Annotated in this window: 38 protein-coding genes; 20 read left to right on the forward strand and 18 right to left on the reverse strand. The window is 69.8% G+C overall.

The annotated features are described in order from the left end of the window. Window positions 1–84: 84 nt before the first annotated feature. Window positions 85–702, reverse strand: a complete 618-nt coding sequence (locus DXK32_RS22415) for a DUF1013 domain-containing protein (protein ID WP_114860534.1) — start codon at window positions 700–702, stop codon at window positions 85–87. Between the two features lie 309 nt (window positions 703–1,011). Further along, a complete protein-coding gene (locus DXK32_RS22420) occupies window positions 1,012–2,019 on the reverse strand; it encodes an NAD(P)H-quinone oxidoreductase (RefSeq protein ID WP_114860535.1) in 1,008 nt (335 codons plus the stop codon). A gap of 200 nt (window positions 2,020–2,219) precedes the next feature. Between DXK32_RS22420 and DXK32_RS22425 the strand changes: the two genes are divergently transcribed. Then, window positions 2,220–2,408: a DUF1192 domain-containing protein gene (locus DXK32_RS22425; protein WP_114860536.1), complete on the forward strand. Its 189-nt coding sequence runs from the start codon at window positions 2,220–2,222 to the stop codon at window positions 2,406–2,408. A 56-nt stretch (window positions 2,409–2,464) separates the two neighbouring features. Here DXK32_RS22425 and DXK32_RS22430 read toward each other — a convergent pair whose 3' ends face one another. Beyond that, complete coding sequence (locus DXK32_RS22430) at window positions 2,465–3,304, reverse strand: DUF2189 domain-containing protein (RefSeq protein ID WP_114860537.1); 840 nt, start codon at window positions 3,302–3,304, stop codon at window positions 2,465–2,467. A gap of 144 nt (window positions 3,305–3,448) precedes the next feature. Beyond that, a complete protein-coding gene (locus DXK32_RS22435) occupies window positions 3,449–3,637 on the reverse strand; it encodes a DUF4169 family protein (protein ID WP_114860538.1) in 189 nt (62 codons plus the stop codon). A 205-nt stretch (window positions 3,638–3,842) separates the two neighbouring features. Here DXK32_RS22435 and DXK32_RS22440 point away from each other — a divergent pair, with 205 nt between their 5' ends. The 11 genes from DXK32_RS22440 to DXK32_RS22490 all read left to right on the forward strand — a co-directional run bounded on the left by DXK32_RS22440 (window position 3,843) and on the right by DXK32_RS22490 (window position 18,671). Next, window positions 3,843–7,253 (forward strand): AsmA family protein, encoded by a 3,411-nt coding sequence (locus tag DXK32_RS22440; protein ID WP_114860539.1) that lies wholly within the window; start codon window positions 3,843–3,845, stop codon window positions 7,251–7,253. A 167-nt stretch (window positions 7,254–7,420) separates the two neighbouring features. Then, window positions 7,421–7,756: an accessory factor UbiK family protein gene (locus DXK32_RS22445; RefSeq protein ID WP_114860540.1), complete on the forward strand. Its 336-nt coding sequence runs from the start codon at window positions 7,421–7,423 to the stop codon at window positions 7,754–7,756. Between the two features lie 200 nt (window positions 7,757–7,956). After that, window positions 7,957–8,460: a YbjN domain-containing protein gene (locus DXK32_RS22450; protein ID WP_109068036.1), complete on the forward strand. Its 504-nt coding sequence runs from the start codon at window positions 7,957–7,959 to the stop codon at window positions 8,458–8,460. Window positions 8,461–8,465: 5 nt separating this feature from the next. Beyond that, on the forward strand, window positions 8,466–9,305 hold the full coding sequence (gene proC / locus DXK32_RS22455) for a pyrroline-5-carboxylate reductase (RefSeq protein ID WP_114860541.1): 840 nt from the start codon (window positions 8,466–8,468) through the stop codon (window positions 9,303–9,305). 6 nt (window positions 9,306–9,311) lie between these two features. Further along, a complete protein-coding gene (locus DXK32_RS22460; RefSeq protein WP_114860542.1) occupies window positions 9,312–9,794 on the forward strand; it encodes a YbaK/EbsC family protein in 483 nt (160 codons plus the stop codon). 150 nt (window positions 9,795–9,944) lie between these two features. Further along, the gene (locus DXK32_RS22465; RefSeq protein WP_114860543.1) at window positions 9,945–11,600 is read left to right on the forward strand and encodes an acyl-CoA synthetase; all 1,656 of its coding nucleotides are present in this window, start codon (window positions 9,945–9,947) and stop codon (window positions 11,598–11,600) included. Then, window positions 11,597–12,829 (forward strand): GNAT family N-acetyltransferase, encoded by a 1,233-nt coding sequence (locus DXK32_RS22470; RefSeq protein ID WP_247877289.1) that lies wholly within the window; start codon window positions 11,597–11,599, stop codon window positions 12,827–12,829. The genes DXK32_RS22465 and DXK32_RS22470 overlap by 4 nt, the downstream gene beginning before the upstream one ends. Before the next feature lie 181 nt (window positions 12,830–13,010). Continuing rightward, a complete protein-coding gene (locus tag DXK32_RS22475; RefSeq protein WP_247877290.1) occupies window positions 13,011–15,353 on the forward strand; it encodes a methyl-accepting chemotaxis protein in 2,343 nt (780 codons plus the stop codon). A gap of 117 nt (window positions 15,354–15,470) precedes the next feature. Then, window positions 15,471–16,706, forward strand: coding sequence for an O-antigen ligase family protein (locus tag DXK32_RS22480; protein ID WP_114860545.1), 1,236 nt, complete (start codon window positions 15,471–15,473; stop codon window positions 16,704–16,706). After that, complete coding sequence (locus DXK32_RS22485; RefSeq protein ID WP_114860546.1) at window positions 16,703–17,647, forward strand: glycosyltransferase family 9 protein; 945 nt, start codon at window positions 16,703–16,705, stop codon at window positions 17,645–17,647. Before DXK32_RS22480 ends, DXK32_RS22485 begins: the two co-directional genes overlap by 4 nt. A 61-nt stretch (window positions 17,648–17,708) precedes the next feature. Next, window positions 17,709–18,671, forward strand: a complete 963-nt coding sequence (locus DXK32_RS22490; RefSeq protein ID WP_162801307.1) for a lysylphosphatidylglycerol synthase transmembrane domain-containing protein — start codon at window positions 17,709–17,711, stop codon at window positions 18,669–18,671. Here the strand turns inward: DXK32_RS22490 and queG are convergent. The 5 genes from queG to DXK32_RS22515 form a co-directional block, all read right to left on the reverse strand. Continuing rightward, the gene (queG, locus tag DXK32_RS22495) at window positions 18,643–19,704 is read right to left on the reverse strand and encodes a tRNA epoxyqueuosine(34) reductase QueG (RefSeq protein WP_114860548.1); all 1,062 of its coding nucleotides are present in this window, start codon (window positions 19,702–19,704) and stop codon (window positions 18,643–18,645) included. The two genes, DXK32_RS22490 and queG, sit on opposite strands and share 29 nt — an antisense overlap. A 162-nt stretch (window positions 19,705–19,866) precedes the next feature. Next, window positions 19,867–20,331 carry a preQ(1) synthase gene (queF, locus tag DXK32_RS22500; protein WP_114860549.1) on the reverse strand — a complete coding sequence of 155 codons (465 nt, stop codon included), beginning with the start codon at window positions 20,329–20,331 and terminating at the stop codon, window positions 19,867–19,869. Further along, the gene (gene tgt / locus DXK32_RS22505; protein ID WP_114860550.1) at window positions 20,324–21,517 is read right to left on the reverse strand and encodes a tRNA guanosine(34) transglycosylase Tgt; all 1,194 of its coding nucleotides are present in this window, start codon (window positions 21,515–21,517) and stop codon (window positions 20,324–20,326) included. Before tgt ends, queF begins: the two co-directional genes overlap by 8 nt. Beyond that, on the reverse strand, window positions 21,517–22,536 hold the full coding sequence (queA, locus tag DXK32_RS22510) for a tRNA preQ1(34) S-adenosylmethionine ribosyltransferase-isomerase QueA (protein ID WP_114860551.1): 1,020 nt from the start codon (window positions 22,534–22,536) through the stop codon (window positions 21,517–21,519). The genes tgt and queA overlap by 1 nt, the downstream gene beginning before the upstream one ends. A gap of 57 nt (window positions 22,537–22,593) precedes the next feature. Continuing rightward, window positions 22,594–23,940: an ABC1 kinase family protein gene (locus DXK32_RS22515; RefSeq protein ID WP_114860552.1), complete on the reverse strand. Its 1,347-nt coding sequence runs from the start codon at window positions 23,938–23,940 to the stop codon at window positions 22,594–22,596. A gap of 331 nt (window positions 23,941–24,271) precedes the next feature. On the opposite strand from DXK32_RS22515, the gene DXK32_RS22520 reads away from it, so the two are divergent. Continuing rightward, the gene (locus DXK32_RS22520; RefSeq protein WP_114860553.1) at window positions 24,272–25,954 is read left to right on the forward strand and encodes a methyl-accepting chemotaxis protein; all 1,683 of its coding nucleotides are present in this window, start codon (window positions 24,272–24,274) and stop codon (window positions 25,952–25,954) included. Window positions 25,955–25,994: 40 nt separating this feature from the next. On the opposite strand, the gene DXK32_RS22525 is transcribed toward DXK32_RS22520, so the two are convergent. The 4 genes from DXK32_RS22525 to DXK32_RS22540 all read right to left on the reverse strand — a co-directional run bounded on the left by DXK32_RS22525 (window position 25,995) and on the right by DXK32_RS22540 (window position 30,395). Further along, on the reverse strand, window positions 25,995–27,419 hold the full coding sequence (locus DXK32_RS22525; RefSeq protein ID WP_114860554.1) for an FAD-binding oxidoreductase: 1,425 nt from the start codon (window positions 27,417–27,419) through the stop codon (window positions 25,995–25,997). Between the two features lie 177 nt (window positions 27,420–27,596). Further along, window positions 27,597–27,998 (reverse strand): bacteriohemerythrin, encoded by a 402-nt coding sequence (locus tag DXK32_RS22530; RefSeq protein ID WP_162801308.1) that lies wholly within the window; start codon window positions 27,996–27,998, stop codon window positions 27,597–27,599. A gap of 80 nt (window positions 27,999–28,078) precedes the next feature. Further along, a complete protein-coding gene (locus DXK32_RS22535) occupies window positions 28,079–29,884 on the reverse strand; it encodes a M3 family oligoendopeptidase (protein ID WP_114860567.1) in 1,806 nt (601 codons plus the stop codon). Between the two features lie 154 nt (window positions 29,885–30,038). Further along, entirely contained in the window at window positions 30,039–30,395 is a 357-nt protein-coding gene (locus tag DXK32_RS22540; RefSeq protein WP_114860556.1) for a hypothetical protein, read from the reverse strand. 245 nt (window positions 30,396–30,640) lie between these two features. Here DXK32_RS22540 and DXK32_RS22545 point away from each other — a divergent pair, with 245 nt between their 5' ends. Both DXK32_RS22545 and DXK32_RS22550 read left to right on the forward strand, forming a co-directional pair. Beyond that, window positions 30,641–31,762: an extracellular catalytic domain type 1 short-chain-length polyhydroxyalkanoate depolymerase gene (locus tag DXK32_RS22545; protein WP_162801309.1), complete on the forward strand. Its 1,122-nt coding sequence runs from the start codon at window positions 30,641–30,643 to the stop codon at window positions 31,760–31,762. A 183-nt stretch (window positions 31,763–31,945) separates the two neighbouring features. Continuing rightward, a complete protein-coding gene (locus DXK32_RS22550; protein ID WP_114860558.1) occupies window positions 31,946–33,868 on the forward strand; it encodes a propionyl-CoA synthetase in 1,923 nt (640 codons plus the stop codon). Between the two features lie 60 nt (window positions 33,869–33,928). Here the strand turns inward: DXK32_RS22550 and DXK32_RS22555 are convergent, their stop codons facing one another. Beyond that, entirely contained in the window at window positions 33,929–34,225 is a 297-nt protein-coding gene (locus tag DXK32_RS22555; protein WP_162801310.1) for a DNA-binding protein, read from the reverse strand. A gap of 326 nt (window positions 34,226–34,551) precedes the next feature. On the opposite strand from DXK32_RS22555, the gene DXK32_RS22560 reads away from it, so the two are divergent. Both DXK32_RS22560 and DXK32_RS22565 read left to right on the forward strand, forming a co-directional pair. Then, window positions 34,552–35,061 carry a sigma-70 family RNA polymerase sigma factor gene (locus DXK32_RS22560; RefSeq protein ID WP_114860560.1) on the forward strand — a complete coding sequence of 170 codons (510 nt, stop codon included), beginning with the start codon at window positions 34,552–34,554 and terminating at the stop codon, window positions 35,059–35,061. After that, window positions 35,061–36,011, forward strand: a complete 951-nt coding sequence (locus tag DXK32_RS22565) for an anti-sigma factor family protein (RefSeq protein WP_205215804.1) — start codon at window positions 35,061–35,063, stop codon at window positions 36,009–36,011. The genes DXK32_RS22560 and DXK32_RS22565 overlap by 1 nt, the downstream gene beginning before the upstream one ends. A gap of 231 nt (window positions 36,012–36,242) precedes the next feature. On the opposite strand, the gene DXK32_RS22570 is transcribed toward DXK32_RS22565, so the two are convergent. Together DXK32_RS22570 and DXK32_RS22575 are read right to left on the reverse strand one after the other, a co-directional pair. Next, window positions 36,243–38,285: a tetratricopeptide repeat protein gene (locus DXK32_RS22570; RefSeq protein WP_114860561.1), complete on the reverse strand. Its 2,043-nt coding sequence runs from the start codon at window positions 38,283–38,285 to the stop codon at window positions 36,243–36,245. 2 nt (window positions 38,286–38,287) lie between these two features. Next, entirely contained in the window at window positions 38,288–38,710 is a 423-nt protein-coding gene (locus tag DXK32_RS22575) for a hypothetical protein (protein WP_114860562.1), read from the reverse strand. Between the two features lie 185 nt (window positions 38,711–38,895). Between DXK32_RS22575 and DXK32_RS22580 the strand changes: the two genes are divergently transcribed. Both DXK32_RS22580 and DXK32_RS22585 read left to right on the forward strand, forming a co-directional pair. Further along, entirely contained in the window at window positions 38,896–39,561 is a 666-nt protein-coding gene (locus tag DXK32_RS22580; RefSeq protein WP_114860563.1) for an SGNH/GDSL hydrolase family protein, read from the forward strand. Further along, window positions 39,558–41,213, forward strand: a complete 1,656-nt coding sequence (locus DXK32_RS22585) for a tetratricopeptide repeat protein (protein ID WP_114860564.1) — start codon at window positions 39,558–39,560, stop codon at window positions 41,211–41,213. Before DXK32_RS22580 ends, DXK32_RS22585 begins: the two co-directional genes overlap by 4 nt. 45 nt (window positions 41,214–41,258) lie before the next feature. Here the strand turns inward: DXK32_RS22585 and DXK32_RS22590 are convergent, their stop codons facing one another. Further along, complete coding sequence (locus DXK32_RS22590; RefSeq protein WP_114860565.1) at window positions 41,259–44,792, reverse strand: indolepyruvate ferredoxin oxidoreductase family protein; 3,534 nt, start codon at window positions 44,790–44,792, stop codon at window positions 41,259–41,261. A 284-nt stretch (window positions 44,793–45,076) separates the two neighbouring features. Then, window positions 45,077–47,311 carry a type IA DNA topoisomerase gene (locus DXK32_RS22595; RefSeq protein WP_114860569.1) on the reverse strand — a complete coding sequence of 745 codons (2,235 nt, stop codon included), beginning with the start codon at window positions 47,309–47,311 and terminating at the stop codon, window positions 45,077–45,079. A gap of 21 nt (window positions 47,312–47,332) precedes the next feature. Here DXK32_RS22595 and DXK32_RS22600 point away from each other — a divergent pair. Then, window positions 47,333–48,022 (forward strand): trypsin-like serine peptidase (locus DXK32_RS22600; protein ID WP_162801311.1); only part of this gene is annotated, 690 nt, incomplete at its 3' end.

The following is a 48,022-nucleotide window of genomic DNA, read 5'->3' on the forward strand; positions in this document are numbered from 1 at the left end:
GGGACGGAGGGACGGGCCCGCCCCCGGGGCCGGAAAGCAAAAAGCCCCCCTCCCGCTGGGGGGAGAGGGGCCGGGGAAGTGGCGTCAGCGCGCCTCTTCCCGCTCCGAATAGGGCGACTCGTCGCCGTAGCCTTCCTCGCCGTCCTGGGCCTCGCGCTCCTCCTGCGACAGAGGGACGCCGCCGCGGCGGACCGCCAGGGCCAGGGCCTCCTCCAGCTCGCGCTGGGTGCACAGGCCGAGCAGCACGGGGTTGCGCGGCTTGATGTTCGGGGCATTCCAGTGCGTGCGGTCGCGGACCGCCGCGATGGTCGGCTTGGTCGTGCCGATCAGGCGGCAGAGCTGGGCGTCCGACAGCTCCGGATGGTGCTTCAGCAGCCAGGCGATGGCGTCCGGCTTGTCGCCGCGCTTGGTGATCGGGGTGTAGCGCGGTCCCTTGGACCGGGCCGCCGGCAGCGGCAGGTCGGGGATCAGCAGCTTCAGGCGCAGATCCTGGTTGCGCTCGCAGCGTTCGATCTCGCCCTTGGTCAACTGACCGTTGGCCACCGGGTCCAGCCCGACCATGCCGACCGCCACCTCGCCATCGGCGATGGCCTGGACCTCCAGGGAATGCAGGCCGCAGAAGGCGGCGATCTGCTCGAAGGTCAAGGATGTGTTCTCGACCAGCCAGACGGCCGTCGCTTTCGGCATCAAGGGCAGTGCCATCGTCCCTCCTGACAACTCCAACCCGACCGCACCCGCTGGCGGGTGGCGCGATCGGCCATAACTATACCGGATGGTCCCGAGCTTCGCCCTCCATATAGGGCCGGAACCGGTCGATGTAAGCGTGCTCGGGCAGGCGGCCGGGAAAACCCGGACACCGATCCTTCTGCTAACCGTCTTGGCGCGCTTTAGCAAGCCCACCCGGCTGTCCGGGAACAAGAATGAAGCGAAAAAATCGCTTGAAAGGGAATTCCCGGCTGTGAATCCGGGGAATTCCCTTCGCAATCCAACGGTTCGCGGGTGCGGCGACGATCAGCGGCCGACCGTCATGACGATCTTGCCGATGTGCGCGCTGGATTCCATCAGGGCGTGCGCCTCGGCCGCCTGCTCCAGCGTGAAGACCTTGTGGATCACCGGCTTGACCGAGCCGCCTTCCAGAAGCGGCCAAACCTTTTCGCGCAGGGCGGCGGCGATGCGGCCCTTCTCCTCGACCGAGCGGGCGCGCAGGGTCGAGCCGGTGAGGGTCAGGCGCTTGGTCATCACCGGGAACATGTTGATGGAGACCTTCGGCCCCTGGAGGAAGGCGATGGAGACGTGCCGCCCGTCGGGGGCCATGATGCCGATGTCGCGGGCGATGTAATCGCCGCCGACCATGTCCAGCACCACGTCGACGCCGCGCCCGCCGGTCTCCTTCTGGATGACGGCGGCGAAGTCCTCGGTCTTGTAGTCGATGGCGCGGTCGGCGCCCAGCTCCTCGCAGGCGCGGCACTTCTCGGCGCTGCCGGCGGTGGTGAAGACCTTCGCCCCGAAGGCCTTGGCGAGCTGGATGGCCGTGGTGCCGATGCCGCTGGAGCCGCCATGGACCAGCAGCGTCTCGCCGGGCTTCAGGGCGCCGCGCTCGAACACGTTGGTCCAGACGGTGAAGAAGGTCTCCGGCACCGCGGCGGCCTCGACCATGCCGTAGCCCTTCGGCACGGGCAGGAGCTGCGGCGCCGGGACCACGCAATACTGGGCGTAGCCGCCGCCGGCGATCAGGGCGCAGACCGCGTCGTCGGCGGCCCACTCCGTGACGCCCTCGCCGATGGCGACGACGCGCCCGGCGATCTCCAGGCCGGGCAGGTCGGAGGCGCCCGGCGGCGGGTCGTAGCGGCCCTGGCGCTGCAGCATGTCCGGGCGGTTGACGCCCGCCGCCTCCACCGCCACCAGCACCTCGCCGGGGCCGGGCACCGGGGCGGGGCGCTGCACGGTGCGCAGGACCTCCGGGCCGCCGGGTTGCGAAATCTCGACGCAGGTCATGCTGTCCGGCAGGGCGATGCCCATGGTGTCTCCCCCATTCCTCGTTGACGCGGTGTCCGCCGATCCGGCCGTCGCCGCTGCGGGCGGCCGGGCCGTTTGTGTCCGCAGGCGTCCAAAGTTAGAATTCCGCACCGGCGCTGACAAGCACGCCCCGCCGGCCTTTCCGACGGGCGGGAAGCGGACGGCGCGGGGCAGGGATGCGCGGAAGCGGGAGGAGAAGCCCTATGGACATCGACGATCTGGAGCCGCGCAAGGCCAAGCCGGCGCTGAAGGACCTGACCGCGCTGGGCGTGGCGGAGCTGAAGGACTACATCGCCGGGCTGGAGGCGGAAATCGCCCGCGCCCGCGCCGCCATCGCCAGCAAGGAGGCGCAGAAGAACGCCGCCGAAGCCTTCTTCAGGAAACCGTCCTGAGAACGCAAAACGCCCCTCTCCCGGATGGGAAGAGGGGCGTCCGGCCGCAACGACGCTCAGTCCGCGCCGACCAGATCGCGGTAGCAGTGCCAGGAGGCGTGACCGATCAGCGGCAGGGCCAGCGCCAATCCCAGGAAGCCGGTGACCATCCCCGCCGCGGTGAACAGCACGATCAGGAAGGCCCAGCCGGCCATGGTCCGCAGATTCTCGCGAAGCACGGCGACGCTGGTCGCCATGGCGGTGAAGCTGTCGGTCTCGCGGTCGAGCAGCATCGGGATCGACACGACGCTGATGGCGAAGACCGCCGTGGCGATGACTCCGCCGACGATGGTGCCGGTCAGCAGGAACGGGATCGTCTGGGCCGAGAAGAAGATACGGTCGACGAGCTGGTCGAAGGCCGGCGGCTCCGTCGCGAAGAACAGCGCGAAGATCAGAAAGGCGATGCGGATCCACGCCAGCATGGCCAGCATCAGCGCCAGACCGATCCCGGCGATCTGCACGCCGTTGCGGCGGTAGGCGCCGGCGACCTTCATCAGCGTCGGCGTCTCCCCCCGCTCCAGCAGGCGGCTGGTCTCGTAGAGGCCGACGGCGAACACCGGCCCCAGCAGCATGAAGCCCGCCGCCATCGGCAGGACGAGATACTGCATGTCCTGCATCGACAGCACCGCCACCAGCGCGAGGCTGGACAGCACCGCCAGCAGGCCGTAGGCGGCGCTGATCGTGGGGCTGGCGCACATGTCGCGCCAGCCGGCGCTCAGCCACACCCAGGGGCGGTCGACGTCGACGCTGCGGATTCGCGGAAGATAGGGTGCCGGCTTGTGGAACTCGGAGGGTTCCTTGCGCCGGACCGGCCGATGGAATTGGGACGCACCGCGGTGAGACGACATGTCGACCATGATGATGGTCCTCCCCTTTGCCCATTGCGCCTCTCGTGAGCGCAACTGTAGCAAAGCGGTCCGCAGTGATCCAGATTGTCTTATGGACGAATTGTTAGAATACCAAATTGTCACAAAAGCGATACCAAAGCACGGGCTCGGCCGTCACTCGTCCCGCTCACCCTCCACCTTCTTGCCATCCAGCTCCGCCGCGCGGCGCTCGGCCTCCTGGCGGTCGCGCAGCGTCTCGGCCTTGGTGCGGCCGAAGCGGATGCGGTTCGCCTCCGCGCTTTTTTCACGCTCTTCCTTCTGGCGCATCTTTCGGAAGCGGTTCAGGTTCACGACATCGGCCATGGGGGACATCTCCGCAGGGCGGGGCATTTCTTCCTCCGGCCAACATGGCCGTTGGAATGCCCAAATTGCTTGTTTTCTTTCGGGACGATAGTTTAGCGGAACCCCGTGCCACCCGGAAGACCGGAGCGGGCGCCAGCGGTTCTCGCGGCTTGTGGCGGCAACACGGCGACTCAACAGCCGAACGGTGGGGAAGGCGCGTCAACCGGTGAAGAGATTCCTGATCGCAGCTCTGATACTCGTCGGTCTGCTGGTGGCCGCGGTGCTGATCGTGCCCAGCGTCGTCGATTGGAACGCCTACAAGGCCCAGATCGCCGAGCGGGTCTCCGCCGCCACGGGGCGCGAGGTGGAGCTGAGGGGCGACATCGGCCTGTCCCTGCTGCCGGCCCCGGCGCTGACGGTGCGCGACGCCCGTCTGGCCAACGCGCCCGGCGGGTCGGAGCAGGACATGGCCCGCCTGAAGGAGCTGGATGTGCGCGTGGCGCTCGGTCCGCTGCTCAGCGGCCACATCCAGGTGCAGAGCATCCGGCTGATCGACCCCACCTTCCTGTTCGAAACGCTGCCCGACGGGCGCTTCAACTGGGACCTGTCCGGGGCCGGGCGTCCGGAGGGCGGTGCGCGGAGCGGGTCCGGCGACGGGCTGGCCTCGGCGGTCAGCTTCGATCAGGTGACGGTGCAGAACGGCACCATCCAGTACCGCGACGCCCGCACCGGCCAGTCGGAGGTGATCGACCGGATCGAGGCGCGCATCGTCGCCGGCAGCTTCACCGGACCGTTCCAGGGGCAGGGCAGCTTCCGGGCGCGCGGCGTGCCGCTGCGCGGGGAGATGTTCGTCAGCCGCCTGATCGACGGCGCCGCCGTCCAGGTTCGGGCGGCGCTGTCGATGGCCGACACCGACGCCACGCTGCGCTTCGCCGGGATCGTGACCAACCCGCCGGGCAGCGGCGGGTCGCGCGCCCAGGGCGACCTGCGCGCCGAGGGCAGCGACCTGTCGCGCGCCCTGGCCCTGGTCGGCAACGCTTCGGCGGACGGCGGGGCCAAAGGGGGCAACGCGCTGCTCGCCCAGTCCTTCGGCATCCGCACGGCGGTCGAAGCGTCCGCGACCACGGCGACCTTCACCAACCTTGAGGCGCAGCTCGGCGACACGCGCGCCACCGGCACGGCAACCCTGCGCAGCGGGACGCCGGCGCGGGCGGAGCTGACCCTGGCCCTGAACCGTCTCGACCTCGACGCCTGGCTGGAGCGCGCCCGGTCGAGCGGCGGCTCGGAGACCGGCACCCCGTCGGCGGCCCGCAATGGAAACGCAGGCAAGGGGGCGCCACCGAACGCTCCGTCTGGTGGCGCGCCATCGGCTGGAGCGGGCCAGCCCGGCGGGTTCGCGCTGCCGGACGCTCTGGACGCCAAGCTCGACCTCGCGGTGGACGGCATCACCTACAACGGCGGGGTGATGCGCCAGGGGCGGGTGGAGGCCAGCCTGGCCGGCGGCACGCTGAACATCGACCGCGTCAGCGCCCTGCTGCCCGGCGGGTCCGACATCGTGGCGGCGGGCGAACTGGCGGCGGCCAACGGTCAGCCGAACCTGAACCTGCGGATGGAGGCGAACGCCGACAACCTGCGCGCCCTGCTGGAATGGCTGCGGGTGGACGTCCGCGCCGTGCCGGCGGACCGCCTGCGCCGGGCCTCCGTCGCCGCGCAGCTGCAAGGGCGGCCGGGGCGGCTGGACGTGAGCGGTCTCGACCTGCGGGTGGACGCCAGCCGGCTGACCGGAGCCGTCGCCTATGTGGACCGCGGGCGGCCCGCCTTTGGGGCGCGGCTCGACCTCGACCGGCTGAATCTCGACGCCTATCTGCCCGCGCCGGACAACGCCCAGACCACCGCCCAGACCACCGCCACCGCTCCGGCGCCGGCGCGCAACGGGACCTCGCCCGCGAATTCATCGGCGACCCCGGCCCGGCTGCTGGCCGGCGTGGACGCCAACCTGGAATTGTCGGTCGGGCAGCTGACCGTGCGCAACACGCCGGTTCAGGGGCTGCGGCTCGACGCCACCGCCGCGGGCGGCACCCTGTCGATCAAGGAGGCGACGGTTCAGGACGCCGCCGGGGTGAAGCTCCGCCTGGACGGGCAGATCGCCGGGCTGGAGCCGCTGCGCGGCGCCCATCTGACGCTGAACGCCGAGGCCGCCAGCCTGGACGGGGTGGCGCGCGCCGTTCCCTGGCCGGAGGGCGCCCCCCCGCCGGAACGGCTGGGCGCGGTGAAGGCGCAGGCCCGCCTGTCCGGCGACGCCGAGCGCCTGGCGGTCGAGCTGGGAGCCGAGGCGGCCGACGGTTCGCTGGAGGCGGGCGGCACGGTGCTGAACGTCGAGAAGAATCCGTCCGTCGATCTGAAGCTGCGCGTCAAGCATCCGGAGCTGGCCCGGCTGGCCAGCCTGTTCGCCGACACCCCGCCCGCCGGCGGCGCGGTATCGGGCTCCTACGGCCCCATGGACCTCTACACGGAGCTGGCGGGCACGCGGAAGGCCTTCACCCTGGGCAACATCCAGGGCGTGCTGGCCGGCGTCACCGTCAAGGGCAAGGCGAGCGCCGATCTGAATGGCAGCAAGCCGCGGGTGGAGGCCGAGCTGCAGACCGGCGATCTCGAGCTGGACCGGCTGGCGGCGCTTCCCGCCGCGGCCTCCCGTCCCTCCGGCGGCTCCTCTCCGGCGGCCGAGGCGTCGCCGGGGGCGCCCGCTGCGACGGGGGATTTCAGCGGGCTGCGCCGCTTCGACGGGCGCTTCGCGCTGACCTCCTCCGCTCTCGTCAAGGGCGGCACGCGGATCGACAATCCGGCCTTGCGCGCCACCGTGACCAACGGCGTGCTGACGGTCGAGCGCTTCGACGGCACCCTGATGGGCGGCCAGCTCGGCGCCACCGGTCGGCTCGCCGCGCCGGGCAGCCAGACGCCGACCGCCGAGGCCACCATCACCCTGTCCAAGGCCAAGCTGGCCGAGGCGGTGGGCGGCGGGCTGGGCGGCGGCGCGCTGGAGATCGCCGGCGGCGTGCTGGACGCCGAGGCCAACCTGACGACCAGCGGGGCCAACGGCGACGCCATGCTCAAGGCGCTGGCCGGCCAGGGCCGCATCAGCGCCCGCGACGGGCTGCTGCGCGGCTTCGACCTCGGCGCCCTGCGCGACCGGCTGACCAAGTTGGAGCGTCCGCAGGAGCTGCTGGGCGCGGTGATGGGCGGGCTTCAGGGCGGGGAGACCCGCTTCGCCCGGCTGGACGGCAGCTTCGCCATCGACAAGGGCGTGGCCCGCACCGAGGACACGCGGCTGACCTCCGACCTGGGCGAGGCGGTGGCGGCGGGGCAGGTCAACCTGCCGGCCCAGACCATCGACATGCGCGTCCGCCTGACCGTGCAGTCCGACCAGTCGCTGCCGCCGTTGACCGTCCGCATGACCGGCGCGCTCGACAAGCCCACCCGCTCCTTCGAGATGCAGGAGGTGCAGGAGTATTTCGCCCGGCGCGCCGCCGAGGGGCTGCTGAACAAGGTGGTGCCGAAGGATCTGCCGCTTCCCGGCGGCGGCAACGCCCCGAAACCCGACGCGCTGCTGAAGGGGCTGATCGACGGGCTGAGGCGGTGAGGGTGAAGGGGGAGCGCGTGACGCATGGCGTCCAAGCCCCGTGACGCGTTGCGTCCAAGCCCCGTGACGCATGGCGTCCAAGCCCCGTGACGCATTGCGTCCAAGCCCGTTGAAGTTCCGTGGGGCGGGTCCCATAATGCGGCAGACAAGAAGCGGATTTTGAGTCGATGCAGGTGGACAATAAGATTCTGGACGATCTGGCCCGTGTCGCGGGTGGCGCGCTCGGCGCGCTGTCGTCCCTGCGCGAGGAAGCTGAGGCGCAGATGCGCCAGCAGTTCGAGCGCGTTTTGTCGCGGATGGATGTGGTGAGCCGCGAGGAGCACGAGGCCGTGCGCGCCATGGCCGCCAAGGCCCGCGAGGAGCAGGAGGCCATGGCCGAGCGGCTTTCCGCGTTGGAGGCCACGGTCGCGGCCCTCCAGGCCGGCGGCGACTCGAAGCCGGATTCGGGCGTCACCGTTCCCCCGGCCGGTCCCATCGCCGGAGGGGGCGGCGGGCCGGTCTGATCCGGCCCTATCACGACACCAATCCTTCACGGATGCCCTGCCGAAAACCAGTTGCGCCGGCCAGACCCTTTTGGCACGGTGCATTGGGTGGTATTCATCCGTCTGCCAGCCACAACATCTCGGGGCTTCCCCTTCTCGCGCGAAGGCGGGCCGGCCCCGGGGCGGTTCCGTCCACCGCGCCTTTACAGGAGGACGCCGACATGTCGGCTGTTGCCGTCGACACCCCCTCATCCGCGCACAATCCCCTGGACATCGTCGAGGAGATCGTCACCGCCAACGAATGGCCCTTCGAGCGGGCCGGCGAGGACGAGCTGATCGTCGAGATCGGCGGGCGCTGGTGCGATTACCGTCTCTACTTCGTCTGGCAGTCCGACGTCAGCGCGATGCAGTTCTCCTGCCAGTTCGACATGAAGGTCCCGGCGGCGCGCCGGTCCTCCGTCAACGACCTGCTGGCGGAGGTGAACGCGCGCATGTGGCTCGGCCATTTCGATGTCTGCTCCGAGGAGCACACGCCGATGTTCCGCCAGACCATGCTGCTGCGTGGATCGCGCGGCGCCACGGTGGAGCAGCTTGAGGACCTCGTCGAGATCGCCTTGTCGGAGTGCGAGCGCTTCTACCCCGCCTTCCAGTTCGTGATCTGGGGCGGCAAGTCCGCGTCGGAGGCGGTGTCCGCCGCCATCCTCGACACCGCCGGGGAGGCGTGACCGCCATGGCGAACGGTGGGGCGCAAGCTGGGACGCAGGGCTGCACGCTGCTGCTGGCCGGCTGCGGCAAGATGGGCGGCGCGATGCTCGACGGCTGGCTGAAGGCCGGCATCGCGTCCAGCGTCGCCGTGGTCGAGCCGTCCGGCCTGCCGGAGTCCCTGCGCGGCAACCCCGCCGTGGTTCTGGCGAGCGGCCCGGATGCGGTTCCCGCCGGCTTCGCGCCCGATGTCGTCGTTCTGGCCGTCAAGCCGCAGGTGATGGACTCGGTCCTTCCGGCCTACCGGGCGCTGGTCCGCCCCGGCACGGTGTTCCTCTCCGTCGCCGCCGGCAAGACCATCGCCTCTTTCGAATCGGCGCTTGGGGAGGGGGCGGCCATCGTCCGCTCCATGCCCAACACGCCCGCCGCCATCGGCCGCGGCATGACCGTCGCCGTCGGCAACCCGGTGGTGACCGAGGCGCAGAAAACGCTGTGCGATTCGCTGCTGCGCGCGGTCGGCGACGTCGCCTGGGTGGAGGACGAGTCGCTTCTCGATGCGGTGACCGCCGTCTCGGGCAGCGGCCCCGCCTACGTCTTCCTGATGGTCGAGGCGATGGCGAAGGCCGGCGAGGCCGCCGGGCTGCCCGCCGAACTTGCCATGCGTCTGGCGCGGGCCACCGTTGCGGGGGCGGGCGAGTTGCTCCACCAGTCCCCGACCGCCGCCGCCGACCTGCGCAAGGCGGTGACCAGCCCCAACGGCACCACCCAGGCGGCGCTCGACGTGCTGATGGCCGGGGACGGCCTGCAGCCGCTGTTCGACCGCGCCATCGCCGCCGCCGCGAACCGTTCCCGCGAACTGGCGAAGTAAGGCGCCATGGCGTTCCTCAGCCCCTCCGCCCAACGGGTCCAGGTCTTGCTGGACGGCTTCGGCCACGGCCACAGCGTGGTCGAGCATGAGGGCAGCACCCGCACCTCGGAAGACGCGGCCAACGCCGTCGGCTGCGCCGTGGCGCAGATCGCCAAGTCCCTGATCTTCCGTGCGAAAGACAGCGGCCGCCCGGTGCTGGTGGTGGCCAGCGGGGCCAACCGGGTGGATGAGAAGGCGGTCGGCCGGCTGATCGGCGAGAAGATCGAGCGGGCCGATCCGGACTTCGTCCGCGAGGCCACCGGCTTCGCCATCGGCGGGGTTCCGCCCATCGGCCACGCCGTGCCGCCGCTGGTCCTCATCGACGCCGACCTGATGGCGCTGGACACCATCTGGGCCGCCGCCGGCACCCCCAACGCGGTGTTCCGCCTGACCCCGGCGCAGCTTGTCGCCATGACCGGCGGGCGGGTCGAAACCGTGCGCAAGGGCTGAGCGCACCCCGCAAGAACCGGTCAAGCGGTCAGGATGCCGCAGCGCGGCATGAGCGCGCATCGCCCGCCCACCCCTCTTCCAAGCCTCTGGATTCTCTGGCAAGACTCTTCCCAACGAGTTCTTGAACAGAGACGCATCAGGGAGGCACCCGTGACCGACGCCCGGCACAACCCGTACGAGACCGACCTCGACCAGAACGCCGCCAACACGGTGCCGCTGTCGCCGCTCTCGTTCCTGCGCCGCACCGCCGCGGTCTATCCGCAGCGCCTCGCGGTGATCCACGGCCCGGTCCGCCGCACCTGGGCGGAAACCTACGAGCGCTGCGTGCGCCTCGCCTCGGCCCTGGCCAAGCGCGGCATCGGGCTGGGCGACACGGTCGCGGTGATGGCCCCCAACACCCCGGAATCCTTCGAGGCGCATTTCGGCGTGCCGATGACCGGCGCGGTCCTCAACGCCCTGAACATCCGCCTGGACGCCGAGGCGCTGTCCTTCATCCTGGAGCATGGCGAGGCGAAGGTCCTGCTGACCGACCGGGAATTCTCTAGCGTCATCGCCAAGGCCGTCCACATGCTGGAGCCGAAGCGCCGCCCCATCGTCATCGACATCGACGATCCGCAGGCCAAGGGCGGCGAACTGATCGGCGAGCAGACCTACGAGCAGTTCCTGGAGACCGGCGACCCGGCCTATGAGTGGCCGATGCCGGCCGACGAGTGGCAGGCCATCGCGCTGAACTACACCAGCGGCACCACCGGCAACCCCAAGGGCGTCGTCTACCATCACCGCGGCGCCTACCTGAACGCCATGGGCAACGTGCTGACATGGGCGATGCCGCACCATCCGGTGTATCTGTGGACCCTGCCGATGTTCCACTGCAACGGCTGGTGCTTCCCCTGGACGGTCACCGCCATGGCCGGCACCAACGTCTGCGTGCGCACCATCACCGCCAAGGGCATCTACGACGCTCTGGCCGACCTCGGCGTCACCCACATGTGCGGCGCTCCCATCATCATGGGCCTGATCGTCAACGCGCCGGAGGACCAGAAGCGCGAGGTCCCGCGCGGCGTGAAGATGATGACCGCGGGCGCCGCCCCGCCCGCTGCGGTGATCGAGAAGATCGAGCGGATGGGCTTCGACGTCACCCACGTCTACGGCCTGACCGAGGTCTACGGCCCGGTCACCATCTGCGCCTGGCACGAGCACTGGAACGACCTGCCGCTGGAGGAGCGCGCGGCGCTGAAGGCGCGCCAGGGCGTGAACTACGCCACGCTGGAAGGGCTGATGGTCGCCGACCCCAACACGCTCCAGCCGACCCGCAAGGACGGCGTGACGATGGGCGAGATCTTCATGCGCGGCAACACCGTCATGAAAGGCTATCTGAAGAACCCGCGGGCCACGCAGGAGGCCTTCTCCGGCGGCTGGTTCCACACCGGCGACCTCGGCGTCTGGCATCCGGACGGCTACATCGAGCTGAAGGACCGCTCGAAGGACATCATCATCTCCGGCGGCGAGAACATCTCGACCATTGAGGTCGAATCGGTCCTCTACAAGCATCCGGACATCGTCGAGGCCGCCGTGGTCGCCCGCCCGGACGAGAAGTGGGGCGAGACGCCCTGCGCCTTCGTCACCGTGAAGGAGGGCAAGCAGCTCACCGAAGCCGAGGTGATCGCCTATTGCCGTCAGCATCTGGCCCATTTCAAGTGCCCGCGCACCGTCGTCTTCACCGCCCTGCCGAAGACCTCGACCGGCAAGATCCAGAAGTACGTGCTGCGCGATCAGGCCCGTGCGCTCAACGAGGAGAAGGCGTGACCGCTGTGACCGGGGGCTTCGGCCCCCTTCCGCCCGAGGAGCGGGCGGACGCCGCGACCCTGGTCCGCCAGGGATTCGGCATTCCCCGCGAGTATTTCGACCGTTCCGTGGAGCTGTTCGGGCCGGACGTGATGCGCGGCCTGCGCGCCGGGGCGGAGGCGGGCCGTGCCGGCCGGCTCGTCGCCTGCGCCGCCGTCTGGCCGATGGACCAATGGTTCGGCGGTCGCCCGGTGCCGTCCTGCGGCGTTGCGGCGGTCGCCGTCGATCCGGCGGAGCGCGGGCGCGGCTATGGCACCGCGCTGATGCGCGGCCTGCTGGAGGAGGCGCGGGCCGGGGGGGCGGCGCTGTCGGTGCTCTACCCGGCAACCCTTCCGGTCTACACCCGCCTCGGCTTCGGGCGGGGCGGGGTGTCCTTCGACTGGAGCGCTCCGCCGGCCGCCCTGTCCGTCGGGCCGCCGTCGGGGGACGGCTGGATCCGCCGGACCGACGCCAGCGACGCCAGCCAGCTTGCGGCGCTACGCCGCAGCCTGCTCACCACCGCCAACGGTCTGGTGGAGCGCAATGAGGGGCTGTGGAGCTTCGCCCTCTGCCCGGACGGGGTTCCGTCCGATGTTTACACTTTCGGTGGTTCTGGCGGCCCCGAGGGGTATGTCGCGGTGGCGCCGCCGGCCGACCGAAAACTCAATGTTGCGGATCTCTGCCTTCCCAGCCCGCGTGCGGTGCGGTTGGCGCAGGGTTTCCTGGCCGGCTACCGGGCGCAGATCGACCGGGTGACGTGGCGCGGCGGACCGGACGATCCGCTGGTTCTGCTGGCACCGGAGCGCGGGGTGCGTGCGGAGGCGTACGATGAATGGTTGTTGCGCATCCTCGACGTGCCGCGCGCCCTGGAAAGCCGCGGATTTCCACCGGGGATTGCGGGAGAGTTGGTTCTCGACGTGTCGGACGCGCTGATTCCGGAGAATTCCGGCGGCTTCCGGTTGCGCCTGTCCGATGGGAGAGCGGCCGTGCACCGGTTGCCGAAGGCGCGGAACGGCGCTGAAAAGGCGGGTGGAGGAACGGATGGAGCGGTGCTGTCGCTGTCCGTCGCCGCGCTCGCCTGCCTCTACAGCGGGCACAAAGATCCTCGCATTCTCCGTCAGGCTGGTCTTCTGCGCGGAGGGGATGAGGCGTTGGCTCTGGCGGCGCTGTTTTTCTCGGGTCCGGCGCCGTGGATGCCGGACCGGTTCTAAAGCGGTGTTACCAGTCGCGTTTATCAAACCAGAAATTAACCCTTTCTGCTGTATCCCTTAGCGACAAAGGCATGACGACGGCCGTCGCACAAGGCCGTACGATCCGGGGGAGCCCGATTTCATGACGATTGGAACGCGGATTGCGCTCGGTTTTGCGGCGGTCCTACTGATGACGGTTGCCGTGGCGTTCGTTGGTTGGAACAGCCTGCGCACCTACGCCGGACGTGTCGATCTGGCAGCCCACACCGCCGAACTGGACGCCCGGTTGAAAACCGTGCGGATCGAGGAAGCCCGCTTCGTCACCGAGCGTGACTCCAAGGCCGCCGACAACGTGCCCGGCATGCTGGACCGGCTGCGCGACGAGGCCCAGGGGACGCGGTCCGCGCTGGAGGACGCCGGCAGCGTCCGGCTGGTGGACGAGATCCTGGCGGGCATCGCCGGCTACCGCAGCGCCTTCGCCAACTTCGTCGCCCAGGACAAGGAGGCCCGCGCCCGCACCCAGAGCATGGAGACGCGCGCCCAGGCCCTGCGGGAGATCGCGGAGAAGATCGGCACGCAGCAGTCCGACCGCTACGACCAGAACATGATCAGCCTGAAGGACGCGGAGCACGCCGTGCGGCAGAGCCGCGACACCTCCGACCGCGCCGACCGGCTGATCGAGATGGTGCTGGAGGCGCGGCGCCTGCAGTCCGACTTCGCCCACACCCGCAACCCCGCCACGATGACCGCCGCCGGGGAAGCCATCGCGGCGCTGCTGGCCAACGCCGAGGCCATCGAGAAGGATCTCGTCGGCACCAACGACGAGGAGCTGGCCCAGCGGATCGTCACCATCGCCGGCGCCTACCGCATGGTGTTCGACCAGACCCGCGCCGAGAGCGCCGGAGAGCCGGCCAGCGGCCGCATCCAGGCGCTGGACCGCCACGCCCAGGAAATCCAGAATCTCGCCCATGAGATGCAGGAGAACCAGGCGATGGTCTCCAGCGCGCTTCAGGAGGCCGCGAACTTCGCCCAGAGCGAGGTGAACGAGGCCGTCCAGTTGCGCGGCATCGCCATGCGGCTGATCCAGGGCGCGCAGTCCGCGATGCTGGGTCAGCGCGACTTCATCCTGATGAACGGCGAGGAGGCCCGCGCGCGCGTGCATGGCGCGGTGAAGGAGACTCTGGCGCTGGCCACCCAGGCCGGGGCCGTGCTGGTCGATTCGGAGGGGCGCGGGCTGATCGCCGCCATCACCGAGGCCGCCCAGGCCTTCGACCGGGAGTTCGCCGCCCTGGTCAGCACCAGCGAGAATCAGCGCACCGCCTCCACGACCATGGCCAAGGCCGCGGGCGACGTCAGCGAGCAGGTGGCCCGTCTCGTCTCCATCCAGCGCGACGACCGCGAGAACGGGCGCAGCGGGGCGGAGCTGATCATCATCGTCGGCGCCGCCGTGGCGCTGGCGCTCGGCATGCTCATGGCCTGGATCATCGACCGCGCCATCACCCACCCGATGCACGCCATGACCAAGGCGATGGGCCGGCTGGCCGAAGGCGACCTGACGGTGGATATCCCCGCCGGCGACCGCAAGGACGAGCTGCGCGCCATGGCCGAGGCGCTCAGCGTCTTCAAGGAGAACGCCCTGGAGATGCAGCGCATGGAGGGCGAGCGGGAGGAGATGCGCCGGCAGATCGACGCCGACCGCCGCCGCACCATGAACGAGTTCGCCAACGGCTTCGAACAGGCGGTGTCGGGCGTCGTCCAGTCGCTGACCGAGTCCGCCGGCAACCTGGGCCGCGACGCGCAGGAGATGTCGTCGGACGCCGCCCTGACCACCGCCAAGTCGAGCGCCGTCGCCGCCGCGTCGGAGCAGGCGTCGAGCAACGTGCAGACCGTCGCCGCGGCGGCGGAGGAACTGTCCTCCTCCATCGCCGAGATTTCGCGCCAGCTCAACAGCAGCTCGCAGGTGGCGGTTGGTGCGGCGGCCAAGGCGACCGAGACCAACGGGATCGTCGAAGGCCTGGCCGAGGCGGCGCAGCGCATCGGGCAGGTGGTGGATCTGATCGGCGAAATCGCCGAGCAGACCAACCTGCTGGCCCTGAACGCGACCATCGAGGCGGCCCGCGCCGGGGAGGCTGGGAAGGGCTTCGCTGTCGTGGCGACGGAGGTGAAGAACCTCGCCGGGCAGACCGCCAAGGCGACCGAGGAAATCTCCAGCCAGGTGGCGCAGATGCAGGCGGCGACGGGTGGGGCGGTGGGCGCCATCCGCACCATCTCCGACGCCGTCGGCACCATCAGCAGCACGGTCACCGAGATCGCCCGCGCCATGGAGCAGCAGGGTCTCGCCACCCGTGAGATCGCCCAGAACGTCAATCAGGCCGCCGAGGGCACGCAGGAGGTGATGCACCACATCGCCGAGGTGACCAACGCCGCCACCAAGACCGGCGGCGCCGCCGACGCGGTTCTGGACGCCAGCCGCACCTTGACCCGGCAGGCCGAGCATCTGCGGTCCGAGGTGCAGGGCTTCCTCAACAAGGTCCGGACCGCCTGACCGCCTGACTGCGGTCCAACGGAGGGGCCGGGAACCGACACATCCTCCGGCCCGTCCCCGTTGCTTTCGCACGGGGCATCTGTTAAGCCGCGCCGAGCCTCACGGACGCGAGATCCCATGGACTTCCCCTTGTCACAGCGCGATTCCACACGGGGGATTCCCGACGCGGCGCTGGCTGGTCTGGCGGGCGTCGCGGCGGTGGCGCTCGGCCCGCTGGCCTCGATGGTGCCGCGCGGGCTGCCGGTGTGGGCCATCCTGATCGCCCTGATCGGGTTGGCCGGTCTGGCCCGCCGCGGTGCCCTGGGGCGTCTGCGGCGAGCGATGCCCGGCACCATGGTGGTTCTGGCCTTCCTGGCCCTGGCCTCGCTGTCCATCCTGTGGAGCCCGTCGCCGCGCGCCGGCCTGACGGTGGTGGAGATCGGCTACATCGGCCTCGGCGCCCTGGCCGGCGGGGCATGGCTGTCGTCGTTGCCCGGGGTGGAGGCGCGGCGGCTGATCGGCCTGTTCCTGATCGGCGTGTTCGCCGGGGTTCTGCTGTTCGCGATCGAGGCCGCGCTGGATTTCCCGCTGCACCGCTGGTGGAACCATGTGCCGGCGGGGGCCGAGATCGCGGAAACCAACGTGCCCAAGCGCACCGCGGCGCTGCTCTGCCTGCTGGTGTGGCCGGCGGCGATGGCGCTCGACCGGGCGGGGCGGGGCGGGGCGGCGGTCGCTCTGCCGGCGGTCTTCGCCGGCGCCTGCCTGTTGCTGACCAGCCGGTCGGCCATGCTGGGCATCGTCGTGGGCGGTGCGGCCTTCGCGTTGGCGGTGTGGTCGCCGCGGCTGGTGCGCGGGGTGCTGGCGGCGGTCCTCGCGGTGGCCTTCACCTTCGTGCTGCCGCTGGCGCTGTTTCTCGACCGCGTGCTGAACCTGGATGGCGCCGACTGGCTGTTCCATTCCGCCCGGCATCGGGTGGAGATCTGGGGCATGGCGGCCAGCCGGGCTCTGGAGACGCCCGTCTTCGGGCAAGGCATCGACGCCTCCCGCGCGCTTGACCCGGAGGGCGCGGTGTCGCGCTTCGGCACGCTGACCGACAGCCTGCTGCCGCTGCACCCCCACAACGCCTTTCTGCAGGTCTGGCTGGAGCTTGGCGGCGTCGGCGCCGCGCTGGCCCTGGCGGCGACGCTGCTTCTGCTGTTCGGCACGGGGCGGATGGAGCGGCGCCTGCAACCCTTCGCTCTGGCCTTGTTCGCGTCCGGCCTCGCCATGGCGAGCACGGCCTACGGGATCTGGCAGGCGTGGTGGATGGGCGGGATTCTGGCCGCCGGCCTGATGCTCCGGCTGGCCGCGCGCACCCCGGCGGCGGGCGGATGACGGCGCAGAGCGGCACCGGACCCCGCCGTGTCCTGGTCATCAAGCTGGGGGCCTTCGGCGACTTCTTTCTCGCCCAGACCGCGTTTTCGGCCATTCGCCGGCATCATCGCGGCGACCGCCTGACGCTGCTGACCCTGCCGTCCCTGGCCCCGCTCGCCCGCCTCAGCGGCCTGTTCGACGAGGTGCTGGAGGACCCGCGCGGGCGCTCCTTCGGGGCCTATTGGCGCGTCCGCCGGATGCTGCGCGCCGGGCGCTTCGACCGGGTCTACGATCTTCAGGCGCAGTCGCGCACCGACCGCTATTTCTGGCTGCTCGCCCCGGGTCCCTGGCCGGAATGGTCGGGCACCGCCTGGGGCGCCTCGCACCGCGATCACTATCCGGGCCGCCGCAAGGTGCCGGTGATCGAGCGCTACACCCGGCAGTTGGCTCCCTTCGGCATCGTGCCGGACGCGGTCCCGGACCTGTCCTGGCTCGACGCCGACACCGGCGGTTTCGGCATCGCCGCGCCATACGCCCTGCTGATCCCCGGCTCCTCCCCCGGGCGGCCCGACAAGCGCTGGCCGGTGGAGCGCTATGGCGAACTGGCGGGCGCGCTGGCGGCGCGCGGGATCACGCCGGTCGTGCTGGGTACGGCCATCGAGGCGGACCTTGCGCGGGCGATTGCCGACACCTGTCCGGAAACGATCGACCTGACCAACCGCACCAGCGTGCCGGAAATCGCCGGGCTGGCCCGCCGGGCCTGGGCGACGGTGGGCAACGACACCGGTCCCACCCATCTGGTGGCATCCGTCGGCTGTCCCACCCTGGGACTTTTTTGCGACGCCTCCATCCCCATCCACGCCAACGGGCCACGGATGGTCATTCACCACCGGCCATCCTTCGCCGACATGGACGCGGCGGGTGTGCTGGCGGCGATGGACGCTCTTCCACCGAACCGGTAGAGTGCCGGCCGGCTTTTCTCCAGGGGTCATGAAGGATTTGAGCAGCCAGGACGCCAGCGCGATGCCCGCCGAACCGGTCTCCCTGCCCGAGGGCAAGCCGGGCGGACGCCTGATGCTGTTCGCCAAGCTGGCGGTGACCCTGGCGGTTCTCGGCGTGCTGGGCGCCAACGCCGACTGGCCGGCGCTGCTGGCGCGGGTCGCCGGAGCGGACCCCGTCTGGCTGGCGGCCGGCTTCACGGCAAAGCTGCTGGCCGTGGTCTGCGCGGGGGAGCGGTGGCGCGATGCCCTGTGGGCCGCGGGCGAACGGGTGTCGCATGGCTTGGCGATGCGGCTGATGTTCACCGGCCTGTTCTTCGGTCAGGTGTTGCCGGGGGCGCTGGGCGGCGACGTGGTGCGCGGCTGGCTGACCTACCGGGGCGGGGCGTCCTCCGCCGCCGTGGTGCTGGCGCTGGTTCTGGACCGGCTGCTGGCGCTGGTCGGCTGCGTCCTCCTCCTGTTCCTCGGCCTGCCGCATCTCGTCGCCACCGCGCCGCCTGCGGTTGCCTGGGCCGGGCCGGCGGCGGTCCTGTTGCTCGCGGTTGCCATGGTCGTTGGGCTCCAGGCGGACCGCCTCCCGCTGCCGAACCTCCTGCTGCGTCCGCCGGTCCGGGCGCTCCAGGCGCAGGTCGCGCGATTGCGCGCGGCGCTGCTCAGTCGGGCGGCGCTGGCGGGGCTGCTGCACAGCGCGGCGGTGCATCTGTGCACCGTCTTCGCGGTGATCGCCTACGCCCAGGCGCTGGGCATTCCCGTGCGGGTCCTGGACGCGCTGGCCGTCGTGCCGATGACCATCTTCGCGGCGGCGCTGCCCATTTCGCTGAACGGCTGGGGCGTGCGGGAAGGGGCCTTCGTGGCCGGTTTCGCGCTCTACGGCCTGGGCGCCACCGACGCGCTGGCCCTGTCGCTGATGATCGGGCTGTCGGTCACCCTGTCGTCGCTGCCGGGCGGCCTGCTCTGGCTCAGCCTGAAGGGCTCTGCGCGGTCCTGAGGCGGGCCAGCGCCCAGCCTGCGGCGTCGCGCACCACCTCGCTCGGGTCGTCCAGTAGGCGTTCGGCTGCTGTTGCGTGGCGGGAGTCACCGCTGTTGCCCAAGGCAACCAGCACGTTGCGCACGAAGCGGTCGCGGCCGATCCGCTTGATCGGCGAACCGCTGAAGACCTGCCGGAATCCCGCGTCGTCCAACTGCGCCAGATCGGCCAGCCGCGGCGCCGTCAGCTCGGCCCGCGGCAGAAAGGCGGCCTCGCGCGAGCGTTTGGCGAACTTGTTCCACGGGCAGGCGGCCAGACAATCGTCGCAGCCGTAGATGCGGTTGCCCATCAGCGGGCGCAGCTCCTCGGGGATCGGTCCCTTGTGCTCGATGGTGAGGTAGGAGATGCAGCGCCGCGCGTCCAGCTGGTTGGGAGCGGGGAAGGCGGCGGTGGGGCAGGCGTCCAGGCAGCGCCGGCACTGGCCGCAGCGGTCCACCCCCGGCGGGTCGGGCGGCAGTTCCAGCGTCGTGTAGACTTCGCCGAGGAACAGCCAGGAGCCGTGGGTGCGCGAGACAAGGTTGGTGTGCTTGCCCTGCCAGCCCAGCCCGGCCTTCTCGGCCAAAGGCTTCTCCATCACCGGGGCGGTGTCGACGAAGACCTTCAGTTCGGCCTTGTAGCGGTGGGCGATCCATTGGCCCAGCGTCTTCAGCCGGCCCTTGATCAGGTCGTGGTAGTCGCGATTCTTCGCATAGACAGAGATGACGCCGCGGTCGGGATGCGCCAGCAGGGTACGCGGGTCCTCCGCCGGGGCGTAGCTGGTGCCGAGCGCGATGACGGTGCGCGCCTCCGGCCAAAGGGACTGGGGGTGGGCGCGCTGGTTGGCCCGGTCGTCCATCCAACCCATGTCGCCGTGCCGGCCCTGGCGGAGGAACTCGGCCAGCCGCGCCTTGGCCTCTTCCCCCAACTCCGCCCGCGCGAAGCCGACCGCGTCGAAGCCCAGCGACAAGGCGCGGTCGCGGATCGCTTCGCGGGTGGAGGTGGCTGGGTCGGTCATGGTGGTTTTGAACGGCTTAGCCCTCTCCCCTCTGGGGAGAGGGTGGCCCGGAGGGCCGGTGAGGGGGATGCCCATGGCGTGAGGTTCGGCAGAAGCGCACCCCCCTCACCCTGACCCTCTCCCCAGAGGGGAGAGGGGATTTAGGAGGGTTACACTCCCGGATCAGCCGCGGCCACGGTAGGTCTGGACGTCCTGCGACGGAATCCACACGCCCTTCGGCGGCTCGCCGGTGGCGTAGAACACGTCGATGGGGATGCCGCCGCGCGGGTACCAGTAGCCGCCGATGCGCAGCCACACCGGCTTCAGCTCGTCCACCAGACGCTTGCCGATGCCGACCGTGCAGGCCTCGTGGAAGGCGCCGTGGTTGCGGAAGCTGGTCAGGAACAGCTTCAGCGACTTCGACTCCACCAGCCACTCGCCCGGCACGTAGTCGATGACCAGATGGGCGAAGTCGGGCTGGCCGGTGATCGGGCAGAGCGAGGTGAACTCCGGCGCCGTGAAGCGCACGACGTAGGTCTCGCCGGGGTTCGGATTCGGCACGCGCTCCAGCACCGCCTCCTCCGGCGTCTTCGGCTGGACGGTGGCGCCGCCGAGCTGGGTCAGGCCGGAATAGATGGTCTCAGACATCGGCGGATTCCTTCTTCGCGGGTTTCGCCGGCTTGGCTTTCAGGTGGGCCAGCGGGTCTTCGGTGGCCGGGATGTCGCCCTCGTTCAGGCGGGCCTCCAGCGCGCTCGCGACCTCCTCGAAGCGGCCGTCCTCGATGGCCTGCCGAAGCTCGGCCATCAGGTCCTGGTAGTAATGCAGGTTGTGCCAGGTCAGCAGCATCGGCCCCAGCATCTCGCCCGCCTTGAACAGGTGGTGCAGATAGGCGCGGCTGTGGTTGCGGCACGCCGGGCAACCGCACTCCTCGTCGAGCGGTCGCTCGTCGTGGGCGTGGCGGGCGTTGCGGATGTTGATGGTGCCGCGCCGCACGAAGGCCTGGCCGGTGCGGCCCGAGCGGGTGGGCATCACGCAGTCGAACATGTCGACGCCGCGCCGCACCGCTCCGATCAGGTCGCTGGGACGGCCGACGCCCATCAGGTAGCGCGGGCGCTCCTTGACCATCAGCGGCTCGGTGAAGTCGAGCACGGTGAACATCGTCTCCTGGCCCTCGCCCACGGCCAGCCCGCCGATGGCGTAGCCGTCGAAGCCGATCTCGCTCAGGGCCGCCACGCTCTCGGCGCGCAGGTCGGCGTAGACGCCGCCCTGGACGATGCCGAACAGGCCGTAGCCGGGCCGCTCGACGAAGGCGTCCTTGCTGCGCCTGGCCCAGCGCATCGACAGGCGCATGGACGAAGCCGCCTGCGCCTCCGTCGCCGGAAAGGGCGTGCACTCGTCCAGGCACATGGTGATGTTGCTGTCCAGCAGGTGCTGGATCTGGATCGAGCGTTCCGGCGTCAGATGATGCTTGCTGCCGTCGAGGTGGGATTTGAAGGTCACCCCCTCCTCGGTCATGGTGCGCAGGTCCGACAGGGACATGACCTGGAAACCGCCGCTGTCCGTCAGGATCGGCTTGTCCCAGTTCATGAAGCGGTGCAGGCCGCCCAACTGCCCGACGCGCTCCGCCGTGGGGCGCAGCATCAGGTGGTAGGTGTTGCCCAACAGGATTTCCGCACCGGTGGACTTGACCGCATCGCTGGTCATCGCCTTGACGGTGGCGGCGGTGCCCACGGGCATGAAGGCCGGCGTGTTGATGACGCCGTGCGCGGTGGAGACCCGTCCGCGCCGGGCGCGCCTGTCGGTCTTCAGAAGCTCGAACCCGATCCCGGTCATCACACCCTCCGGAGCAGCGACGCGTCGCCGTAGCTGAAGAAACGATAGTTCTGGCCGATGGCGTGCGCGTAGGCCGCCTTCATCCTGTCCATGCCCGCGAAGGCGCAGACCAGCATGAACAGGGTGGAGCGGGGCAGGTGGAAGTTGGTCAACAGCAGATCCACGATCTTGAAGCGGTAGCCGGGGGTGATGAAGATGTCGGTGTCGCCGCTGAAGGCCCGGATGCTGCGGTCGTCCAGCCCCGCCGTCTCCAGGATGCGCAGCGCCGTGGTGCCGACCGAGACGATCCGCCCGCCGGCGGCGCGGGTGGCGTTGATGGCCTCGGCGGTCTCCGTGGAAATCTCGCCCCACTCGCTGTGCATGCGGTGCTCGGCGATGTCGTCCACCTTCACCGGCAGGAAGGTGCCGGCCCCGACATGCAGCGTCACCGGCACGCGGCGGATGCCGCGCGCGTCGAGCGCCGCCAGAAGCTCCGGCGTGAAATGCAGCCCGGCGGTGGGAGCGGCGACGGCGCCCTCGCGGGCGGCGAAGACGGTCTGGTAGTCGGCCGCGTCCTGCTCGTCCGCCTCGCGCCGGATGTAGGGGGGCAGGGGCATCCGGCCGTGGCGGTGCAGCGCCTCCATCAGTTCCGGCCCGGCCTTGGAGAAGCGCAGGCGCACCTCCATCCCGTCCTTGGCGACGACCTCCGCCGCGAAGTCCTCGGCGATGGCGATCACGTCGCCGGGCTTCAGCCGCTTGCCGGGGCGGGCGAAGGTCGCCCACTCCCGCTCGCCCTCGCGCTTGTGGAGCGTGATCTCCACCCGCACTTCGCCGCGCCGGCCGTCCAGCCGGGCGGGGATGACGCGGGTGTCGTTGACGACCATCAGGTCGCCCGGCTCCAGCAGGGCGGGCAGGTCGCGCACGGTGCGGTCGTGCAGACGCTCCGCCACGTCGAGCAGACGGGCGGCGTCACGCGGCTTGGCCGGATGCTCGGCGATGCGGTCCGGCGGAAGGTCGAAGTCGAAATCGGCGGTCTTCATGGGAGCCGCTCGTATAGACCAAAGCGGTGGGACGGGGGAAGCATTACGAGTCGGCGGCTATTCGGGCAAAGGGAGGGCCTGGGCGGTCAGGGCGGCGGTCTGGCGGGCGTGCAGGACGTCCACGTCGAAGCCCTGGATCATCTCCTGGAACAGGCGGTACCAGTTCACCTCGGCCTGGAGATGCAGGAAGACGGAGCCCAGACCGATGGCCGCGCGGTCCATGAAGACGAACTCCCGCGGCACCTCCACACCGCCGACGCGGCGCAGCTCGGCATGGACCTTGGCGGCGGTCTCGCGGCCGTAATGGCCGGAGTTGGTCTCCTCGATGCGGCGGCTGCGGTCGTCCATGATCGGGGCGTAGACGAAGCGCGCCCAGATGTTCAGAACGTCCACCAGCTCCTTGGTCGGGTTGGCGAAGCCCCAGGTGCGGTAGGCCTCCACCGCCTTGTCCTGGTTGCCGGTCTGCAGCGCGTCGTAAAGGTCGATCACCCCTTTCACGAAGCGCGCCGGGAAGACGCGGACGCAGCCGAAATCCAGCAGGTTGATCCCGCGGTCGGGCCGCACCGTGTAGTTCCCCAGATGCGGGTCGCCGTGGATGATCCCGTAGCCGTAGAAGGGTATGTACCAAGCGCGGAACATGTTCATCGCCAGCGCGTCGCGGGCGTCCGGATGGTCCTTGACGAAGTCCAGGATCTTGCGCCCCTCCACCCATTCCAGCGTCAGCAGGCGGCGGGTGGACAGGTCCGGCACCACCGCCGGCACATGGACGCCGGAGGTGTCGGCCAGCATGGCGCGGTAGAGGCGGGCGTGCTTGGCCTCGCGCTCGTAATCCAGCTCCTCGCGCAGCCGTGCGCCGATCTCCGCCTGGATCTGCTTAGTGGAGATGGCGCTGTCGGTGCGCTCGAAGATGGCGAAGATCAGGCCGAGCTGGCGCAGGTCCGCCTCCACCGCGGAGGCCATGTCCGGGTACTGGAGCTTGCAGGCGAGATTCTGCCCGTCCAGCCCGACGGCCCGGTGCACCTGCCCCAGCGAGGCGGCGGCGGCGGCGGTCTGTTCGAAGTGCCGGAAGCGCTTGTGCCAGGCGGGACCCAGCTCGCTCGCCATGCGGCGCTTGACGAAGGGCCAGCCCATCGACGGCGCGTCGGCCTGGAGTTGGGACAGCTCCTGCACATACTCGCGGGGCAGGGCGTCGGGGATGGTGGACAGCAGTTGCGCCACCTTCATCAGCGGCCCTTTCAGCCCGCCCAGCGCAGCGCGCAGTTCGGCGGCGTGGCGATCCCGCTCCAGGGGGATGCCCAGCACCCGTTCTCCGGCGAAACGGGCCGCAAGGCCCCCCACGGCGGTCCCGACCCGCGCATACCGCGCGATCCGGCCGCCAAGCCTGTTCTCATCCGTGTTCGGCATGCCGAATAGGTGGGTGCGGCGGGGCCGAAAGGCGAGTCCCCCGGCGACGTTCCGGCGTCGCGGACCGGTCCGGTCACCGCCATCGGCACCCGGCGCTCGTCGCGCCGAATCTCAGAAACGCGGCGGCGTCTTCTGGTCCCCATTTTCTTTCGTGCTCAAATGGATCCGGGGCATAACAGCGCGCTATCAAAGATTGAGTATTTCCTTTTTCAGTGCCTCGACCTTCGTTTCATTAAATTCAAGCGACAGAGAGTGCGTTTTAATTCTTTCATAATCAATCGGTCCGCATACCGGAGTATGTGGCGCGAAGCCCGGTGCAACGGGGGAACAGATGCGGTTTCAGGACTTCCGGATCGTCAACAAGGTGCTTCTGGTGATCGGCCTGATGGCCATGCTTGCGGTTGCGTTGAGCACCAACGGGCTGGTCCGGATGGGAAACCTTGATCAGAGCTACACCAACCTGATCAACGGCGAGGCCAAGGCGAGCCTGTGGCTCGCCCGCGGCACCTCGACGCTCAACGAGACCGGGCGGCTGCTCTACACCATGATTGCCGAAGCGGACCCGGCGCGCATGCGCAGTCTGGCCGAGGAGATCGTCCGGCAGGAAAAGCTGCTCGACCAGCGACTGGACATGGCCGGGAAGACGCTCCCGTCGCTGGCTGCCGACATCGCCGCCGCGCACCAGCAAACCGGCGTCATGTCCAAGATCGCGGAAGAGGTCCGCTCTCTGACCCTGGGCGGCAAGGACCAGGAGGCAATGGCCGTGATGGGAAAGCGGTATGAACCCGCTTTCCTCGATCTTCTGTCCCGCATGCGCGCACTTCTGGAAAGGGCGGACAAGGATCTCGACAGCGCCGCCGACATGGCAACGGCCGGCTATCAGGACTCGCGCCTGTGGACGATGATCGCCGGCGCCGTGGGCATCGTCGTCTGTCTTGGGCTGGCGATCCTGCTGACCCGCCGCACCATCGCCGGCCCCATCGAGCGGCTTACGGGTGCGATGCGGGCGCTTGCGGACGGCAATCTCGACACGATCGTCGAGGGGCAGGGCCGCGGCGACGAAATCGGCGGCATGTCGACGGCTCTCCAGGTGTTCAAGGACTCCGCCATCGAAAAGCGCCGCCTGGAGGCTGCGGAGAAGGAGGAATCCGCCCGCCGCGGCGAACGCCAGCGCCGGATCGAGGAGGTGACCCGCCGCTTCGATGGGATCGTCACCGGATTGCTCGACCGGGTCACCGCCTCCGCGCGAACCCTGCACACGGCGTCGGACAGTCTGTCCGCCACCGCCGAGGAAACCCAGCGGCAGAGCGCCACCGTTTCGTCGGCCGCCGAACAGGCGACGACCAACGTGGAAACCGTGGCGGCGGCCGGCAACGAGTTGACCGCGTCGATCCACGAGATCGCCCGGCAGGTCTCCGACGGCAGCGCCATCGCCACGACCGCCGACCGTGACGCCGCCGCGGCGAATCACAAGATCGGCAGCCTCGCCGACGCGGTGGCCAGGATCGGCGAGGTGACGAGCCTCATCCAGAACATCGCCTCGCAGACCAACCTGCTGGCGCTGAACGCGACCATCGAGGCCGCCAGGGCTGGAGAGGCCGGCAAGGGCTTCGCCGTCGTCGCCTCCGAGGTGAAGAGCCTCGCCAACCAGACGGCCAAGGCGACCGAGGAGATCGCCGCCCAGATCACCGCCATTCAGACCGAGACCGCCGTGGCGGTGGCGGCCATCCGGGGCATCTCCGCGACCACCGTGCGGATGAGGGAACTGACCACGAGCATAGCCGGCGCCGTCGAACAGCAGGGGGCGGCCACGACCGAGATCGTCCGCAACGTCGACGAAGCCGCGCAGGGGACGCGCGTCGTGGCCGACAACATCATCGACGTCGCCCGGGCGGCCTCCGACACCGGGCGCATGGCCGGCGACGTCTTCAAGGCCGCCAGCGACGTGCAGGAGGAGAGCGAAACGCTGCGGGTGGAGGTTGAGCGCTTCCTGCAACAGGTGCACGCGGCATAACGCCGGTAACCCGGCGCCACCGTTCCGCAGGGGCGCCGGCTCACCCGCCTGGCGCGATGTTCTGGTTCACGCAGAACAGGTTGGCCGGATCGTATTTCGTCTTCAGCGCCCGCAGGCGCTCGTAGTTCGGCCCGTAGGCGGCCTGGACGCGCTGCTCGTCGTCGGTGACGAAGTTCACGTAGACTCCGCCCGTGGCGTAGCGGGCGGTGCGGTCGGACACGCCGCGCGCCCATTGGATGCAGGCGCCGTCCTCCGGCGGGGTGTTCCAGCGCGCGTGCACGTTCATGACGAACAGGGCGTCGCGGTGCGGGTAGGCGGTGGCGTCCGCCGGCACACGGTTGGCCGCCGCACCAAGCAGGCCGACAAAGATCTCGCACTGGTCGGAGGGCAGTCTCCCGGCTTCCTCGACCAGCAGGTCGATCAACCTGTCCTCAAGCCCGGTGAAGTTCTGCGATTTCCAGTAGTTCCGCGCGCCCGGCACCAGGAGCGGGTCGAAGGCCGCCTGCCACGCCGCGTAGGGCATGAGGCCGACATGCGCGCCGACGGGCGTGCCCAGCGACAGCACCGGTTCCAGCGCCTTGCGGGCCGCCGCCTCGTCGTCTCCGGCGCAGATGACGGGCATGACCACCACTTCCTTGCCGTGTACATCCTGCGGCAGGAAGGGCAGGGGCGGCGCCTTGCGCAGCACCATCCAGACGGTGGCCTCGTCCGGCAGGGCCGCCGTGGCGTCGCGGTAGCGGCGCATCAGGTCGCCGGCCCCGGCGAAGGGATGGACGACCAGCCCGGCGAACACCATCGGTCCCACGGAATGCAGGCGGAAGGTGAAGGAGGTGACGACGCCGAAGTTGCCGCCGCCGCCGCGGATCGCCCAGAAAAGGTCTTCGTTCTCGTCGGCGCTGGCGCGCAGGAACTTTCCATCGGCGGTGACCACGTCGGCGGCCAGCAGATTGTCCACGGTCAGCCCATATTTGCGGGTCAGCCAGCCGAAGCCACCGCCCAGCGTCAGACCGGCGATGCCGGTGGTGGAGTTGATGCCGACCGGCACGGCCAGCCCGAAGGCCTGAGTCTCCCGGTCGAGGTCGCCCAGCGTGGCGCCGGGCGCCACCCGCGCCGTCCGGCTGACCGGATCGACATGGACGAAGCGCAGGGCGCCGAGGTCGATCAGCAGGCCGCCGTCGCACAGTGAGTTGCCGGCGATGTTGTGGCCGCCGCCGCGCACGGAGACCAGCAGCCCGTTCTCCCGCGCGAAGCGCACCGCCTGCATGACGTCGGCGGCGCCGGCGCAGCGGGCGATCAGGCCGGGCCGGCGGTCGATCATCGCGTTCCAGATCGTCCGGGCCTCGTCATAGCCCGGCGACTGCGGGGTCAGCAGCGGGCCGCGCAGGCGGGCGGCAAGATCGTTGACGGCGTCCTCGGAAAGGGTCGCGTCCCGCCGGTCGGCGGTGCGAAGCGTGAAATCGCCCATCAAGCACCTCCCACGTCAAAGCAGCAATTTTCGCGAATATCCGGAGTGGATCGGCGCAACAAGGGTAAAGTTTCGCCCCTGTACAGGCCATCCGGGAAAGGACTCCCTCCGGTGTTCTTCCGGACGGAGCCACCCCTCAATTCGGTGTTCGCGCGGCTTTGACGGTGGGAGGGGGGATCAGCCGCCCTGGCTGCGGATCCAGGCGGCGGTGGCGCTGTCCATGGTGTTCTTATGGTTGATGAACCATTCCGGCACGACCTCGGTCAGATAGCCGCGGACCAAGGCCAGATTGCCGGCGGCCATGCGCTTGGCGATGCCCTCCAGCTCCAGACGGACGCGGTTGTGCTCGTGGACGTGGATGGGCGTCGGCGGGAAGCCGTACTGGTGCATCAGCTCCTCCTCGCGGGCCAGATGGTCGCGGAGGTGCTGGGCGAAGGCGGTGAAATGGGCGGGCAGCTCGGCGTCCGACGCCGTGGCGGCTTCGGCCAGAAGCTCGATGGTCTCCTTGTGGTCGGCGTCGATGATGGCGTTGCCGACTTCCAGGGACGGGCTCCAGGCGGGGATCGAGAGGGTGGGCATGGTGCTCTCCGAAGGGATCGTTGAAGGCACCATACCCATCCTTGAATTATGGATTCTTGACGTCCGTCAAGAAAACCCGGTCAGGACTGATTTTCCAGCTCGTCAACAAAGCCGCGGATGACGTTCAGCCCCTTCTGCCAGAAGGCCGGATCGCTGGCGTCCAGACCGAAGGGAGCCAGAAGCTCCTGGTGGCGCAGCGTGCCGCCCGCCGACAGCATCGCCAGATACTTCTCCGCGAAGCCCTTCTCCGACTCCTGATAGACCGCGTAGAGCGAGTTCACCAGGCAATCGCCGAAGGCGTAGGCGTAGACGTAGAAGGGCGAGTGGATGAAGTGCGGGATGTAGGACCAGTAGTTCCGGTAGCCCTCGTCGAAGCGCAGCGCCGGGCCGAGGCTTTCGGTCTGCACCGCCATCCAGATCTCGCCCAGTCGCTCCGCCGTCAGCTCGCCCTCGCGGCGCTCGGTGTGGACGCGGCGCTCGAAGTCGAAGAAGGCGATCTGGCGGACCACCGTGTTCAGCATGTCCTCGACCTTGGAGGCCAGCATGATCTTGCGGCGCTTCGGGTCGGTCTCGCGGTCGAGCAGGGCGCGGAAGGTCAGCATCTCGCCGAACACCGACGCGGTCTCCGCCAGGGTCAGCGGCGTGTCCGACAGCAGGTGCCCCTGGCCGCCGGCCAGGATCTGGTGCACGCCGTGCCCCAGTTCATGGGCCAGCGTCATCACGTCGCGCGTCTTGCCCTGGTAGTTGACCAGCAGATAGGGGTGGACGCTGGGCACCGTGGGGTGGGCGAAGGCGCCCGGCGCCTTGCCGGGGCGCACCGGGGCGTCGATCCAGGCGTTGTCGAAGAAGCGCTTGCCGAGCGCCGCCAGATCCGGCGAGAAGCGGCCGTAGGCGCCCAGCACCAAGTCGCGCGCCTCGTCCCAGCGGATGCTGCGGTCGGCGTCGTCGGGCAGCGGCGCGTTGCGGTCCCAATAGTCCAGATGGTCCTGGCCGAACCACTTGGCCTTCATCGCGTAGTAGCGGTGGGACAGGGCCGGGTAGGCGTCCTTCACCGCCGCGGCCAGCGCGTCCACCACCTCGTCCTCGACGCGGTTGGACAGGTTGCGGGCCGACGTGGGCGCCTTGTAGTTGCGCCACTTGTCGTCGATCTCCTTGTCCTTGGCCAGCGTGTTGGTGACCAGGGCGAACAGGCGGATGTTGTCGCCCATCACCCGGCCGATCACTGTCCCGGCCTCCTTGCGGACCTCCGGACGGCGGTCGGACAGGCGGTTCAGCGCCTCGGCGCAGGTCAGCTCCTTGCCGCCGATGGGGAAGCGCAAGGACGCGATGGTCTCGTCGAACAGGCGGTTCCAGGCGGCGCGTCCGACCACATGCTTCTCGTGGAGCAGGCGTTCGACCTCGTCGGAAAGCTGATGCTCGCGGAACAGGCGGACGTCGCGCAGCCAGGGGGCGTAGCGGGCGAGGTCCTTCGACGCCTTCAGCTTGGCGTCCAGCACCTTGTCCTCCAGCCGGTTGATCTCCAGCGTGAAGAAGACGAGGTGGGTGGAGATGCCGTTCACCCGCTCCTGCGCCGACTGGTAGAACTTGGCGATGGCCGGGTCGGTCATGTTGCCGTTGTAGACCAGCCCGGCGTAGGACATCACCCGCGACAGCACCTCGTCGATGTGCTCGTACGCGCGGATGGCGGCGGCGAAGGCGTCGCCGTCCAGCCCGGCCAGCTTGGTCGCGTATTGTTCGTAAAAGTCCTTGGAGGCGCGCTCCATCCGCTCCAGGTCGGCCTTCAGTTCGGCCGACTCCATGCCCGGATAGAGGTCCGTCAGGTCCCAGGAGGGCAGGGCGCCGAGGTCCGGCCCGTCCCCCGTGGCGGCCAGGGCGGTGTCGGGCATGGTGGTCTGGGGAGCGCCAGGGAAATCGCCAATCGGGTGCCGGGTGGCGCTGCGGGTCATCTGTCCCTCCGTTCTGGGCTTTGGCCGTTCTGAGCTTTGGAACCGGATATAAGCGCCGCGCGGGTCCGGGGGAAGGCTGCGCTGCGGCCCCCGCTCAGGGAGCCTGGCTTTCCTGCGCGCGGCGGATCGCCGCCTCCACGCATTGCAGGTGCAGTTTCTTGCGGGCGAGCTGGCGGGTCCGCCGCTCCTCAAGGTCGGTTGTGGGCATCGCCTCGATGGCGCAGCCGCGCCAGCCGTTGGCGTCCAGCGCGCGGGCGACCTCCGCGTAACCGAAGTAGCCCTTGTCCGGCTGCTCCCACGGGGCGCGGAAGTCGGCGCGGCGCAGGACGAAGCGGTTGGACTGGCTGGACCCGCCGAGACTGGTCAGCCGGGCCACGATCAGCCGTTCGCCGTTCGGGTGGACGACGGTCAGGATCGGGCGGATGCCGAAGACGGGCGGGTCGCTGCTCATGGGACCATCCATAGCGCTCCGGTCCCCAATAGGCCAGAGACAAGGCCGCCGGAAAGGGAGTCGGAGGACGGACCGGAGGTCGCGGCCTGCGAAAAATGAACGCAGCCATACGCAAGTATGTCTGGGGGAGGCGTGTATGAAAATTAGCGGTTCACAAGTGATTGTTGCGTGACTTCTATGGAGTCGGCGAGATGATTTGCTTTCGCGTGAATCGGATCTCCGGACAAGTGAAGGAGAATACGGCGATGACATTGTTGGTGCGCTTACGAAAGCCGGTTCTCGCGGCGTTCTTTCTTCTGTCGTGGCTTCTCCCCGTCGCCGCGGCGCCGGCTCAACCCACCCCTGTCGAACTGCCCGCCGGCAGCTACGACGCGCAGGGCACCGCCCTGTCGGCCCTGGTCTATGTGCCGGACGGGGCGCGGGCGCGCGGCAAGGCGTCGCTGCTGGTCCTGCTGCACGGCTGCGAGCAGGACGCCCGCACCTTCTTCGAGGATTCGGGCTGGAAGGACATGGCCGACGCCCATGGCTTCGTCGCCCTGCTGCCGGCCCAGAAGCACAACCTGTTCTCCATGGTGGGGACGGGAGGGCTCGGGCGGTACGGCAACCCGCTCGGCTGCTTCAACTTCGCCGACCGGCTGAACAGCCCGTTGAAGGGCTTCGTGCCGACCGAGGCCGCGGCCATCGCCTCGATGGTCGGCGCCGTCGTCTCCGGCAAGGGGCTGGGCGCCAACGCCCCGGCGGTGGACGCGGAGCGGGTGTCCGTCACCGGCCTGTCGGCGGGGGCGGGCATGGCGGCGACCCTGCTGGCCGATTTTCCGCAGGTCTTCGCGGGCGGGGCGCTGTTCGCGGGCGTGCCGGCGCTGTGCGCCCAGAGCATGCAGTCGGCCGCGTCGCTCTGCGGCATCTCCGTGTCGCGCGGCTGCGGCGAGGTGAAGGCGCGCTCCGGCGGCTACGACAGCCGCGAATGGACGAAGGCGGTGCAGCGTGCCCGGCACCCCGCCGGTCGCCCGCGCGTGCTGATCGTCCAGGGGACGGCGGACTGCACCGTCGACCCGCAGAACGCTCTCTATCTGACCAACCAGTGGACGGCCTTCCATGGTTTGAAGACCGACGCTCCGGTGGTCATCGGGCAGGAACCCTCCTGGCCGGCGCGCGCCGTGCGGCAGGGCTACGCCCCGGTGGGTGCCAACGCCCTGTGGGTGGAGACGGTGCTTCTGAAGGATGTCGGCCACGTCATGCCCATCGACACCGGCAACCCGCAGCGCCCCTGCGGGCGGGTGCGGGTGTCGGAGACGAAGACCTACATCGAGGATGTCGGCTTCTGCGGCGCGGCGTTGGCCGCCGGCTTCCTGCAACTGGAACAGTAACACCCGCTTGAGGGGCGGCAGGCGGGTCCAGCACTCACCAAAGTGGTGCGACAGCCCGCCGCACCTTCCGGAATGCCGTTTGCCAAACGATGCAAATCTGACGCAGATTGGGGCCGCTGCGTGAACGTTCATTGCGCGGCTGCGGAGAAACGCGAACCAAACAAAATATAAGGGACGCCCCCCATGAGCCAAAGCTCGGCCGATCGCTACAACCAGATCCATGCCCGTTCCCTGTCCGATCCCGACGGATTTTGGGGCGAGGCGGCGGAAGACATCACCTGGATCAAGCGCTGGGACAAGGTGCTGGACGACAGCAACGCGCCCTTCTACCGCTGGTTCACCGGCGGCGTCCTGAACACCTGCTACAACGCCGTCGACCGCCATGTGGAGGCCGGACGCGGCGCCCAGGCGGCGATCATCTACGACAGCCCGGTCACCAAGACCGTCCAGACCATCACCTACGCCGAGCTTCAGGATCAGGTCGCCCGCTTCGCCGGCGCGCTGCGCGCCCAGGGCGTGGAGAAGGGCGACCGCGTCATCCTCTACATGCCGATGATCCCGCAGTCGCTGGTCGCCATGCTGGCCTGCGCGCGTCTCGGCGCGGTGCATTCGGTGGTGTTCGGCGGCTTCGCCCCGCACGAGCTGGCGACCCGCATCAACGACTCCCGGCCGAAGGCCATCGTCTCGGCCTCCTGCGGCATCGAGCCGAACCGCGTCGTCAAGTACAAGCCGATGCTCGACGCCGCCATCGAGCAGGCGGAGCACAAGCCGTCCAGCGTCATCGTCTTCCAGCGCCCGCAGGAAACCGCGACCCTGGTCGAGGGCCGCGACGTCGATTGGGCGGAGGCCGTCGCCAAGGCCGAGCCGGCGGAGTGCGTGCCGGTGGCCGCGACCGACCCGCTCTACATCCTCTACACCTCGGGCACCACGGGCCAGCCGAAGGGCGTCATCCGCGACAACGGCGGCCACGCCGTGGCGCTGAAATGGACGATGAAGAACATCTACAACGTCGAGCCGGGCGAGGTGTACTGGGCGGCGTCGGACGTGGGCTGGGTGGTCGGCCACTCCTACATCGTCTACGGCCCGCTGCTGCACGGCTGCACCACGGTGGTGTTCGAGGGCAAGCCGGTGGGCACGCCGGACGCCGGCACCTTCTGGCGGGTGATCGAGCAGCACAAGATCGGCACGCTGTTCACCGCCCCGACCGCCTTCCGCGCCATCAAGCGCGAGGACCCCAACGCCGAGCTGCTGAAGAAGTACGACCTGTCGCACTTCCGCGCCCTGTTCCTGGCCGGCGAGCGCTCGGACCCCGACACGCTGCATTGGGCCGAGGACAATCTGAACGTTCCGGTCATCGACCACTGGTGGCAGACCGAGACCGGCTGGGCGATCTCCGGCAACCCGCTGGGCGTGCATCTGTTCCCGATCAAGTACGGCTCCGCCACCCGCCCGATGCCGGGCTGGGACGTGCAGATCCTGAACGCCGAAAACAAGGAAGTGCCCCGCGGTGACATCGGCGCCATCTGCGTGAAGCTGCCGCTGCCTCCGGGCACGCTGCCGACTCTGTGGAACGCCGACGACCGCTACAGGAAGTCCTACCTGTCCGATTACCCCGGCTACTACCAGACCGGTGACGCGGGCTTCATCGACGACGACGGCTACGTCTACATCATGGCCCGCACCGACGACATCATCAACGTCGCCGGCCACCGCCTGTCCACCGGCGGCATGGAGGAGGTTCTGGCCAGCCACAAGGACGTGGCGGAATGCGCGGTGATCGGCGTCGCCGACGACCTGAAGGGGCAGGTGCCGCTGGGCTTCCTCTGCCTGAAGGCCGGCGTGACCCGCCCGCACGAGGAGATCGTCAAGGAGGTGGTGCAGCTGGTGCGCGAGCAGATCGGCCCGGTCGCCGACTTCAAGCGCGCCGTGGTGGTGGAACGCCTGCCGAAGACCCGCTCCGGCAAGATCCTGCGCGGCACCATGCAGAAGATCGCCGACAGCCAGGACTACAAGACCCCGGCGACCATCGACGATCCGGGCATCCTGCCGGAGATCGCCGAGGCGTTGCAGTCGCTCGGCTACGCCAAGACGCATCAGGCCGGCTGACCGGTTCCGCGTTCGAAGCCCCTTCCCCGGCACCGTTCGGGGGAGGGGTTTCCGTTTCGGTTAGGCCCTCTCCAGCGCGGTCAAGGAGTCGTCCAGCTCGTCCAGCCGGGCCTGCTCGGCCTCCAGCTCGGCCAGGGCGCGGCGGGCGTTGGCGATGTCGAGGTCGAGCTGGTCGCGCCGCCGCCGGATCAGCTCCTCCAGCGGGGTCAGTTCCTCAACCGCCAGCGCCTGGGCGATGGCCGCGTTGCTGCCGCCGCCCAGCGCCAGCCGCACCATGCGCGCGGTCGGGCGGATGCCCTGGGCCTCCAGATGGCGGGCGGTGACCAGGATCTCGATGGTGTCGTGATGGCGTGCCATGGCCCCGCCCTGATGACGCAGTGCGGTGGATTGTGCCAAGCCGCGCGCCGGATTCGAGGGCTCATCCGCGCGCAGCGGCGATTTGCCACAAGCCGGCGCTCCAACAGAGACGGTTTTCGGCTCCGCCATCGTTCCGCCGAATTTTTGCTGCACGGGCATCAAAGTCTGGAATAAACGATGAGCGGGGGGCGTTCATCCTGGCGTACCGGGTCCTTGGCATGGGGCTCGGCCCTGGGAGGGCGCGCCACCCGTTCCTACCTGAAGGAGTGCCATGATCCGCCACCCGGCGGTCCGTGGAGCCTTCGAGGCAACAATCGGGTGCGCGTTTGAGCACGTTCGGGGTCGAGCTGGAAGTCCACATTGCGTCGCTGCGCCGCTACGCGCGCGCGTTGCTGCGCAACCGTTCGGATGCCGAGGATCTGGTGCAGGAGGCGTTGACGCGGGCGGTGGCGCGCGCCGACACCTTCAAGGCGGGGACGAACCTGCGGGCGTGGCTTTTCACCATCCTGCACAACGTCCACGTCAATCAGGTCCGCTCCAAGGCGTCGCGGCCCGACGAGGTCGATGTGGACAGCGTCGAGTCGAAGCTGGTGACCCCGGCCCGGCAGGAGGAACGTGTGGAGTTGCGCGAAATGATGCGCGCGCTCGACGAGCTGCCGGAGGAACAGCGCAAGGTGCTGCTCCTCGTCGCGCTGGAGGGCCTGAAATACGAGGAGGTCGCCGAGACGCTCGGCGTGCCGATCGGGACCGTCATGTCGCGCCTCTCGCGGGCGCGCGAGGCGGTCAGGGCGAAGCTGGCGAACGAGGGCTCGGTGGCCCTCAGGCGGGTGAAGTGATGAACGCGCATTGCGTAACGGACGACGAACTGCACGCCTATGTGGATGGGCAACTGGCTCCGGAACGCCGGCTCTTCGTGGAGCGATGGCTGGCCGACGACCCGGACGCCGCCCGCCGGGCGGAGGATTACCGCGCCCAGGCCGCGCTGCTGCACGAACTCTTCGACCCCGTGCTGCGCGAGCCGGCCAGCGGCCCGGTCGATGAGCTGACGGGCAAGCTGCGCGGGCGGATGCCCGGCAACGACAACGCCGCCCCCTGGCACGCCCGCCACTGGGTGCGCATGGCCGCGGCGGTGATGCTGATCGTCGGCGGGGCCGGCGGCGGCTGGCTGGGCCGTGGTGCTGTGGACCAGTCGCCGGTCGTCCAGCAGCGCCAGACGCTCCAGACCTTCGCCGAGGAGGCCACCCAGGCACACCGCTTCTACACCTCCGACGAGCGCTTCCAGGTGGAGCTTGGCGCCGACAACCAGGACGAACTGAACAGCTGGCTGTCCAAGCGCGTCGGCCGCGACGTCTTCGGCCCGGACCTCGGCGGGGTCGGGCTGCGGCTGATCGGCGGGCGGTCGCTGCCCACCGAGCTGGGGGCCGGCGCCCAGTACATGTACGTGAACGAGGCGAACAAGCGGGTCACCCTGTTCGTCGGCGCCCCGCGCTCCGGCAACCCGGCCAAGTTCGGCTTCTCGCAGAACGGCGACGTGGCGACCATCTACTGGGTGGAAGGCCCGCTGGCCTACGCTCTGGCCGGCCGGATGTCCAAGGAGGACCTGCTGCGCGTCGCCGAAGCCGTCTACAACGACGTCAAGGCCGGCCCGCGCCGCCCCGAGCCGCAGTCCCAGCAGAACCAGCAGCCCCAACAGCAACAGCAGCAGGAGCAGCAGCCCCAGCAGCAGGACCAGCCGCCCGCCGGCGTCCAGCCGATCAGCGACACGCACAAGCCGAAGGACAGCTGAGGCGGGGAGGGGCGGGGACCGTGGGTCGCGGTCCCTCCGCCCTACCGCGCTTTTCCCGCCTGCTGCCACCCCCTTCACCCGTCATTCCCGCGAAGGCGGGAATCCAGCCCGTTCAGGGACGCGTCTGCGGAGTGTCCTTGCCCCCCGCCTGCGCGGGGGTGACGATGAGGACGGTGGATGCCGTGGGAAGGGCGCCTTTCCGCCCGACGCCGGCGCCGATGGGGCGGGTTGTCAGGCCATCCCCAGCGTGCGACGAAGCCGGCCAAGCCATCGCCGAAACCGACCTGCGTCGGCCTGACCACGCAGTGTGTCCAGCCTTCGCCGGACCCGTTCGGCAACGGGGCTTTCGATGGCTTCGAAGATGGCAAGCGCCTGTTCCAAACAATCAACAGCCTGCTTGATTTCACCCAAGGCGGCGTAGGCATTTCCGAGATTGCCGAGGTTGCTGCCCTCGCCGCGCCGGTCGCCGATCTCGCGGGAAATGGTCAGGGCCTGCTCGTAATGGTCGATGGCGCGCCGTGTCTCGCCCAAGGCGGCGTAGGCATTTCCGAGATTGCCGAGGGCGCTGCCCTCGCCGCACCGGTCACCGATCTCGCGGGAAATGGTCAGGGCCTGCTCGTAATGGTCGATGGCGCGCCGTGTCTCGCCCAAGTCGGCGTAGGCATTTCCGAGATTGCCGAGGGCGTTGCCCTCCACGCGCCGATCGCCGATTTCGCGGGAAATGAGCAGGGCCTGCTCGTAATGGTCGATGGCGCGCCGTGTCTCGCCCAAGTCGGCGTAGGCAATGCCGAGATTGCCGAGGTGACTGCCTTTGGCTCTCTTATCACCGAGTGATTGCGCGGCTCGTACTGCGGCCTCCAGCAGACCAATGCGACGGCGGGTTGGAAGACGGAGGCTGAATACGTAGACACCCGCATTTGGGAGGCGGTTTGTTAGGATCCGCGCAGCCTCGTGACAATCCGTCTTTTCAATCGCCCAGTCCGCGACCGCCAGAATATTGATGGATTCCCGATCGTAAAGAGCGAGGCCCATGCAAATGCCCTCGCCACCTTCCAGAAACAGAACGTCGGCGGCAGCGAGCACAGCCGTGCAGTGCAATGCAAACATTGCCTGAGCGTTCTCAAGTCTCTGTCCCGAACCCGGAGAGGGGTTCTTGTCCGGCAACGCCGCGAACACGTCGCGCGTCAACGGCCGCATCAGGTCGTGCAGGCGGTAACGCTTCGTGTCGCCGTCGTACAGCAGCAAGCCACGTTCCAGCAACGCCCCCAACGGCCTCACCGCGTCCTTCTCCTCCTCGATCCCCCACACCGCCACTGCCGCCGGGCGGTCGAAGTCCGCCGGGAACACGCTCAGGCATTGCCACAAGGCCGCCAGCGCCGGGTCGCTTTCGGCGAGGCGGCGGGCGCTGTGAGCCAAGACGGCGCCGACATCGCCGCGCGTGCCGCTCACCGTCAGATGGTCGAGCCGGTTTCGCGCGTCGGTCAGGTCGGCGATGTAGTCGGCGGCGCTGCAATCCTCCGCGTGGGCGAGGAAGGACCCGGCGACGCGCAGGGCAAGCGGCAAGTCGTCGCACAACTCGGCGATCCGGTGCCACTCCTCCTCCGTCGCCTGCGCGGGATGGGCGGCGGAGCGCAGCAAGGCAACGGACTCCTCGCGCGGCAGCAGGCCGAGCCTCAGCGGGACGGCGCCGTGCAGTCGGATGGGGTCCCGCGCCGTGACGATCAGGCCGCAGGGCGGGGGAGGGACCAGCGATTCGACCTGGGACGTGTCGGCGGCGTTGTCCAGGATGATGAGCGCCCGCTGCCCCGCCAGCACGGAGCGGTAAATGGCCTCCATCCGCTGCGGGTCGTCCTCCGCCTTCATCTCCGGGTGGAAGGCGCGGACCACATGGGCCATCGCCTCGACCGGGATCATGGAGGGCGCCTCGCTGTGGCCTTGCAGGTTCACCAGGATCTGGGCGTCGGGGTAGCGGTCCAGCAGCCGCCGCGCGGCGTGGACGGCCAGCGTGGTCTTGCCGATGCCACCCATCCCCCGGATCGCGCTGACCGCCGCCGCTCCTCCGCCGTCGCGGTCCAGCGCGTCGGTGAGGGCCTTGACCTCCGTCTCGCGGCCGGTGAAGTCCGGGAGGTCGGAGGGGAGCTGGTGACGGGGAGAGTACCCCGGCGCGGCAGGCGGGTGATTGTGGATGATCGGGTTCGTATAGACAGTGGATTGGCGGATATCGCCTTCGACCGCCACCGAACCATCACCGGACGCCTCCGCACCGCCTCCCATGGTCAGCGTCCCACCCTGTTGCCACGGCCGGTGACGATGGTCGAACCGGACACATTGCCCCCGATGGCGACCGCCCCGGTCCCCGATGCCACAACACGGCCGCCGCTGTTCAGCGCATCGGCCAAATCCGCCGCCAAGCCGGGATTCGCAGCCAGGAGCTTGCGGATTTGCAGGCGCAGGGCCGCCACGGCGTCCTCGTCGTCCGGTGCCTGGGCGACCTCCTGTGCGGCCTTGCGGGCGTCCTCGTTCCCCCGGACGGCGGCGGACAGCTTGGCCCACAGCGCCTTCGCGCGGTCCAGCCCGGCACCGGCGGCGACGCCCCCGAGCTTTTCGCCCGCTCCGGTCAGGATCGGTTCAAGAACCGGAAGGAACGGCGCGACCGCCGTCGTGACCTGTTTGGCAAGATCGATGATCTGCGTATCCATCGGATGCCTCCCTGCAAGCTCTTAATCGAAAATAGAGAAAATGCCCTGGAAATGCACGCCATGAGGCGTGCAGCCGCGCCGTTGCGAAGCGTTCGGTTCAATGCGGGGCGGGCCGCTCGTTTCCCGGTTTACTCCCACCCCGGCGCCGTTCCACAATGCGCAGGGAACGGCGTGGAACGTGGGGCATGCGGGGCTGGTACTTCATCGGCGACAGCCATGCGCAATCCTTCGAGATCGCCGCGACGATCCGCCTGCTCGACCGGCCGGCGCGCTGCCTGCTGGTTCCCGGGGCGACCGCGGTCGGGCTGCGCAACCCGGAGAGCCGGACCCACGCGGTCGCCCTGTTCAAGGAGGCGCTGCTGCCCGCCCATCCGGACGCCATCCCGGTGATCCAGCTCGGCGAGGTCGATTGCGGCTTCGTCATCTGGTGGCGGGCGCAGAGGCACGGCGACGGCGTCGAGCGGCAGTTGGAGGAGTCGGTGGTCGCCTGCGCCGCCTTCCTGGACGACCTGCTGGCGGGCGGCTATCCCACGCTGGTGCTGACCGGTGCGGTGCTGCCGACCATTCGCGACGGCGAAGCCCGCGGCAAGGTCGCCCGCGCCCGGCACGAGGTCACCGCCACGCTGCGCCAGCGCACCGAACTGACCCACCGCTACAACGCCCGCCTGCGCGACGCGGCGGAGGCGCGCGGGCTGCCCTTCGTCGACATCACGCCGCGCATCACCGACCCGGAAACCGGGTTGGTCGCCGAGGCGTTCCGCAGCCCGAATCCCGGCGACCACCACCTCCACCCCATCCGCGCCGCCGAGGTCTGGGCGGAGGCCCTCAACGCGCTGGACCTGCCGCCATGACCGACGCAATGGACTTTCTTCGCGCGGGCGCCGCCGCGCTCCAGCGGGGCGACCGGGCGGGGGCGGAGCGCCGGGTGGTTCGTGCCCTGGCGCTGGTCCCCGGCCATGGCGAGGGCTGGAACATCCTGGGCGTTCTGGCCGTTTCCGCCGGCGACCCCGCCGCAGGGGAGGCGCGCTTCCGCCGGGCGTCCGCCTGCGCGCCCGACAACCCCAATTACCCACGCAGCCAGGCGGAATGCCTGAAGCGCCAGGGGCGTGCGGACCGGGCGGCGGCCCTGCTGGCCGGCGCCGTGCGCCGTGGCGTGCTGTCGCCCGATCTTGCCTGCGACCTCGGTGACCTGCGGCTGGGCACGCGCGACGTTGCCGCCGCGGTGGCGCTCTACCGTCTGGCGTTGGTTCTGGCCCCCGGCCATGCCCGCAGCCTGAACAATCTGGCGGAGGCGCTGGGTAAGGCGGATCGGCCGGAGGCGGTGGCCGACGCCTTCGCCCGGCTGGCGGCGCTGCGCGGCACGGCCGCCGCCTGGGGGGCGGCGGGAGCGGCGCTGCTGGCGGCGTGGCGGCAGGACGAGGCGCGGGGGGCGCTGCGCCGGGCTGTCGCACTCGAACCGTCCACGGCCGAGCACTGGGCCAACCTGGGCTTCGTCGGGCTGGGGCGGCACGCGGTCGCTCTGGCCGAGGCCGCCTTCGACCGAGCCTTGCGTCTGTCGCCGGGGATGGACACGGCGCGGGCGGGGCGCGGGACGCTGCGCATGCTCACCGGGCGCCTGCGCGCCGGGGCGGTGGAATACGAGGCGCGGCTGAGCCTGCCCGCCTTCATGCCATCGCGGACCTACAGCCGGCCGATGTGGGACGGTCGGGTCGAGCCGGGCCGGACGCTGCTGATCCACGCCGACCGCGGCCATGGCGACGCCATCCAGTTCATCCGCTACGCCCCGCTGCTGCGGGCGCGGGGGATGCGCGTGGCCTTCCACGGGCCGGAGGGGCTGCTCGACCTGTTCCGCGCGTCGGAGCTGCTGGACGAGCTGTCCGGCCTCGACGGCCCGCCGCCGGCCCACGACGTCCAGATTCCCATCATGAGCCTGATCCATCGCCTGGGCAGCGATCTGGACAGCGTGCCCGCCGCCGTTCCCTATCTGCGGGCGCCCGACGCGGCGTCGCGGCGCTGGGCGGACCGGCTGGCCGGGCTCAGTGGGGTGAAGGCCGGGCTGGTCTGGCACGGCTCGGTGGCCTTCCCCTATCACCGCCAGCGCTCGCCGGGGTTCGGGGCGGTGCGGCCGCTGACCGGCGTTCCGGGCGTGACGGCGGTCCTGCTCCAGGTCGCCCACGGGCGTTCGGAGCTGGAGCGCTTCCCCCCGCTCGGCCCGGTCCTCGACCTTGGGACGGAACTTCGCGACTTCGCGGACACCGCCGCGGCGATCCAGGCGCTGGACATCGTCATCAGCCCCTGCACCGCCGTGGCCCACCTCACCGGGGCGCTGGGGAAGCCGGTGGCGGTGCTGCTCGACCAAGGGGCGGAGTGGCGCTGGATGCAGGGGCGGACGGACTCGCCCTGGTACCCGACCGCGCGCCTCTACCGCCAAGCCGTGTTCGGCGACTGGACGGAGCCGGTGGAGCGGCTGCGCCGCGATCTGGCCGCCCTGGCCGCACCATGACCACCGTCCCCGCGCCGCTTGAGGGGGCGCGGGGACGGTGGCGGCTCACTCCGCGACCATCGGCTGCGGGGCGGCGGGCTGGCGGAAGCCGTCCAGCAGGGCGGCCTCCTTCGCCTTGGCGGCAGCGACGTTGCGGGCCTTCACCGGGCCGTAGCCGCGCATCTCCTGCGGCAGACGGGCGATCTCCACCGCCGTGGCGTGGTTGGCGCGGGTCAGGCCGTGCAGGATCTCGCCCATGATCGCCTCGTACTCCGCGATCAGGCGGCGCTCCATGCGGCGCTCGGCCAGCCAGCCGAACGGGTCGAGCGGGCTGCCGCGCAGGCGCTTGCCCTTGGCGAGCAGGCGCAGGGCCTTCAGCATCCACGGGCCGAAGCGCTTCTTCTTCGGCTCGCCGCCGTCCTCGCCGCTCTCGCCCATCACCGGCGGGGCCATGTGGAAGACCAGCTTGTAGTCGCCCTCGAACATCCGCCCGACCTGCTCGACGAAGCCGGTGTCGGTGTAGAGCCGGGCCACCTCATACTCGTCCTTGTAGGCGAGCAGCTTGAAGTAGCCCTTGGCCACGGCCTCGGTCAGGGCGGTGGAGCCGGGGAGCCTCTGCCCCTCGACGCGCCGCGTCCAATCGACCAGCGCGTGGTAGCGGCTGGCGTAGGCGGCATCCTGATAGTCGGTCAGGAAGGCGGTGCGGCGGGCGATGGCCTCGTCCAGGCTGGCCGAGGGGCGGCGCTGGTCGAGGATGAACAGGTCGTTGGCGGCGGCCTGCTCCTGCGGCGGGTTGGCGGCGGCCTCCACGGCGGCCAGATCGACGGCGGCGCGGCGGCCCCAGTTGAAGGCGTCGGTGTTCATCTTGACCGCCACGCCGTTCAGCTCGATGGCCTTCAGGATGGCCTCGGCGGTGATTGGGATCAGACCCTTCTGCCACGCGTAGCCCATCAGGAAGGGGTTGGTGGCGATGCTGTCGCCCATCAGCGCGGTTGCCAGCTTGGTCGCGTCGAAGGCGTTGACCGCCCCCTCGCCGCAGGCCTTGCGGATGTCGGCCACCAGATCGCGGACCGGCACCGTGAAGTCCGGCTTCTTCAGGAAGTCCACGGTGATGGTGTCGTGGGTGTTGATGACCGCGCGGGTGTGACCGTGCGCCATCTTCGACAGGGCGTCGCCCGCCCCGGCGACGATCAGGTCGCAGCCCACCACCGCGTCGGCTCCGCCCGCCGCGATGCGGACGGAATGGATGTCCTCCGGCGTGGCGGCGATGCGGATGTGGCTGGTCACCGCACCGCCCTTCTGGGCGAGGCCGGTCATGTCGAGCACGCCGACGCCCTTGCCCTCGATGTGGGCGGCCATGCCGAGCAGGGCGCCGATGGTCACCACGCCGGTGCCGCCGACGCCGGTGACGTAGATGCCCCAGGGCCGGTCGAGCGCGGGCAGGGTGGGGGTGCGCAGGTCGGACGGGTCGGCCCCGGCCTTGGCCGCGCCCGCCTTGACTTCGACCGGTTTCGGCTTGCGGAGCTGCCCGCCCTCCACCGTCACGAAGCTCGGGCAGAAGCCCTTGGTGCAGGAATAGTCCTTGTTGCAGCTCGACTGGTCGATCTGGCGCTTGCGCCCGAACTCGGTCTCCAGCGGCACCACCGACACGCAGGAGGATTTGGCCGAACAGTCGCCGCAGCCCTCGCAGACCAGCTCGTTGATGATGACGCGCTTGGCCGGGTCGACCATCTTGCCGCGCTTGCGGCGGCGGCGCTTCTCAGTGGCGCAGGTCTGGTCATAGATCAGGACGCTGACGCCGGAGACCTCGCGCATCTCCTTCTGCACGCGGTCCAGGTCGTCGCGGTGCTCGACGCTGGTGTACTGGGGCAGGCCGTCGCCGATGCCGTACTTCTCCGGTTCGTCGGAGACGACGACGATGCGGCCCACGCCCTCGGCGCGGAGCTGGTTGGCGAGCGACTGGACGGTCAGCGTGCCGTCCACCGGCTGGCCGCCGGTCATCGCCACGGCGTCGTTGAACAGGATCTTGTAGGTGATGTTGGCCTTGGCCGCGATGGACTGGCGGATGGCCAGGATGCCGGAGTGGTAGTAGGTGCCGTCGCCGAGGTTGGCGAAGATGTGCTTCTCCTCGGTGAAGGGCGCCTGACCGACCCAGGGCACGCCCTCGCCACCCATCTGGGTGAAGGTGTCGGTCTTGCGGTCGAGCCACGTCGCCATGTAGTGGCAGCCGATGCCGCCCAGCGCGCGGCTGCCCTCCGGCACATGGGTGGAGGTGTTGTGCGGGCAGCCGGAGCAGAAGGTCGGCTTGCGGATGACGCGGGCCTGATGGGCCTTATGCTTTTCCTGGGCGTCGAGGAAGGCGACGCGGCGCTTCAGGTTCTCGTTGTCGACGAAGCGCTCCAGCCGGCGCCCGATGACCACGGCGATCTGCGCGGGCGACAGCTCACCGGCGGAGGGGAGGATCCACTCGCCGTGCTCGTCGAACTTGCCGACCACCTTCGGGCGGACGTCGGGGTGCCAGTTGTAGAGCTGCTCCTTGAGCTGGTTCTCGATGACCGCGCGCTTCTCCTCGACCACGACAATCTCGTCGAGTCCCTCGGCGAAGTGGCGCACGCCGTCGCGCTCCAGCGGCCAGGGCATGCCGACCTTGTAGACGGTTAGGCCCCAGTCGGCGGCCATCGCCTCGGTGATGCCCAACTCGTCGAAGGACTGCCGGACGTCCAGATAGCTCTTGCCCGTGGTGACGATGCCGAAGCGCGGGCGGGGGGAGGACACCATCACCTTGTCCAGCCGGTTGGCACGCGCGAACGCCAGGGCGGCGTACAGCTTGTGCTTCATCAGCCGGTATTCCTGCTCCAGCGGCGGGTCGGGCCAGCGGATGTTCAGGCCGCCCGGCGGCATCGCGAAGTCGGCGGGGACGATCGGGCTGACGCGGTGCGGGTCGATATAAACCGACGCCGAGGTGTCCACCGTCTCGGCGATCGTCTTCATGGCGATCCAGCAGCCCGAATACCGGCTCATCGCCCAGCCGATCAGGCCGTAATCCAGGATCTCCTGCACGCCCGACGGGTTCAGCACGGGGATCATCGCGTGCATGAAGGCGTGTTCGGACTGGTGCGGGAAGGTGGAGGACTTGGCGTTGTGGTCGTCGCCGGTCAGCACCAGCACGCCGCCGTTGCGCGCGGTGCCGGCGGCGTTGGCGTGCTTGAACACGTCGCCGGAGCGGTCGACGCCCGGACCCTTGCCGTACCACATGGAATAGACGCCGTCATACTTGGCGCCGGGGAACATGCCGACCTGCTGGCTGCCCCAGACGGCGGTGGCGCCCAGCTCCTCGTTCACGCCGGGCTGGAAGCGGATGTGGTTCTTCTCCAGGAACGTGCGCGCGTTCCACAAATTCTGGTCGAAGCCGCCCAACGGCGATCCGCGGTAACCCGAAATGAAACAGGCGGTGTTCAGCCCGGCGGCAAGATCGCGCTGGCGCTGCATCATCGGAAGGCGCACCAGCGCCTGGGTGCCCGTCAGGTACACGCGCCCTTGTTCAAGCGCGTACTTGTCGTCCAAAGTCACGGTTGGCAGGGTCACGGTTGCGAGAGCCATTGTTCCATCCCCTTTGTGGCGCCCTGAAAAGCGCTGGCCGGGCGCGTTCGCCGCGCCGCTTCTTATGTTTGTTCGTCAAGCCAAAAGGTAATGAAGGCTGTCTTATTCGGCAACCGGCGCCAAGCCTCCCCGTGCAAAAAGCAAGGAACGGTCCAGCGCTCGCAGCGCTGTGAAACGGACGGGCGTGAATCGCCCTTCGGCGGGACATTCCCGCTCGCGTCCATCGGCAGGTCGGCGCCGGTGAGGAACCGTTCCCGATGGTGGGGGAGACGGACGACCGGTGCTCAGCGGGCGTGCCGGTCCAGGAACTGGCGGCAGGAATCGAAGTCCTGGAGCGCCGCATCCGGAAGTTCGACGCCCTTGCGTTCGGCGAGGCTGCGGGCGAAGGCGACCATCTTGTCGGTCGGCGCCTTGCGCCGCGCGCCGCTGGACGGTGCGCCGGGTGCCGCCGGGACGGCGTCGGCGACCGGGCTTTCGGGCATCTCCGAGGCCGGCTTCGCCTTGCGGGTGCGGCGGGGCTTCTTCGGCGCCTCGCCGTCGTCACCGACCAGGCCCGCCGTGGCGACCGCCGTCTTGCGGGCGCGCGGGCGCGGCGTCGTTCCGGCGGCGCGCGGGTTGGCGGAGCGCCGCCTTCCGGTGCCCCGTCCGGCGCGGATCGGACCGCCGCGCACGCCGAGGTCCACCGCCGGCCCCCGGTTGCCGACCAGCACCCCGATCAGCCGCCCGGCCTCGTCGGCGATGCCGTCGATGACGCTGCGGAAATCGGCGCGTCCGACGACCACCTCGTCCAGCCGCATCTCCCACAGGGCGGTGGTGCCGGGATCGACCAGCGTGGGGGCGGCGCCGCGCAGGGTCTCGAACAGTTGCAGCCCGGCGGGGGTGGGCACCAGCCACTTGCCGTCGGCGCCCAGCAGGTTCTGCCGCCGCAGGCCCTTGATGATCTCGGCGCGGGTGGCCGGGGTGCCGATGCCCTTGGCTTCCTTCAAGCGGTCGCGCAGCGCCGGGTCCTCGACGAAGCGCCAGGCGTTCTGCATGGCGTCGACCAGCGTGCCCTCGTTGTAGCGCGGTGGCGCCTGGGTCCGCTTGGCTTCCACACGGGGGTCGGACAGACGGGCGGGCTCGCCGTCGGTCAGCGGGGGAAGGGTCTGCTCCTCCTCCTTCTCGTCGGGCTTGCCGTCCGTCTCGGCGGAGCCGAAGGCCGCCTTCCAGCCGAGCTTCAGGGGGATGCGCCCGACCGCCCGGAAGATCACCGGCTTGCCCTCGACCGGCACGTTCATCAGGACGGTGGTCTGCCGGTACTCGTAGTCGGGCATCACGGCGGCGAGGTAGGAGCGGCAGATCAGCGCGTAGAGCCGCTTCTCGTCGTCGGTCAGGCGGTTCAGCCGGCTTTCCAGATCGTCGAGCACATTGACGTTGGGCACGATGGCGTGGTGCGACACGCCCTCCAGCGCCTTGTCGCAGAAATGGCCGGACTTGCCGCGGCGGATCACCGGGCGGGACAGGTCGAGATGGGCGAAGCCGCGCAGCCGGGTCAGCGCCCCGGTGATCGCCGGAACGTCGGCGATCTGGTTCTCCGACAGATACCGCGCCTCGGCGCGCGGGTAGGTGATGAGCTTCTTGCCGTCGCCGTCGTAAAGCTCCTGCGCGACCTCCAGCGTGCGGTCGGCGGTCCAACCCCAGCGCTGGCCGCAGGTCTTCTGCAGAGCGGGCAGGTCGTAGAGCTTCGGCGGGGCCTGCCGCCGGTCCTCCACCGTCACCGACAGCGGCCCGCCATGGCCGTCGGCGGCGCGGGCGATGGCCTCGGCGCGGGCGCGGTCCTTGATGCGGTCCTTCGGCGGTGGGGCGTGGCGCATTAGTAAGGAGCCGCCCGCGGCGGTGGCCGTCGCCACGACCTCGAAGTAATCCTCCGGCTTGAAGTTGCGGATTTCCAACTCGCGCAGGCAGACGATGGACAGGGTGGGCGTCTTCACCCGCCCGATGCCGATCACGCCGCGAGTCCCCGGCGCCAGCAGCGTCTTGGTCGCCGTGCGGGTCAGGGAGAGGTTGAAGATCTGGTCGGCCTGCTGGCGCGCCACCGCCGCCTCGTAGAGCGGGCGAAGCTCGGTGTTCGGCTTCAGCTTGGCGAAGGCGTCGCGGATCGTCTTGGGGTCCTGGGCGGTGAACAGGGCGCGCTGCACCCGCCCGCGGAAGCCCAGATGCTCCAGGATCTCCTGACCGATCAGCTGCCCCTCGCGGTCGCAGTCGGTGGCGAGGATGACCTGGTCGCAGCCCTTCAGCGCCGCCTTGATGGCCGCCAGCTTCGCCGTTTTGTTACCGCCGCTGTCCGGCCGGGTCGGGTAGAGTCCGTCGGGCTTCAGCAGGGTGGGCGCCCAGCGCTTCCAGTCCGGGTTGACCTCGTCGGGCTCGGCCAGCCGCAGCAGATGCCCCTCGGCCGGCAGGATGCGCCCGTAGCGATCTCCCAGCGCGGCGCGCAGGTCCTTTGCCTGACTGGATTTTTCCGTGATGATGAGCGTGGCCATGACCGCCATGGTAAGACGAACATGAAAACGTATCAAGAACACTTGAAGGCTCTTCTGAGCGGCTTCCTGATTGCGGTGCCGCTCCTCGCAGCCGCACTCCCTGCCACGGCGCAGAACCCGCTGCTGCCGGGGATCGGGGCGACGGACCGGCGGGTGGTGGTGGACGCCAGCCACGCGCCGTGGAACAGCCTCGTCAAGGTGCAGAGCAATCTCGGCGCCCGCTGCACCGGCGTGCTGGTGGCGCCGCGCCGGGTGGTCACCGCCGCCCATTGCCTGCTCAACCGGGCGCAGCGCTTCCTGCCGGCCTCCTCCCTGCACGTCCTGTTCGGCTACGAGCGCGGGGAGTACCGGCAGCACCGCGCCGTCGCCGCGCTGGAGACCGGCGGGCCCTATGACAAGGAGCGGCGTCTCGACGGGCTCGTCGGCGACTGGGCGGTGCTGACGCTGGACGGCGACGCGCCGGAGGGGATGCCGCCGCTGCCGCTCGCCCGAGTCCCGCCGGAGGCCGGCACGCCGCTGATGCTGGGCGGCTACAGCCAGGATCGGGCGCACCTCGTCACTGCCGACACCGCCTGCGCGGCGCGCGGCGTCAACGACACCGACCGCGGCCCGCTGCTGGTCCATGACTGCGACGGGACGCGCGGGGTGAGCGGGGCGGCGCTGCTGGTGCGCACGCCCAGTGGAGATAGGGGCGGAGATAGGGGCGGGGAT

This window comes from Azospirillum brasilense (assembly GCF_003349955.1).
Taxonomy (GTDB): Bacteria; Pseudomonadota; Alphaproteobacteria; order Azospirillales; family Azospirillaceae; genus Azospirillum; species Azospirillum brasilense_B.

What these genes read in the sequence shown, in the direction of transcription:
- DXK32_RS22555 (WP_162801310.1), bottom strand. Translation starts at nt 34,225, where the DNA reads ATGGCACGCCATCACGACACCATCGAGATCCTGGTCACCGCCCGCCAT.
- DXK32_RS22515 (WP_114860552.1), bottom strand. Translation starts at nt 23,940, where the DNA reads ATGCCGAACACGGATGAGAACAGGCTTGGCGGCCGGATCGCGCGGTAT.
- queG (WP_114860548.1), bottom strand. Translation starts at nt 19,704, where the DNA reads ATGACCGACCCAGCCACCTCCACCCGCGAAGCGATCCGCGACCGCGCC.
- DXK32_RS22415 (WP_114860534.1), bottom strand. Translation starts at nt 702, where the DNA reads ATGGCACTGCCCTTGATGCCGAAAGCGACGGCCGTCTGGCTGGTCGAG.
- DXK32_RS22445 (WP_114860540.1), top strand. Translation starts at nt 7,421, where the DNA reads ATGCAGGTGGACAATAAGATTCTGGACGATCTGGCCCGTGTCGCGGGT.
- DXK32_RS22530 (WP_162801308.1), bottom strand. Translation starts at nt 27,998, where the DNA reads ATGCCCACCCTCTCGATCCCCGCCTGGAGCCCGTCCCTGGAAGTCGGC.
- queF (WP_114860549.1), bottom strand. Translation starts at nt 20,331, where the DNA reads ATGTCTGAGACCATCTATTCCGGCCTGACCCAGCTCGGCGGCGCCACC.
- DXK32_RS22480 (WP_114860545.1), top strand. Translation starts at nt 15,471, where the DNA reads ATGGACTTCCCCTTGTCACAGCGCGATTCCACACGGGGGATTCCCGAC.
- DXK32_RS22425 (WP_114860536.1), top strand. Translation starts at nt 2,220, where the DNA reads ATGGACATCGACGATCTGGAGCCGCGCAAGGCCAAGCCGGCGCTGAAG.
- DXK32_RS22430 (WP_114860537.1), bottom strand. Translation starts at nt 3,304, where the DNA reads ATGGTCGACATGTCGTCTCACCGCGGTGCGTCCCAATTCCATCGGCCG.
- DXK32_RS22570 (WP_114860561.1), bottom strand. Translation starts at nt 38,285, where the DNA reads ATGGGAGGCGGTGCGGAGGCGTCCGGTGATGGTTCGGTGGCGGTCGAA.
- DXK32_RS22520 (WP_114860553.1), top strand. Translation starts at nt 24,272, where the DNA reads ATGCGGTTTCAGGACTTCCGGATCGTCAACAAGGTGCTTCTGGTGATC.
- DXK32_RS22550 (WP_114860558.1), top strand. Translation starts at nt 31,946, where the DNA reads ATGAGCCAAAGCTCGGCCGATCGCTACAACCAGATCCATGCCCGTTCC.
- DXK32_RS22435 (WP_114860538.1), bottom strand. Translation starts at nt 3,637, where the DNA reads ATGGCCGATGTCGTGAACCTGAACCGCTTCCGAAAGATGCGCCAGAAG.
- DXK32_RS22460 (WP_114860542.1), top strand. Translation starts at nt 9,312, where the DNA reads ATGGCGTTCCTCAGCCCCTCCGCCCAACGGGTCCAGGTCTTGCTGGAC.
- DXK32_RS22535 (WP_114860567.1), bottom strand. Translation starts at nt 29,884, where the DNA reads ATGCCCGACACCGCCCTGGCCGCCACGGGGGACGGGCCGGACCTCGGC.
- DXK32_RS22595 (WP_114860569.1), bottom strand. Translation starts at nt 47,311, where the DNA reads ATGGCCACGCTCATCATCACGGAAAAATCCAGTCAGGCAAAGGACCTG.
- DXK32_RS22580 (WP_114860563.1), top strand. Translation starts at nt 38,896, where the DNA reads ATGCGGGGCTGGTACTTCATCGGCGACAGCCATGCGCAATCCTTCGAG.
- DXK32_RS22540 (WP_114860556.1), bottom strand. Translation starts at nt 30,395, where the DNA reads ATGAGCAGCGACCCGCCCGTCTTCGGCATCCGCCCGATCCTGACCGTC.
- DXK32_RS22420 (WP_114860535.1), bottom strand. Translation starts at nt 2,019, where the DNA reads ATGGGCATCGCCCTGCCGGACAGCATGACCTGCGTCGAGATTTCGCAA.
- DXK32_RS22575 (WP_114860562.1), bottom strand. Translation starts at nt 38,710, where the DNA reads ATGGATACGCAGATCATCGATCTTGCCAAACAGGTCACGACGGCGGTC.
- DXK32_RS22590 (WP_114860565.1), bottom strand. Translation starts at nt 44,792, where the DNA reads ATGGCTCTCGCAACCGTGACCCTGCCAACCGTGACTTTGGACGACAAG.
- DXK32_RS22490 (WP_162801307.1), top strand. Translation starts at nt 17,709, where the DNA reads ATGCCCGCCGAACCGGTCTCCCTGCCCGAGGGCAAGCCGGGCGGACGC.
- DXK32_RS22545 (WP_162801309.1), top strand. Translation starts at nt 30,641, where the DNA reads ATGACATTGTTGGTGCGCTTACGAAAGCCGGTTCTCGCGGCGTTCTTT.
- DXK32_RS22450 (WP_109068036.1), top strand. Translation starts at nt 7,957, where the DNA reads ATGTCGGCTGTTGCCGTCGACACCCCCTCATCCGCGCACAATCCCCTG.
- tgt (WP_114860550.1), bottom strand. Translation starts at nt 21,517, where the DNA reads ATGACCGGGATCGGGTTCGAGCTTCTGAAGACCGACAGGCGCGCCCGG.
- DXK32_RS22565 (WP_205215804.1), top strand. Translation starts at nt 35,061, where the DNA reads ATGAACGCGCATTGCGTAACGGACGACGAACTGCACGCCTATGTGGAT.
- DXK32_RS22525 (WP_114860554.1), bottom strand. Translation starts at nt 27,419, where the DNA reads ATGGGCGATTTCACGCTTCGCACCGCCGACCGGCGGGACGCGACCCTT.
- queA (WP_114860551.1), bottom strand. Translation starts at nt 22,536, where the DNA reads ATGAAGACCGCCGATTTCGACTTCGACCTTCCGCCGGACCGCATCGCC.
- DXK32_RS22485 (WP_114860546.1), top strand. Translation starts at nt 16,703, where the DNA reads ATGACGGCGCAGAGCGGCACCGGACCCCGCCGTGTCCTGGTCATCAAG.
- proC (WP_114860541.1), top strand. Translation starts at nt 8,466, where the DNA reads ATGGCGAACGGTGGGGCGCAAGCTGGGACGCAGGGCTGCACGCTGCTG.
- DXK32_RS22585 (WP_114860564.1), top strand. Translation starts at nt 39,558, where the DNA reads ATGACCGACGCAATGGACTTTCTTCGCGCGGGCGCCGCCGCGCTCCAG.